Raw genomic sequence first — 46,854 nt, 5'->3', positions numbered from 1 at the left:
GCGCCGTTCCGGCCCCGTGCCGGGCGGCCTTGAGGATACGCCATGAACGCACCCGCCCCCGCCCATGACGCGCGCGCGCTGCGCCGCGCGCTCGGCAACTTCGCCACCGGCGTCACCGTCGTCACCGCCGCCGCGCCGGACGGCGAACGCGCCGGCGTCACCGCCAACAGCTTCAATTCCGTCTCGCTGGACCCGCCGCTGGTGCTGTGGAGCCTGGACAAGCGCTCCGCCAGCAACACGGTGTTCGACCAGGCCGGCCACTTCGCCGTCCACGTGCTGGCCGCCGACCAGATCGAGCTGTCCAACCGCTTCGCCCGCGCCGCTTCCGACAAATTCGCCGGCCTGGAGCCGGAAACCGGCCTAGGCGGCGCGCCGCTGCTGGACGGCTGCGCCGCCCGCTTCCATTGCCGCCTGCATCAACGGCTGGACGGCGGCGACCACTGGATTCTGCTGGGTTTGGTCGAGGCCTTCGACGACGGCGGCGCCGCGCCGCTGCTCTACCATCAGGGCATGTACGCCGCCGCGCTGCCGCGCGCTCGGCCGGCCGCCGCCGCGGAGCCGTTGCCCGGCTGGCTGGGCGACAATCTGCTCTATCTGCTGACCCAGGCGCTGCAGGCCTACCAGGCCAGCTACCGGCCGCGCCAACTCGCCACCGGCCTGGGCGGCGGCGAAGCGCGGCTGCTGCTGGTGCTGGAACAGCAAGCGGGGCTGGATGGCTGCGCGCTGCAGCGCGAGGCGGCGATGCCGCCGGAGGCGATAGAGCTGGCCGAGGCCGAGTTGCGCCGCAAGGGATTGCTGACCCGCGACGCCGCCGGCTACCGCCTCAGCGAGGCCGGCCGCGAACAAGCCGCCACGCTGTGGCGCATCGCCGGCCAGCAACAGCGGGAGATCCAGGCCGGGCTCGGCGAACAGGATCTGGCCGCCTGCAAGCGCGTGCTGCGCGAGCTGATCCGCCAAGGCTGAACCTCCCGGCCGGCGCGTCCGCGGCGGTCAAGACCGCGGGCGCGCCCGGTCAAGGCCACCGCGCGCGGCCGCCCTATGCTGGAGCGGCCGCTCATCCTCAAACAGTAGGAAGAGCGGCACGACAACAAGGGAGACCCCATGCGCGACTACGACTACATCCTTATCGGAGCCGGCTCCGCCGGCTGCGTGCTGACCCATAGGCTGATAGAAGCCGGCAAACGCGTGCTGCTGCTGGAAGACGGCCCGCCGGACAACAGCCCTTACATCCACATGCCCGCGGCCTTCATCAAGGTGCTGGGCAGCGAACGCACCGTCACCTACCGCAGCGAGCCGCAGCCGGAGGCCGCCGGCAGGCGCATCTTCGTCCCTCAGGGCCGCACTCTGGGCGGCGGCAGTTCGGTCAACGCCATGGTCTACATCCGCGGCCAGGCCGCCGATTACGACGATTGGGCCGCCCAGGGCTGCGAGGGCTGGGACTGGACGCGGGTGCTGCCCGCCTTCAAGAAGGCGGAAAGCCATATGCGCTTGTCCGAGCCCTACCACGGCGTGGACGGCCCGCTGAAAGTCAGCGACACCCGCTACCGCCATCCGCTGAGCCTGGCCTTCGTCCAGGGCGCGCAGGAAATCGGCCTGGCCTACAACGACGACTTCAACGGCCGCGAACAGGCCGGCGTCGGCTTCTACCACACCACCACTTTCGACGGACGGCGCGGCAGCACCGCCGCCACCTATCTGGCCGCGGTCCGGCAGCGATCCGAACTGGACCTGCGCACCGCTTGCTATGTGCAAAAAATCGGGTTCGACGGCCGCCGCGCCTGTCAGGTGGAATGGCGCGACGCCAACGGCCTCCAGCGCGCTCGCGCCACGGCGGAGATCGTGCTGTGCGCCGGCGCGCTGTCCAGCCCCAAACTGCTGATGCTGTCCGGCATCGGCCCGGCGGCACAGCTGCGCGAACACGGCGTCGCCGTGCTGCGCGACGCGCCGGAAGTGGGCGCCAATTACCAGGACCATCTGGAAGTGTCGGTCTACGGCCGCGCCCGCGCGCCCATCAGCCTGCTGGGCCAGGACCGCGGCCTGGCCGCGCTGCGCCACGGCCTGCAATGGCAGTTGTTCCGCACCGGTTTGCTGAGCTCAAACGTGGTGGAATCCGGCGGTTTCGTCGATACCGGCGGCGGCGGCCGGCCGGACATCCAGTTCCACGTGCTGCCCACCCTGGTGGGCGACGTAGACCGCGAACCGCTGCCCGGCCACGGCATTTCCATCAATCCCTGCCTGCTGCGCCCCAAATCGCGCGGCAGCGTCGCGCTGGCCGGCGCCGACCCGGCCGCGCCGTTGCGCTTCGACAGCGGCGCGCTGCGCGAGCCCGAGGATCTCGCCGGCCTGCTTCGCGGCGTCAAACTGGCGCGTCGCATCTTGCGGGCGCCGTCGATGCGCCGGCTGATCGCCGAAGAACTGCTGCCCTCGCCGGCCGAGGACGCCGACGACGCGCGGCTGGAGCAACACATCCGCCAATTCGCCAAAACCGTCTATCACCCAGTCGGCACCTGCCGCATGGGCGCCGACGCCGACGCGGTGGTGGACCCGCGGCTGCGCGTCAAGGGCGTGGCCGGCCTGCGCGTCTGCGACGCCTCGGTGATGCCCTCCATCGTCTCCGGCAACACCAACGCGCCGGTGGTGATGATCGCCGAACGCTGCGCGGAATTCATGCTCTCCGGCCAGTAAGCCGCCGGTGGAAGCCGCCTCACAAACCAGCCGCGCAACGCGGGCAAGATTGAGCGGCGGCTTTGCCTTCCAGACCTCGCCAAAAAAAATCATTAGAAGCCGTTCATGATCTATTCTGATTTCTCTGAGCCTGTTCAAAGTCTCGCGAGCAAGGGCAAGACAGGGCGAAAACAGCTGAGAAAGCGGAGTGTACACACGGTACATGAGCATTTCGAAGGGGTACTCTCCGTGTCACGTCTCACGACGCGCAGCAGATCGTAAACAGGTTCTTAAGCTTCGCATAAGCTTTGCATTCCATGCTGCACGCATTACCCCATGCAAGGACATTTCTCATGCTGCGCAATACTTCTCAACGCTATGGCGCGATTTCCCGCGCGCTGCACTGGCTGGGCGCGTTAAGCGTCATTGCCGCGCTGATTTTCATTGAAGCCAAGGGACTTTTCCCCAAGGGCACGCCGCTGCGCGACGGCGTCAAATACGCCCACGTCCAGGCCGGACTACTGGTCTTGTTATTGCTGTTTCCTCGCCTGATCTGGCGCGCGGGCAATCCGTCGCCCGCCATCACCCCCCAGCCGGGCCGGCTGGCGGCTTTGGCCGCCACGGCGGGCCATTGGTCGCTCTACGCGCTAATGCTCGCCTTGCCGCTGCTGGGCATCGCCTTTATCCAGGCCGCCGGCAAGAATATAGACTTCTTCGGCTTGCCCCTGCCCTTGCTGTTCACCCCCATGCCGGATCTGGCGCACGATATCAAGGAGGCCCACGAATGGCTGGGCAACGCTCTGATGTGGCTGGCCATCCTGCATGCGGCCGCGGCGCTATGGCACCACTTCCTCCTCAAGGACAACACACTGACCCGGCTAATCGGGCCATTGCGCGGCTCCAAATAAAAAGGCCGGGCGCACGCGCCCGGCGACTCTTCCCGCATCAAAATCCTCTCGCTACAAAGGCAACACCAGCTTGAGCCACAAGGCGTCGCCCTCCGGCCGGTTGCGCACTTCGAATTCCTTCAGCCACCTCAGCTCCAACCCTGCCTTGTCGAACTGGTAGCGCAAGGCCGGGCCGATGGCGAAAGCCTGGCCGCGAAAGCCGTTGCCCGCCACCGCCTGGCCATGCTGGGTATCATCCGTGGTCTGCTTGATGAAATAGCCGTTCAGTCCCAACCGCCAGGCCGGGCCGGCCGCGTAACTCAGCGAGTAGTCGAAATGAAACTGCTGGCCAGACTGGTAATCAGTATCGCGGTTCTTGCCGTTGAAGGTGTAGCTGATCTTGGACGACAGCTCCCAGCCGGACGCCGGCAGATAGGAAAAGGCGAATACAGGCCGCAGCGAGTAATGATTGGCCCCCAGGTTCAACATCCGATCGCGGTCGTAGCCGCCGGTGGGCAGCACGATGTCGGCCGCCAGCGCCGTATGCAGCGGCCCGGCGTCGCCCCAGGCCAGCACCGGCCCCAACACCGCGTCGCCCAGGCCGCTGCGGCTTTCATGCGCGCCGCCGGCGTCCAGGCTCAAGCTGGGCAGCGGCGCCAGCGCGAAACCACCCAAGCGCCCGCCCCACAGCGTCCGGTCCGACATATACAGCAGCCGCGGCACCAGCACGTCGGCTTGCAGTTTGAAGCCCGGCACGGAAGCGTTGCCGGCGTCGTCGTTGAAACGCTTAGCCTGATAATGGGTGTAATAGAACACGCCGTACCAACCGGCCGGCGGCAGCGCGCCGGCGAGAAAACCCTCGGCGCCGGCGCCTATGGTGTCCGCGCCGGACTGGGTGGCCTGAGCCGTCACGCAGGCCAACGCCGCCGACAGCCCGACCAGCGCCTTGATCAAAGTCTTGTGCATGATGTTCTCCGTCAGGGAGTGCGGCGTCCCGGCGCAGCGGGACGCGCAGTGAGAATGGCGGCTCAGGTCGGCGCCCGGTCGGCTTCCAGCACGGCCCCGCCAGGCTTCAGCCGCAGCGGCGCGGTTTCGCGCAGGCCCAAGGACAGCAGCGCCGGCAACAAGGCGCCCACCATGGCGATCCACATCACGATGGACAGGCCGTAGCGGTCCGCGGCGAAGCCGGCCACCGTGGGCGCGACGAAGCCTCCGGCCAGCTCGCCCACTCCCATAATCATGCCCAGCGCGGTGGCGATGCGCCGCGGCGACACCGTTTCCGCCGGAATCGTGGCCATGAACAGGGTGAAACAGCCCAAGCCGGTGTAGCTGAGAAAAACCAGCGGCAGCAGCCAGGCCATGCGGTCCACGTTCAGCAACACCAGCGGGCAGCAGGCGGCGATCAAGGAAAATCCCACCATCGCCGGCTTGCGGCCGATGCGGTCGGAAATCGCCGGCACCAGCGCGCCCCACGCCACCCAGGCGAAGCCCAGGCTGCTCATCACCGCTCCCATCGCCTGCGGGCTCATGCCCTTGACCTGGATCAGAAAGGTGGGCGTGAAGGAGATCAGGATGATGAACCAGGTGATGTAGCTGCAGGCGATCAGCACGCACAGCAGAATGTTGCGCTCGCCCAGCAACTGGATGAGGCCGCCGCCCCGGTCTGCCCGCATCGGTGCGGGCGCCGGCTCGCGCACATGCCGCCAGACCAGCCAGGCAATCAGCAAGCCGGGCAGGCAGGACAGGTAGAAGGCGGCGCGCCAGCCATAGGTCTCGGCCAGCGCCACCAGCAGCGGCGGGCCCAGCACCGCGCCCAGCAAGCCCGGCGCGGAGCCGTTGACGATGCCCATATTGAAACCGCGCCGCGCCGGCGTGGACGCCGCCGCCAGCAACGATTGGGAAAGGGGCAGCACCGGCCCTTCCGCCACCCCCATCAGCGCGCGGAACAGCAGCAAGGACAGGAAGCCCGCCACCAGGCCGGAAGCGGCGGAAAACAACGAGAACGCCAGCACCGCCGCCACCAGCATCGGCTTTTTCAGCCCGCGCCGGTCCGACCAGGCGCCCAGGCCCAGGCCTGACAAGGACCAGGTCAGCGCCAAGGCCGACGCCAGCATGCCCAGATGCGCGGGGGTCAACCGCAGTTCCGCCGCCATGAAGGGAAAGAGAAAGGACAGCGCCAGCCGGTCGAAAAACACGAAACCGAAGCTCAGCGCCAGGATGGCCAGCAATTTGTTTTCATAGGAGAGGCGCATGGCGGGCCTCTCTTTCGCCAGCGGCTCGCGTGCGGCCGCCCGGCGGCGAACCGCCCATTCGTGTGTGCATGATGATGTCTCCTCTTTATTAGGTGGGCGTCCACCGCGCCAGAAAGCGCAGCGGACCCGTCCACTCTAACGACGGGGAGAACGTGGAATTTGCCTAATGAGGACAGTCTTGTTGTCTGGGAAGGACGCGCGCGGCCAGGGCCTCGGCCCGGGTATGACTCGGCGTTTCGCCGTAACGGCGTTTATAGCTGCGACAGAAATGGGCGATATGGTTGAAGCCCCAGCGGAAAGCCAGTTCGCTGACCGATAGGTGGCGCAAGGCCGGATCCGCCAGGTCCACGCGGCAGCGTTCCAGCCGGCGCCCCCACAGGTGGCGCGTCACCGATTCGCCCTCCTGTTCGAAGATGCGGGCCAATTGACGCGCGGACACGCCCACCGCGCGGCTGATGCGCTCGCAATCCAGATCGTCCTCGGCCAGATGCCGCTCGATATAAGCCTTGGCCCGCCACAGGCTGCACAAGGTGGAACGGGAGGCCGGCAGGCCCAGGCGCGCGCTCCACAAGGAATGCAGCCATTCCAGCAACTGGCTGGCCAGATGCCGCCGCGCGGCCTCGCCGCCGCTAAGCAGGCGATGGGCGGCCAAGGCGTCCATGCCGGCGGCGCGCTCGATGCGCACCAGGCCGCGCTCGTTCCACACGCCCACCTGCTCCTGGAACAAGGGCCGCGGAATGTCCAGCACCGCCATCGCCATATCGGCCGGAAAGCCGTGGCCGTAAGGGCGCGCGGTATCGTACAGCACCACGTCGCCCGGGCCGTGGCGGGCGCACTCCACGCCCTGATGGCTGAAGCCCTCGCCCTGCAGCATCAGGCAGGCGAAGATGGAGTCCCGGCCGTCCCGGCTCAGGCTATGTCCGCTGCGCGTCACCGCGTGCTGGTTGGCGCGTATCGTGGCCATGCGCAGCAAGCCGAAGTCCTGCCAGTCCAGCGAAGCCTCCAGCCGCTCTTCCGGACGGCGGTCGCACTCCACCCGGACCAAGAGGCGGTCCACTTCGCTCAGCCAAAAATCCAGCTTGTCGCCATCCGCCGCCTGGCGGGTGGAAAGGTGAATGTCGCCGGTGAAACGCGTATCCATGACAGGCCTCCTCCTAGCGGCCGCCCGGCTGGGCGGCGATGGCTGAAACGGCATCGGCAAATCATGGCACAATATTTAATACATTAAAAATCAAACCCGCGGAGGCCGGCCGGGCCGAACGCGCCCTTGTCTCGCCTCCGCCACAGCGGCTGACGCCAACCCTAGGCCAGGCTGGAACCCCGGACCACCAGCCGGCCGGTCAACACCACTTTGCGCGTTGAGCGCTGCGGCTGCTCCAGACGCTCCAGCAACATCGCCATCGCCGCGCGGCCGATCTCGTCCACCGGCTGCTCTATCACCGTCAGCCCCGGTCCGGCCAGCTCCGTCCAACTGTCGTTGTCGAAACCGGCCAGCGCCAGCTGCCGCGGCAGTTCCAGGCCCAGCGCGCGCACCGCGCGCATCGCGCCCAGCAGCAGCAGGCCGTTGCTGATCACCAGCGCCCGCGGCGCCTCGGCCTCGGCCAGCCAGGCGGACACCGCCTGCTGCGCCGCCTCGGCCGTGGGCGCGACGAAACGCGCCGGCGCGGCCAGCCCGGCCTGCGCCAACGCGGCGGCGAAACCCGCGTGCCGTTCCGCGCCGGTGCTGCTGGTATTGCCGAACAGCCCGCCGATGCGGCTATGACCTTGTTCGCGCAGATGGCTGACCAACAGGCCGGCGGCGGCGGCGTTGTCCAGCACCACCGCGTCGGCCGCGCCGCCGGGCGCGGCCCGGTCGATCAAGACCACCGGAAAGCCCAGCGCCTCGGCGTCCAGCGTCTCAGCCGTGGCGCGGGTGGCGGCGAAGATCACCCCGGTGACGCGCTCTTCTTGCATCAACCTGAGGTACATCGCCTCCTTGTCCGGGTTCTCGTCGGTGTTGCACAAAATCACCCGCATGCCGGCCTGGTAGGCCACATCCTCCACCGCGCGGCTGACCGCGGTGAAGAAGGGGTTGCGGATGTCGGACACGATCAGGCCGATGGTGTCGCTGTGCCGCGAGCGCAAGCGCCGCGCCGACAGATTGGGCCGATAACCGGTGGCGGCGATGGCCGCCTCCACCTTGGCCTTTAACGCCGCGCTGACCGGACCCTTGGCCAGAGCCCGCGACACGGTGGCCACCGACACGCCGGCCGCCAGCGCCACATCTTTGATGCTGACCGTCATATGAAATCGTTTTCTTTCGCGATGATCGGAATTGCGTTTACGCAAGCATACCCCCAAAGCGTAATTTTACAACACTGTCACTTGAGACAACACAAAGATGTAGCGCCAGCGCTACGAGCATATTGACAGTAAAAATGTAATCGTTTTCAATTCACTCAGCGCACGAACGGCATCGCCCCTCCGCAAAGACAGCTGGCGGGCGCGAGCCGATCCGCTATACAGAGCCTGTTCGAAGCCGCGCCGGCGCCCGCCGCGCGGCGGAACTTGAATAGGCTGCAAGCACCGCGCAGCCACCTGAACCGACTGAAGAGACCGCCATGCACGATACCGGATCGCCCTCCTCCCTGATCCAGCCCGAACTGATCCGGCTGGGCTGTCAGCCCGCCGACAAAGAGGCGGCCATCCGCCTGGCCGGACAGCTGCTGGCCGACGCAGGCTGCATAGACCCGGCCTACATCGACAGCCTGCTGCGACGCGAGGCGGTGGCCAACACCTTTCTGGGAAACGGTCTGGCCATCCCCCACGGCATGGTGGAAGACCGCCAGTTGATCCGCCGCACCGGCATCGCCATCGTACAGATTCCGGACGGCCTGGAATGGAACCCCGGCCAGCGCACCCGGCTGCTGTTCGCCATCGCCGCCCAGTCCGACGAACACATCACCCTGCTGCGCCGTTTGACCCGGCTGCTGCAGGACGAGGCCAGGCTCGAACAATTGTTCACCGCCGCGGACGCAACCCAGGTGCTGGCCCTGCTGGAAGAAGCAGCGCCGCCCGCCGCCGTCGACGCCGCGGCCGATCTGGCCGAGCGCGCGCAATGGATAGTCGACTACCCCAACGGCCTGCACGCGCGCCCTGCCGCGCAATGGGTGGAGGCCGCGCGCCGCCACGCCGCCCAGCTGCAAGTGCGCCACGGTCAGGACGCGGCCGACGCCAAGAACCTGATCAGCCTCTTGCAACTGGGCCTGCGCCATGGCGACACCGTCACCGTATCCGCCCAAGGACCCGACGCCGCCGCCGCGCTGGCCGGCCTGTTGTCCGCGATGTGCGACGCCTCGGCCCAGGAACAGACCGACGCCGCGCTCGCCGCGCAAAAAGCGCAGCTGCTGGCGGCACAACAGGGCTGGGTTCCGCCCGGCCACCCCTTGTCCATCGCCGGCGTCGCCGCCAGCCCCGGCCTCGCCATCGGCGTGGTGCGCGTGCTGCACTCCGGCCAGCTCAAAGTACCGGACCGCCCGGTGGCGCTGGGCGAAGGCGGCGACCGCCTGCACGAGGCGCTGAGCGCCACCCGCGCCGAACTGTCCGAGCTGGCCGCGGCCACCGCCAGCAGGCTGGGCAAAACCGAAGCCGGCATTTTCCACGCCCAGGCCGAACTGCTGTCCGACACGGATCTGATCACCCTGGCCTGCCAGCTGATGGTGGGCGGTCACGGCGTGGAATGGGCCTGGCACCAAGCGGTGGAACGCATGGCGGAACGGCTGGCCGCGCTGGGCAACCCTCTGCTGGCGGCGCGCGCAGCCGACCTCCGCGACGTGGGCCGCCGCGTGCTGCGTCAGCTGGACCCGGCGCTGAACAGCGCCACCCTGGCCGACATCGACGGCGACGACTGCATTCTGCTGGCCGCCGACCTCACCCCCTCCGACACCGCCACCTTGGACACCGGCCGCATCCGCGCGCTGGCCACCGCCCAGGGCGGCCCCACCTCGCACACCGCCATCCTGGCGCGCACCCTGGGCCTGCCGGCGCTGGTGGCTGGCGGCCCGGCGCTGCTGGACATCGCCGACGGCACGCCGGCCATTCTGGACGGCCTGGGCGGCCGGCTCTACCTGAACCCCGGCGAGCAGGACTTGGCCTCGGCCCGAGATTGGCTGCAGGCTCAGCAGCGCACCCAGCAACAGCAGGCGGAACAACGACAGCGCCCCGCGGTGACGCCGGACGGCCACCACGTGGAAATCGCCGCCAACATCAACCGCCCGGACCAGGTGGCCGCCGCGCTGGACGCCGGCGCCGAGGGCGTGGGCCTGATGCGCACCGAATTCCTGTTTCTGGAGCGTGAACAGTCGCCGAGCGAAGACGAACAGTTTCACACCTACAGCGCCATGCTGGACGCGTTGGACGGACGGCCGCTGATCGTGCGAGCCCTGGACATCGGCGGCGACAAACAGGTGGATTACCTCAAGCTGCCGGCCGAAGAAAACCCCTTCCTCGGCATGCGCGGCTCACGCCTGCTGCTGCGCCGCCGCGATCTGCTGGAACCTCAGCTGCGCGCGCTCTACCGCGCCGCCCGCGGCGGCCAGCCGCTGTCCATCATGTTCCCGATGATCACTTCGCTGAAGGAAATCACCCGGCTCAAAGGCTGGTGCGAAGGCATACGCCGCGAGCTGGACGCCCCGGCGGTGCCTCTCGGCATCATGGTGGAAGTGCCGGCCGCGGCCCTGCTGGCCGATCAACTGGCCGAATACGTGGATTTCTTCTCCATCGGCACCAACGACCTCACCCAGTACACGCTGGCGATGGACCGTCAGCATCCGGAACTGGCGGCCGAGGCCGACAGCCTGCACCCCGCCGTGCTGCGCCTGATCCAGCACACCGTGGCCGGCGCCGGCCGCCATCAACGCTGGGTGGGCGTGTGCGGCGGCATTGCCGGCGACCCCTTCGGCGCCGCGCTGCTGACCGGCCTGGGCGTGGCCGAGCTGTCGATGAGCCCGCGCGACGTGGCCGCGGTCAAAGCCAAGCTGTGCGCCAACGGCCACGACCGGCTGCGCGAGCTGGCGCAGCAGGCGCTGGCCTGCGACAGCGCCGACGAAGTCCGCATGCTGGCGCGGGAGCTGACATGAGCGCCCGCGTCCACACCGTCACCCTCAACCCGGCGCTGGACCAAACCATCGCCCTGGCCCGGCTGACCCCCGGCGCGGTCAACCTGGCGCAAAGCGCCAGCGGCAACGCCGGCGGCAAGGGCGTCAACGTGGCCAGTTGCCTGGCCGACTGGGGCGCCTCGGTAGGCGTTTTCGGCCTGCTGGGCCGCAACAACAGCGAAGCGTTCGAACAATTGTTTCTGGACAAGCGCATCGCCGACCACATGCTGCGCCTGCCCGGCGACACCCGGGTCAACATCAAGCTGGCCGACCTCTCCAGCGGCGACACCACCGACATCAACCTGCCCGGCATCGCCGCCGGCGAAGCGCAGCTGGAACAAGTGGGCGCCGAACTGGCCGCCCGGCTGCGCCCCGGCGACGTCGTGGCGCTGTGCGGCAGCTTGCCGCCCGGCCTGCCCGCCAACAGCTATCTGCGGCTGTGCCGGTTGCTGCGGCCCCTGGGCGCGCGGCTGCTGCTGGACAGCAGCGGAGAAGCGCTGAGCCAGGCGCTGGACGGCGACGCGCCGCCTCACTGCGTCAAACCCAATCGCCACGAGCTGGAGCTCTGGGCCGGCCGCGCCCTGCCCGACACCGCCGCGGTGCTGACCTGCGCGCGCGAGCTGCTGCAACGCGGCGTGGAACAAGTGGTGGTGTCGCTGGGCGCGGACGGCGCGCTGTTCGCCAGCCGCGACCGCTCGTTGCTGGCCTCCTTGCCGGCGCAGCAGCCGCTAAGCACCGTGGGGGCCGGCGACGCCCTGGTGGCCGGCCTGGCCGCCGCGCGGCTGGATGGACTGGAGCTTGAGGCGGAAGCCCGGCTGGCGGTGGCCTTCGCCGCCGCCAAACTGGCGCGCGTCGGCCCTCACCTGCCGCCGCCGGAACAGGTGCGCGCACTGGCGGCGCAAGTCCGGTTGCAAAGCCTGGATTAAGAAGCCGCTTACGATCCGCCGCGCGTCGGCGGATGAGCCCAGGCAACGCGGCATCAGGGGCTTTGCCTGCGGCTCCAAACCAAAAACACAAGGGAAACAACGCCATGAACCTAATTGCCATCATCGACGCCGGCGAGCGCAGCACCCAGGGCCGGCTGGCCGCGGAAGCGCTGCGCCAGGCCGCCCAGCGGCACGGACATGCCCTTAAGCTGGAACTGGACGGCGCGCCGCCGCTGACCGCGACCGAACTCGCCGCCGCCCAGGCCGCGCTCTTGATCGGCGCCGCCGCCGATCCGCGCCTGGACGGCCTGCCCGCGCTCAGCCTGAGCCTGGACCAGGCCTTGGCCGATCCGGCCGAGGCCGTCCATCGGGCCGCGGCGCTGAACGCCCCGCAAACCGACGCCTTGCGCATCGTCGCCGTCACCTCCTGCCCCACCGGCATCGCCCACACCTTCATGGCGGCGGAAGGCCTGAGCCAGGCCGCTCAGGCGCTGGGCCACGCCATCCGCGTGGAAACCCAGGGCTCGGTGGGCGCGCAAAGCGCGCTCAGCGCCGGCGAGATCGCCGAAGCCGACTTGGTGCTGATCGCCGCCGACACCCAGGTGGAGCTCAGCCGCTTCAAGGGCAAACGCCTGTTCCAGAGCGGCACCAAGGCCGCCATCAACGACGGCCAGGCGCTGCTGCGCCGCGCCATCGCCGAAGCCGCGCCCCACCAAGCGGACGCCGCCGACGCCGCGCCGGAAAAACCGGCCAGCGAGCGCAGCGGCCCGTACAAACATCTGATGACCGGCGTGTCCTTCATGCTGCCCTTCGTCACCGCCGGCGGCATCATGATCGCGCTGGCCTTCGCTCTGGGCGGCATCTACGCCTTCGACGACGCCCACAAGGGCGCGTTGGCCTGGGCGCTGTTCCAGATCGGCGCCAAATCCGCCTTCGCGCTGATGGTGCCCATTCTCGCCGGCTATATCGCTTACTCCATCGCCAACCGTCCCGGCATCGCGCCCGGCATGGTGGGCGGCATGCTGGCCGCCAGCCTGGGCTCCGGCTTTCTCGGCGGCATCATCGCCGGCTTCATCGCCGGCTACGGCACAGACTGGCTGAACCGCAAGATCCAGCTGGGCCGCAATCTGGATGGCCTCAAACCGGTGCTGATCCTGCCGGTGCTAGGCTCGCTGCTGGTGGGCCTGCTGATGATCTACGTGATCGGCGGCCCGGTGGCCGCCTTGCTGGGCATGCTGACCGAGGCGCTGAAAAGCCTGCAGGGCAGCAGCGCGCTGCTGCTGGGCGCCATCATCGGTTCGATGATGGCCTTCGATATGGGCGGCCCGGTCAACAAAGCCGCCTACGCCTTTTCCACCGGCTTGATCGCCAGCCAGGTCTATACGCCGATGGCCGCGGCCATGGCCGCCGGGATGACGCCGCCGCTGGGCATCGCGCTGGCCACCAAGCTGTTCGCCGACCGCTTCACCGCCGACGAACGCGAGGCCGGCAAGGCCGCCGGCGTGCTGGGCCTGGCCTTCATCAGCGAAGGCGCCATTCCCTTCGCCGCGCGCGATCCACTGCGAGTGATCCCGGCGCTGATGCTGGGCTCCGCCGTAGCCGGCGCCATCTCCATGCTGGCCGGCGTTGAGCTGAAAGTGCCGCACGGCGGCGTCTTCGTGCTGCCCATCCCCAACGCCGTCAGCCATCTGGGCCTCTACCTGCTGGCGCTGCTCGCCGGCACCGCCGTCACCGCGGTCGCGCTGCGGGCCTTGAAGAAGCCCGCCCAGGCCGCCGCGGCCTGAGCCCGCCGGCACCCAAGCAAGCGAAAGCCCCTCCCGGCCATGGCCGGGAGGGGCTTTTCAACGCGGGTTTCAAGGTTGCGGCGCCGACATGCAGCCGATCGCAAACAAACCCTCAGAGACGCAAACCCACCCCCAACTGCGGACGCGCCAGCCCTGCCAAGGCCATCTGCACCGAGGCCGAGGCGCGCTCAAACGCCTGATCGATGCGCAGTTCGTCCCCCGGCCCCGCCATCTGCAAATCCGCCTTCAACATCTTGCCGATGCCGGACAAGGTCTCCGTCACCTCCGCGCCGCGCTCATTGAAGCGTTCCAGCAACTTGTGCAAGGGATAATGTTTCTTGGCCACCGCCGAATCCTTGCCGGCCAGGTAATTGCGGCCCACCGTCTCCGCCAGCGAGCAGCCCTCGCGGTTAAACAGGTAATCGATATCGTTGAAGCGCTCCGCTTCGAACGCCTCGCCAAACTTGGCGCGGCCAAAATCGATCGCCTTCAGAAACACCGCGCCGTCCTCCTTGCGTTCGTGCACCAGCAGATTCTGCATGTGCAAATCGCGGTGAGACAACTGATGGCAGTAGAACGTCCTGGCCATGTCCACCAATTGCGCCGCCACGCTGCGGGCCTGGTCCAGCGACAGCCGAGGCAGGCCGACATCCAGTTCGCGGCTGACGATGACGGCAGGGTCGTACTGCTCGACCCGGGCGTAGGCGAACTTATCGCTGACGCCCGGCGGCGCGGCGATCTGCTGCTGGGTGGAGAGATAGCCCCGCAGCGCCGGACGCGACTCGGCGTACGCCTCCAACTGGCCTTCGCGGACAAAGTCCGCCCGACCCACCCCGTCCCGCGCCTGCAAAACCCCGGTATCGACGTGAAAGCGCTTGTGCACCCCGCCGGAAGCAAAGTCGCCGTCCAGCAGATACATCAGTCCCGGCGAGACGTCCATCCGGTAATCCGCCAGCGACGCCGCCTGAGCCTGAGCCTGCTCGGCGCCCAGCGGCGCGCCCAGACGCGCCAGAATCACCTCCCGCCCCTCCTGCGACAACCGTTCCGTTTTCAGCGGCTGGCCGTTGATGCAATAACTGATCTTGCCGCCGTCCTGCTCCGGCGCCACCGCAACCGTGAACAAGGTCCGGTTGCTGGGCGTGGCCAGCTGCGCCAAGCGATTGAAAATATCGAAAGAGCGCGCCGGCGACTGGCTGTCCACCAGCTTGAACAGGGTGTTCAGCGCATCTTGCTTTTTCTCGGCGCGGAACACGTCCTTGAACTTGTCCCACAAGCCCATATGCGTGGCGGTTTGCCGATCGCCGCTCATCATGCGGGCCACCCGCTCGTTGCTCAGGGAAAACGCCGGACCGCCGGCGCTGAAACTAATGGAAGAAGACATTGTGGCTTACCCGTCAATGATGGTGCGAACCGACTGCGCCGCGCCCTGCCCAGGGGGGCGCCCCTGACAGCCATTCTCGACAAGGCCGCCGCTGGACGCTTGCAAAAACCGCCCGGCTTGCCGCCCCGCCCCGCTCCGGCTATACCGACGGAAGGCGCGACGGCGGGAGAAACCATGAGGCGTGTGTTGAGCATGCTGCTGTTTTGCGGGACGGCCTGGGCGGCCCAACCGGAGACTTGGCGCATTGTCGGCGACATCCAGTTCGCGCCCTACAGCTACCAGAACGCAGCCGGCGCCAAACCTCAAGGGCTGGACGTGGAGATTGTCCAGGCGGTGATGGCCGAAGCCAAAATCCCCTACCAGTTGCACCTCTACCCCTGGGAGCGCGTCAAGCAAATGCTGGGCAACGGGGACGTGGACATGGCTTTCCAGTTCGCGGGCACCGCCGAGCGGCGCGCCCAGTACGAACTCGCCGGCCCGATACGCACCGGCAGCACCATCTTCATGGTGTTGAAACAAAACAGCCTGCAAAACTGGAACACCCTGGCCGACCTGGCCCCGCTGACCATAGGACAGGTCCACGGCTATGCCTACGAATCCACCTTCGACAAAGCACCGCTCAAACGCGACGCCAGCGCCACCAATCCCGAACAACTGCTGCTGATGCTGCTGGCCGGCCGCATCGACCTGATCGTCGGCGACCGCGGCCAACTGCTTTACTACGCCCGCCAGCTTCGCTCGCTGCCGCATGTGCGCATCCTGCCCAAACCTCTGGTGGAAATGCCGCGCTTCGTCGCCTTCGCCAAAGGCGACAGCCGCGCCGCTCAATTCAACGCCGCGCTGGCCCGGCTGCAGCAAAATGGAAAGCTGCAAACGATTTACAACCACTGGCAGCAATAAGCGGCCGCTACTCCATAAAAGCCGCCCCACGGCGGCTATCGCCTCCTCCTCAAGCTCAAACCTCAAGCGCCGCCGCGCGCCACTCCGCCGCCGACAACAGATACAAGCAATGCCGCCGCAGCGGATGCCCGGCCTCAAGAGCGGGATGATCGAAATCCCGGCCGCTATCGCGCATGCCCAGCCTCCGCATCACGCCTTGCGACGGCAGATTGGGCAAGGCGGTGAAGGACACGATTTCGTCCAGTCCCAAGGTTTCAAAACCAAAAGCCAGCGCCCGGCGCGCCGCCTCGGTGGCGTAGCCCCGGCCCCAGGACGCTCGCCGCAGTCGCCAGCCCGCCTCCACGCAGGGCATGCACGGCAGCTCCGCGCGCGGCACCGCCAACCCTACGAAACCGAGGAAGTCGCCGGATGCTTTTTCCTCCAGCGCCCATAGCCCCCATCCTCGCGCCGCTATCAACCCGCGTTGTCGCTCCATGCCGTCCGCGCTCTCTTCCTCGCTCAACAGCGCCGGGAAATAACGCATCACCTCCGGATCCCGCCCCATGGCGGCGAAGGGCGCCAGATCCTCGTCCCGCCATTGGCGCAACAATAAACGCTCCGTCTCCATTTCCATCGTTTCCCCTTCCCATTTACCGCGGATTCGCCATTATCACGGAACCGTAACCGCCGGCTGAGTAAAATCTGCAAGGCACGCCGTCCGCGTCCCATTAGCATGCGGCAATCAACCTTCACTCGCGTCTACTCATCATGCTCATTCAAGCTGCCCGCGCCGCCATCCCCCAAACGACGGCGGCGGACGAACCCGCCCGCTCCAACGCCGCCGCCAGCCCGATATCGGCGCGGCTCAGCCAGGCGGCCAACCGCGCGGACGCCCCCGCCTCCACGCGCGCCGCGCCGCGCGCCAATCCCCTGGACGGCCTCTGCGCGCAGCAGCCTCTGGAAAACCTCAACCCCGAAGCGGCCCGGCAAAGACTCAAGGACAGCGCGCTGCTCGCCAACTTCCCCTATAGCCGGGATCTGGACAGCCTGCGCGCCACCCAATGGAGCCCGGACGCCGAGCTGGCGCGGCTGCTGGCCAAGGGCGGCAAACTGGAGTTTCAGCCGCAGCAGGCGCGCTTGATGGACCCAGAAAGCGGCCTGGTGGCCTATGTGTTCCGCAACAAGGCGGAGGGAGAAATCCGCCTGGTTTTCGGCGGCACCACCAGCGGCCGCGGCGTGGGCGGCTTGGCTCAACGCAATCTGAAAAACCTGGCCAGCGTGGCGCGGCAATGGCGCGCCAACATCGGCAACGCCGCCTTTGGCGGCCGCCCCGCCTGCTACGCCCAAGCCGCCCAACTCACCGCCAAGTTGCAAACACTGGCCGCCGGCCTGCCGCTGATGCGCGGCGGCGAGCCCGACTACATCGTCAGCACCGGCGGTCATTCGCTGGGCGGCGGCATGGCCGCCTATGCGGCAATGAAGCTGTCCACCCCTCAGCGCCCCGTCCACGCAGAATGCTTCAGCAGCGCTCAGTTTGGCCGCGGCCTGCAAAACGAACTGCTGGCGCGCCACGGCAACGACTTGGAGCAAGCGCGCGCGGCCTCGGCCCATATCCGTCATTACTGCGTTCAAGGCGATCTGGTCCCGGCGCTGGACGGCCTGCTGCCGGTGCGCCACGTCGGCCAGCTGTACCTGCTGCCGGCAAACCGCCAGGCCGACGACAGCCGCCTGGGCCGCCACGACAAATTCCTGGACCATGTGCAAGACTTCGTCGCCAGCGCCTGGCAGGGACAATCCCGGTTTTACGCCTAGAGCGCCGGGCCGCCGCCCGGCCAAGGCCACGCGATGAGACCTCGCGCCGTTGGCGGCCGATGCCGCCTTGACCCCCTCATCCCCACTAGGCACAATCGCAAACGCGCCGCCCTAACCGGCCGCGCCCAGATTGGAGTCTGGCCCCGCCGCCTCGGACCCAGCGCCGCAAACGCTTGGTCCGTGCCCTTGCACCATCAGTCATGCCTACAACGGGCAGGCCGTGGTGGGAGGGTGCTCGCACCCGCCGGTCCGTGGCGCCGGAACTCCAATCCTGCCATGCGCCTGCCATGAGCCTGCCGCCTCGCCGGCAGCCTTGAATCCACAGGAGCGCGCGCATGTCCGTCAAATACCCAAGCCGTCGCCATTACCGCCCCAACCTCCAACCGGTTCCCTATCAGGAGCTGCCCTTCGCCGCGCGTTTGCCGGGCTGTCCGCGCGTGCATTGCTGGCAAGTGCCGCCAGCCGACGACTATCGCCAGGCCTATCTGCTGGGCCGCGAATACGCCGGCCACTTCATCCAATACGTGCAGGACAATCCCGATGTCCCGAGACACACGCTGCTGGCGCGCATCGCAGGCGATGTCGACTTCTCGGTGGAAGGCCCCGAGCAGGGTTACTGGGCCGGTTTCTTCGCCCTGATCGAACAGGTGCTGATCCTCCCTATCGATATCTTCGGCTACATCGACCGCATCCAGCTTAGGGAGGAAACACTGCGCCGGCCGATGAGAAAACAGCCAAGGGATATTGAATAAGTACATCATCTTCTCCGGCAAGCCCTGAGCCGGTTTTGGCACAGCCAAGGCCGGCACAGGCCGAATCCGGCCACGGCCCGCCAATACAATCCATTAAAATCAACAACTTGAGTAAAAAACAACCTGGCACGCGCTTTGCCTAATAAGAACCACTACAAAGCAGCGAACCGCATCGCCGCGCCAAAAAATGCAAACATCGTATAAATAGAAGATTGCCGCGCTCCGCCCGGCCCCTATCCACAAAGGAGAAACACCATGCAACGCATCCGCACCTGGCTCTGTCTCGCCGCCCTGGGCGGCGGCCTCTCGCTGCCCGCCCTCGCCGCCGACGTGGTCCGCCTGGGCAACCTCAAGTTCGCCCATTACGGCGCCATCAGCTACATGAAGGAAATCGCGCCCAAATACGACCTGAAGATTGAAGAACGCATGTTCGCCAAAGGCATCGACATCATGCCCGCCATCGTGGCCGGCGAAGTGGACATCGCCGCCAGCGCGGCGGACGCGGCGGTGGCCGGCCGCGCCGGCGGCGCGCCGATTTTCGCGGTGGCCGGCTTCGCCAGGGGCGGCGCGCGCATCGTGGCCGCTAAGGACAGCGGCATCAAGAGCGTCAAGGATTTGAAGGGCAAGAAAGTGGGCGTGGCGCGCGGCGGCGCGCAGGAATTGCTGCTGGCGGCGGAGTTGGCCAAGTACAAACTCAGCTGGTCCGACAAGCCGGGCAAGGACGTGCAAGTGATCTACATGCCCTTCGCCGACCTGAACCAGGCCTTGATGGGCAAGCAGATCGACGCGATGAGCCAGTCCGAGCCGCAATCGTCCCAGGCCATCAATAAAGGCTTCGGCGTGGAAGTGCTGAAACCCTACGACACCCCTCTGGGCGAACCCATCCGCACTCTGGTGATGACGGAGAAAATGTACAAGGAACGCCGCGGCGTGGCGGAGCGCCTGATCAAATGCTTCGTGGAGGCCACCAACACCTTCATCAAAAACCCCAAGTTGGCGGAAAAATACGTGCGCGAGAACATGTTCAAGAACCAGATCAGCGCCGACGACTTCCAGGACGCCATTTCCAATTCCCCGTACAGCTACGACCTGAGCGTGGTCCACATCCAGACCACCACCGACATGATGCAGCAGTACGGCATCGGCAAGATGGCCAAGCCCCCCAAGGCGGCGGACTGGGTGAAGCTGGACTTGCTGAGCAAGGCCAAGCAGGACCTCAAGGTTAATTGACGGCGGCGGGAGCAATCATGCAGCAGACTGTGTTTTCCCGGCTGGGCCAAGCCTGGTCCAGCCTGGCGGTGCCCATCGCCATCGTACTGATCTGGCAGGCCAGTTCCAGCCTGGGTTGGATCAACCCGCAAATCCTGCCCTCGCCGCTGGCGGTGTTGCAGAAGTGGCTGGCCTACTGGCAGCCGCTGGAAGCCTACGACCCCTCGTCCGGCGCCTACCTGTCCTGGCTGCTGTCCGGCGAACTGATCCACGACGTGGCGGCCAGCCTGTGGCGTGTGGTGCTGGGCTTTGCGCTGGGCGGCGGCCTGGGCTTGCTGCTGGGGCTGTTCATGGGCGTCAGCGACCCGGTATACCGGGCCTTCAACCCCTTGATCCAGTTCCTGCGGCCGATCCCGCCCATCGCCTGGACCCCGCTGTCCATCCTGTGGTTCGGCCTGGGCAATCCGCCGGCGGTGTTCCTCATCACCATAGGCGCTTTCTTCCCCATCCTGATGAACACCATCTCCGGCGTGCGCAATGTGGACGGCATCTATATCCGCGCCGCGCGCAACCTGGGCGCCAGCCGCGCCACCCTGTTCCGCCGGGTGATCCTGCCTGCGGCCACGCCCTTTATCTTCACCGGCGCGCGCGTGGGCATGGGCACCGCCTTCATCGTGGTGATCGTGGCGGAGATGATCGCCGTGAACAGCGGCGTCGGCTACCGCATCATGGAAGCGCGCGAGTATTTCTGGACCGACAAGGTCATCGCCGGCATGGTCACCATCGGCATTCTCGGACTGTTGATCGACATGCTGATGCAGGGGCTGAACAACCGCCTGCTGAAGTGGCATCGCGGCATCGACCAATAAGAACCCGCTCAATGTCCGCTGCGCGATGCCAGGCTCGACACGGCGAGCACCGCTTCGAAATGCTCATGTACCACTCGTACATTCCGCTTTCTCAGCTGTTTTCGCCTTGTCTCGCCCCAGCTCGCGGAACATTGGACAGGCGCTTATCACAACGCGCCGCCGGGCCCGCCTAGACGCGGGCGCGGCGCAAGGAATGAATTCGCGCAACAGCGGCTCCCGCTGCTGCGCGACATGGAAGGATTAAGGCATGAGCGCCCAGATCGAAGTGCAACAGGTGCAAAAAGTATTCAAGACGCCGGGCGGCGATGTGATCGCCCTGCGCGACATCCAGCTGGACATCCAGCCCGGCGAGTTCGTCTGCCTGCTGGGCCCGTCCGGCTGCGGCAAATCCACGCTGCTCAACGCCATCGCCGGCTTCGCGCCGCCCAGCGGCGGCGAGATTCTGGTGGCCGGCCAACGCGTCGCCGCGCCGGGACCGGACCGCGGCATGGTGTTCCAGGAATACGCGCTGTTCCCTTGGATGACAGTGGAGCAGAACATCGGCTTTGGCCTGGAAATCCAGAAACGCTCCCCGGCCGAGATCCGCGCCGCCGTGGAGCCGCTGCTGGACAAGCTGCACCTGCGCGATTTCCGCCACCGCTTCCCCAAGGACCTGTCCGGCGGCATGCGCCAGCGGGTGGCCATCGCGCGGGTGTTGGCGCTGGATTCGCCGGTGATGCTGATGGACGAACCCTTCGGCGCGCTGGACGCGCTGACGCGGCGCTCCTTGCAGGACGAGCTGCTGCGCATCTGGCAGGAGAGCGGCAAGACCATCATCTTCGTCACCCACAGCATCGAGGAGTCCATCTATCTGGCGGACCGGGTGGTGGTGATGACCTACCGCCCCGGCACCATCAAGCGCGACGTGCGGGTGGAGCTGCCGCGCCCGCGCGACCCCAGCGCGCCGGGCTTCAACGACCTAAAGCGGGAGCTGACCCGGCTGGTGATGGAGGAACATTCACGCCATGAAGCCGCGGAACTGCAAGCTGCGGTAGACTGAGCCATCGCCGATTTCCGATCCGCCGCCATGCTCGCACGCGCGTTGCGTTTTCTGCTGAAAAGCCTGCCCTCCCTCTTCTTGCTGGCCTTGGCGCTGGGCGGCGGCTGGGTCTTGGCCAGCCGCATGCTGTTGACCGAAGCGGAGCGCGAGGGCCGGCATCGGGCGGAGATGCACGCCGCCAACCTCGGCGCCACGCTGGAGCAGTATCGCTACCTGCCCTATGTGCTGGCGCTGAATCAGGACATCCTCAACCTGCTGGCGGACCCGCGCAACCCGCGGCGGGTGGAGGCGCTGAACCACTATCTGGAGCAAGTGAACCGGCAGTCGCGCACCTCGGCGCTGTTCATCGTCAACGTCGACGGCATCGCGCTGGCGTCCAGCAACTGGATGTCGCCATACAGCTTCGTCGGCAACAGCTACGCCTTCCGCCCCTATTTCCAACAAGCGCTGGCCGGCCAGTCCGGCAGCTTTTACGGCATAGGCAGCACCAGCCGCGAACCGGGCTATTTCCTGTCCTGGCCGGTCTTGTCCGGCCGCCGCGTCGTGGGCGTTGCGGTGGTCAAGGTCAGCCTGGCGCCGCTGGAGGAAGCCTGGCGCAAGGGCGCCGAGCCGGTGCTGGTCAGCGACAAGCACGGCGTGGCCTTTCTCAGCGCCAATCCGGACTGGAAGTTCGCCACCTGGCAACCGCTGCCGCCGACAGTGCGCCGCCAGATCGACGCCACCCGCCAATACCTGGGCGCCAAACTGCATCCCTTCGCGCTGCTGCAACCGCACGCGGGCTGGCGCGAGCAGGCCTGGCTGGCGCCGGACAGCGAGCGCAAGCTGCTGGCCGGCCGCTACCTTCAAATCCGCCAGACCCTGCCGCAAACCGGCTGGACGCTGACCTTGCTGGTGGACATGCACGGCCGCAACCTCACCCTGCTGGCCATCATGAGCACGCTGCTGGCCAGCGGCCTAGGCCTGCTGACGCTGTGGCACTACTGGCGGCTGCGGCTGAGCCGGTTGCGCGAGCAACTGGCGGCGCAGCAGGCCTTGCAGCAAGCGCACGACCAGTTGGAGCGCAAGGTGGCGGAGCGAACCCGCGACCTGGCGCTGAGCAACACCCAGCTGTCGGCGGAGATCCGCGAACGCATCCAGACCGAAAACAGCCTGCGCATTACTCGCGGCCAGTTGGCCGAGGCCAGCAAGCTGGCGGCGCTGGGCCAGATGGCGGCCGGGGTAGCCCATGAGATCAACCAACCGCTGGCGGCGCTGCGCGCCTTCGCCGACAACGCGGTGACCCTGCTGCAACGCGGCCGTCCTGACGCCGCCAGCGACAATCTGGGCCAGATTTCCCAGTTGGTGGAGCGCATCGCCCACATCACCCGGGACTTGAAAACCTTCGCCCGCCGCCACCGCGGCCCGCTGGGCCAGACCAATCCCCTCGCCGCGCTGCGCGACACGCTTACCCTGCTGCAGCCGGCGCTGCGCGAGACCCGGGTGGAGTTGGAGCTGGACCTGCCGCCGCGCTGTCCCGACATCGCCTGCGACGCCATCGGCCTGGAGCAGGTGTTCACCAATCTGCTGGGCAACGCCATAGACGCGATGCGGCCGCAAGGGCAAGGCCGGCTGGAAATCAGCCTGCTGCACAAGGCGGGCATGCTGGAATTCCGCCTGCGCGACCACGGCCCCGGCATCGCCGACGCCGATCTGCCGCATCTGTTCGAACCCTTCTACAGCACCAAGCCGCGCGGCCAGGGCCTGGGGCTGGGGCTGGCCATCGTGCAGGAGATCGTCGAACAGTCCGGCGGCCGCATCGAAGCCTGCAACCACCCGGACGGCGGCGCCCGCTTCATCATCAACTGGCCTTGCGAGTCCGCCTCATGAAACCCTCCCCCAACGTCCGCGCGGGCGTGATCTACGTTGAAGACGACCCGGCCGTGCGCATGGCCACGCTGCAATCGCTGGAATTGGCCGGCCTGCCGGTGCAGGCCTACGCCGATGCCGAAAGCGCGCTGACCGCGCTGAGGCGCGACGAGCGCGCCGTCCTGCTCAGCGATGTGCGCCTGCCCGGCCTCAGCGGCCTGGAGCTGATGGAACAGGCGCTGAACCAGGACCGGGAGCTGCCGGTGATCCTGGTCACCGGCCACGGCGACATCGCGATGGCGGTGGCGGCCACCCGCGCCGGCGCCTACGACTTCATCGAAAAACCCTATGCGCCGGGCCGGCTGATCGAAACGGTGCAACGCGCGCTGGACAAGCGCCGGCTAACGCTGGAAAACCGCGAACTGCGCGCCAGCCTGGCGCGCAGCAACGGGCCGGTGTTGATAGGCCGCAGCCCGGCCATGCAGGCGCTGCGCGAAACGCTGGCCAATGTCGCCGACACCGACGCCGACGTGCTGATCCACGGCGAAACCGGCACCGGCAAGGAAATGGTGGCGCAGGCGCTGCACGCCTGGAGCCGTCGCCGCGAGCGTCATTTCGTGCCGCTGAACTGCGCCGGCCTGCCGGAATCCATTTTCGAGAGCGAGATTTTCGGCCACGAGGCCGGAGCCTTCACCGGCGCGCTCAAGCGCCGCATCGGCAAGATAGAGTACGCCAGCGGCGGCACCCTCTTCCTCGACGAAATCGAAGGCATGCCGCTGGCCCTGCAAGCCAAACTCTTGCGGGTGCTGCAACAGCGGGTAGTGGAAAGGCTGGGCTCCAACAGCCTGGTGCCGGTGGATTGCCGGGTGGTGGCCGCCACCAAGGACGATCTGGCCCTGGCCAGCCGGGAGCGGCGCTTCCGCGAGGACCTGTACTACCGGCTCAACGTGGTGTCGCTGCGGCTGCCGCCGCTGCGCGAGCGGCGAGAAGACATTCCGGATCTGTTCCAGTGGTTTGTGGAGCAAGCGGCGGCGCGCTTCGACCGCCCGGCGCCGGACACGCCGCCGGCCTTATTGGGGCGCCTGCAGGCGCAGACTTGGCCGGGCAATGTGCGCGAGCTGCGCAACGCGGCGGAGCGCTATGTACTGGGCGTGGCGCCGGACGACGGCGAAGCGGCGGCCTATGCGCCCAGCGCGCTGGACGCGAGAGTGGACGCCTACGAGAAACAGTTGATCGAACAGGCGCTGCTGAGCACCCAAGGCCAGGTGATGCAGGCGGCGGAGCTGCTGGGCATTCCGCGCAAGACGCTGTACAACAAGTTCGCCAAGCACGGCATAGACCCGGACGGCTACCGCGCCTGAAGGACCGGTTTACGATCGCGCCAGCAAGAGCGCAGCCGCCTCACACCGCGCGCAGCAGCATGAAATGGCGCAGACTGTAATAACCCTGCGCCGTCGGCCACGGCAGCGCGTCCAACAGGCTCAAACCCGCTTCCCAGCGCTGATTGTCCAGCAGCGCCTCGGAGACGAACTCGCCGTTCAGATTGCAGAAGAACAGCCGGGTCCAATGCGCGTCGCCCCCCAGCGTTTCCGCGCGCAGCGCAGTGGCCGCCTGGCGGAACAGCGCCTCGAACAAAGACTGTTCCAGCCGTTCGGCTCCGCCGCGCAGGCCGAAATTGCCGATATAGGCCATATAGTCGCGGCCGGCGATTTCCCAGCGCCGCTCGGTGACCTGGGCCTCGTCGGCGATGCCCCATAGGCCGGCCAACAGCACGTGCAGCACATTGGCGCTGAAATTTTCCAGCGCGTCGTTCAGCCCTTCCCGGCCCGCGCCCAGGCCGGCGAAGCTTTCCATCATGCGGATATCGTTGTCCAACAGCACGTGGACATCCAGCCGGCCGTTGTTCTCGCCCGGCGTCCAATGGGCGCCTATGGCCGGCAACTGGCCATGCGGCAGCAACCAGCCCTTGGCCTCCTGACAGGGCAAGCCGTGAGCGGCCAATATTTGCGCCAGCAACGGCGTGGGGTCGAGCGCGGCTTGGGCTTCCGGAGCGTGGGCAGACAAGATGGCCATCCTTTTGATTCGATCGCGAGGCCGGCAGTGTACCACCGCCAGCCGCGATGCCCGCTAGCGGGAACGCGGATGCGTTCCGCCATTTGTGCGCATGAGCGCTTCTAAGAGCCTGTTCAAAGTCTCGCGAGCAAGGGCGAGACAAGACGGAAACGGCTGAAGAAGCGGAATGTACAGGTGGTACATGAGCATTCTGAAGTCGTTTCCAACGCGGTATCGCTGAAGCGCAGTAGACTTTGAACAGGTTCTAAGTCGTACTCGTCGTGCCGCCCTCCATCAAGTGCGGCAGGCGTCAAACAGGTTCTCAAACATCGCCCGCGGCAAACTGCAAGGCCGCCAGCCGCGCGTACAAGGGCGAGTCGGCCAACAGGCTCTGATGGTTGCCCTCGGCCACGATGCGGCCCTGGTCCAGCACCACGATGCGGTCCGCCTGCTTGACCGTAGCCAACCGATGGGCGATCACCAGGGTGGTTCGGTTTTGCGCGGCGCGTTCCAGCGCCTGCTGCACCAGTTGCTCCGATTCGGCGTCCAAGGCGCTGGTGGCTTCGTCCAGCAGCAGCAAAGGCGGATTCTTCAGAATGGCGCGGGCGATGGCGATGCGCTGGCGCTGGCCGCCGGACAAGCGCACGCCGCGTTCGCCCAGATAAGTGTCGTAGCCCTGCGGCAGCTTTTCGATGAAGTCGTCCGCGGCGGCGGCGCGGGCCGCGGCTCGCACCTCTTCGTCGCTAGCCTCGGGCTTGCCGTAGCGGATGTTCTCCAAGGCGCTGGCGCCGAAAATCACCGAATCCTGCAACACCACGCCCACATGGCCGCGCAAATCGGCGAAGGACAGCTCGCGCACGTCCACGCCGCCCAATAGCAATTGGCCTTGCTGCGGATCGTAAAAACGCAGCAAGAGCTGGAACAAGGTGGACTTGCCCGCGCCGGACGGTCCCACCAGCGCCACGTGCTCGCCGGGACGCACGCTCAGCCTGACGCCGCTGAGCGAGGGCTGGCCGGGGCGGGACGGGTAGGCGAAATCGACATAGCACAGCTCCAGGCCGGCGGGCCCGGCCGGCAGAGCCCGCGGCGCGGCCGGCTCCGTCACCGGCGAATGCAGGCACAGCAACTCCATCAGCCGCTCGGTGGCACCGGCCGCCCGCTGCACATCTCCCCACACTTCCGCCAACGCGCCGATGGCCCCGGCGGTGACCACCGCGTACAGAATGAATTGCCCCAGCTGGCCGGCGCTCATCGTTCCCTCCAGCACCGCGTGCGCGCCCAGCCACAGAACAAAAACGATGGCGCCGAAGATCAGCAGGATCACCGCCACCGTCAGCCAGGAGCGCGCGCGGATGCGCGCCAGCGCGGCGTCGAAGCTGGTTTCCACGGACTCGCCGAAACGCCGGCTTTCCCGCGACTGCTGATTAAAGGCCTGCACCGTCGGAATCGCGTTCAGGGTTTCGCCGGCGATGGCGCTGGAATCCGCGATGCGGTCCTGACTGGAGCGGGACAAGGTCCGCACCCTTCGGCCGAAGATCACGATGGGCAAGACCACCAGCATGAGCGTCACCAGAATGTAGGCGGTCAGGCTGGGGCTGGTGGCCATCAACATGGCCAGGCCGCCCAGCATCAGCAGCGCGTTGCGCAGGCCCATGGACAGGCTGGTGCCGATCACCGTCTGCACCAGGGTGGTGTCGGTGGTCAGCCGGGACAGCACCTCGCCGGTCTGGGTAACTTCAAAGTATTCCGGGCTAACCCGGATCACATGTTGGTACACCGCTCGACGGATGTCGGCGGTGACGCGTTCGCCCAGCCAGGACACGCAATAAAAGCGCAGCGCGGTGGCCAGCGCCAATACCGTCGCCACGCCGAAGAGGCCGAGGAAATAGCGGTTGATGTCCGCCGCCGCGCGCTGGCTGAAACCGTGGTCGATCAGAAAGCGAAACGCCACCGGCAGCAACAGGGTGGCGGCGGCGGCCACGATCAGGGCCAGCAAGGCCAGCCAGGCGCGCAGCCGGTACGGACGCAGATAGGGCAACAGGCCGGCCAGCGGGCTCAGCCGCAGCCATGGGGAGGGGACAACGGACATGGGAATGGACGCTCAGTGAAACACAGCGCCCTACTCTAGCCTGCCGCCGGACAAACCGCACCCCCGGACATGAAAAAACCGCCGCGGGCGAAGCCGGCGGCGGCACGAAAGCCATGCTTTCTTGAATTAGAACTTGTACTGCATCTGCACGCCCAGCAGGTGGCCGCGGATGGAGCTGTAAGAGCCTTGCAGCGTGTCGCCGTTACCAAATGGACTCACTGCGGTATGGTTGATGTCGCGGTCGCCCACGCCCATCAAATAAGTGTAGCCGGCGTCCACGGTCAGCTGCTTGCTGGCCTTGTAGCTGGCACCCAGGCTCAGCCAGACGCGGTCGGTGTCCGGAATCAGCGGATTGCGGTAGCTGGCGTCGCGCACCGGGCTGGTTTCATAACCCACGCCGCTGCGCAGCGTCAGTTGCTCGTTGAAGTTGTAATCGGCGCCCACCGAGAACAGCCAGCTGGCTTTCCAGTGGTTGTTGATGACGGTCTCGGCTTTCGGGTTGCCCTTGATCACCAGTTGGTCGAAGCGGCTCCAGTTGGTCCAGCGCGCGGTGGCGCTCAAGGCCCATTTACTGTTCAGACGGCTAAAACCGGACAGCAGCAGCGATTCCGGCGTGGTGACGTCGGCGCCGCCGGCATGCACCCCGTCCAAATTGGACATGCCCGGAATACCGAGGCGATTGAAACCGCTCGCGGTATAGTCGCCGCGCGCCTTATGGTGCAGCTTGGAGCGATAGGACAGGCCAACGCGGTTGTCCTGATTGAACGCATACATCAGGCCCAGGTTGTAGCCATAGGCCCAGCTGTCAGCATCGATCTCGCCAGTAGCGCCAGGCAAAAAGGCCCCTTGTTTCAAATCAGCCTTGGCGTATTGAGCCGACACGCCGGCGCCGAAGCTCCACTTGTCGTCCAGCTTGTAAGCGAAGGACGGGTTGAAGTCCACGGTCATGATGGAACTGGAAATGCCGTGGTTGCGGCCTACCCAGTTGTCGTCATAACTGGCGCCGAGGCCGAAGGGCACGGTGATGCCCAGGCCCAGGCGGGCGCGGTCGTTCAACTGATGCACCAGATAGGCGTTGGGGATCACCTCGGCCTTGGCACGGCCGTTGTCGCTGCCTTGGCGCGCGCCCGGGAAGCCGCCCTTGCCTTCAAACGGCGCGTCGATTTCGGCGTAAGTGAAACCGCCCTGTACCTGAGTGCCTTCAATCAAGGTCATGCCGGCCGGGTTATAGAATACGGCGGACAGGTCGTCGCCCACCATGCCGGCGCCGGCGTGGGCGCGGCCCAGGCCTGCCACGCTCTGCTCGGACAATTGGAAACCGGCGGCGTGAGCCAACGGCGCGGCGGCCAGAAGGCCGGCCACCAGCGCGGGAATAAGGCGAACGGAGGAAGGTGCGAATGCTTTCATTTTTTTATATCTACCCCGGCGGCTGCTGCCGCCTTTGTTATTGGAAACCGAGCTTGCGTGCGAAAATATGCCACCCAAATAGATAGCGATCACACAATTTTTAGGGAGTGGAGTCTAAATACTATTTTTTAAAAAAACAAGAAGTCCGCCTTAGGCCAAAAGCATAAGCAGACCGCGCCATGCGCTGAATCAAAAGGCTGTGCTAATATTGGCGGCTCCTCATAACCCTGTTGAATAAAGCAACCATGAAACGAATGCTGAGCATGCTGGCGTTGAGCGCGCTGCCCGCCGTGGCCCTGGCCTCGCCGACAGTGGAAATGACCACGAACAAGGGCAATATCGAGATTGCTCTGGACTCGGCCAAAGCCCCCAAAACCGTGGAAAACTTCGTCGCCTACGCCAAGGCCGGCCACTACAACGGCACCGTGTTCCACCGCGTGATCGACGGCTTCATGATCCAGGGCGGCGGCTTCGACACCAAGCTGAGCCAGAAACCCACCCGCGCCGCCATCGCCAACGAGGCGAGCAACGGGCTGAAGAACAGCATCGGCACCATCGCCATGGCCCGCACCGCGGACCCGAATTCCGCCACTGCCCAGTTCTTCATCAATGTGGCCAACAACGACTTCCTCGACTATAAATCCCCGACGCCCCAGGGCGCCGGCTATGCGGTGTTCGGCAAAGTGACCCGCGGCATGGACGTGGTCAACCGCATCGCCAAGACCCGCACCGGCAGCATGAACGGCATGGGCGACGTGCCGTTCGAGCCCATTGTGATCCAGAAAGTCACCATCAAGCCTTAAGCTTCTCTACAACCTCTTTCATACCGGCTGGCCGCGCGGCGGCCCGCCCGTCATCAAGGAAACACCATGATCAAACTGACCACCAACTTCGGCGCCATCGTGCTGGAACTGTTCGCCGACAAGGCCCCGAAAACCGCCGCCAACTTTGAAGAGTACGTAAAGAGCGGCCATTACGACGGCACCATCTTCCACCGCGTGATCAACGGCTTCATGATCCAGGGCGGCGGCTTCACCGCCGACATGTCGCAAAAGCCGACCAACGCGCCGATCGAGAACGAAGCCAATAACGGCCTGGCCAACAAGGCCTACACCGTGGCCATGGCCCGCACCATGGACCCGCACTCGGCATCCGCCCAGTTCTTCATCAATGTGTCCGACAACGACTTCCTGGATTTCAAATCGGAAAGCGCCCAAGGCTGGGGCTACGCCGTGTTTGGCCAGGTAGTGGAAGGCCAGGACGTAGTGGACAGCATCAAGGCGGTGCGCACCGGTCGCAGCGGCCCGTATCAGGACGTGCCGGCGGAAGCCGTGGTGATCGAGAAAGCCGAAATCATTTGATTCGCCGACGCCGCGCAACGCGCGGCGCGCTCCCAGCCCGGCCGTCCGGCCGGGCTTCAACTCATCCGCACGCGACATGGCCATTCACTTCATTTCCGATCTGCACCTGGCGGACGACACTCCGGCGCTGAACCGTTTGTTTCTGGACACGCTGCAAGCCTGGCAAGGCCGGATCGACGCGCTCTACATCCTGGGCGATCTGTTCGAATACTGGGTGGGCGACGACGACGATTCGCCGTTCTTGGAAACGCCGCTAGCCGCGATGCGCGCCTTCGCCACCGCCACGCCGCTGTACGTGATGCACGGCAACCGCGACTTCCTGCTGGGCGAGGGATTCTGTCAACGCAGCGGCGCGCGGCTGCTGTCCGACCCGACGCTGATTGAAGCCCATGGCCGCCGCTGCCTGCTCAGCCACGGCGACGCGCTATGCACCGGCGACACCGCCTACCAGCAGTTTCGGGCCGTCAGCCGCAACCCTCAGTGGCAGCAAGCGATGCTGGCTCGGCCGCTGGCGGAGCGCCACGCGATCGCGCGCCAAGCGCGTCAGCAAAGCGAAATGGCCAAGCGGCAAAACGGGCTGAGCGAGATTTCGGACGTCGCCACCGACGCCGTCGAAGCGCTGCTGGCCGCCCACGACTGGCCGACGCTGATCCACGGCCACACCCACCGCCCCGCGGCCCACCAACACGGCGAATCCGAGCGTTGGGTGATTCAGGATTGGCATGGCGACCAGGGCGGCTATCTGCGGCTGGACGATGAGGGCATCGTCAGCCTGCCGCTGAGCGCCGCCCAATAAAAACGCCTGCCGGATTGGCAGGCGTTTTCACATCAGCGCGGCTCCGTCGGCAGCGGCCGCCACTGCGGCCACCAGCCCGGCTCGGAGGCCTGTTCGGAATCCACCGCCACGCCGGGCAGTGCCAGCAGACGCCCGTCGGCGTCGCACAGCAGCGGCCAGCGCTCGCGCAAGGGCGGCGCAATGCCCGCCTCCTGCAAAAAACTCTTCACAGGCTTGCGCCCCACCCCTGACGCCAAGCGCTCGCCGCCCTCGCGCGACCGCAGAATCAAGCCTCGCGCCAGTGTATCCGCCGGCAGGCCGCGCGGCCGCCAATCCCAACTCAACGCCCCGCCCCACTCCGTCGCCACGCGCTCCGTCGCCGGGTCCACCGGTCCAAGCGCCATGGCCGCCGGCGCCGGCAGCGCCGGCAAGGCGAACAAGCCGTCGCGGTAACGGTACAACAAGCCCCGCGCTAGACTTAGCCGCGGACAACTGGCGGCGCCGGCCTCCAGCGCCTGGCGCTGAAACTCCGCTAGCGCATCCGGCTCCGGCGCCGGCCAGGCCAGGCCGCGCAACCAGGCCAGCAGCGTCTGGCGTTGCCTGGCAGCGGACAAGCCGCGCCAGCGAGTCAGGTCCAGGCCGCCTTCGCGCCGGCAAGCGGCCAGATCCTGCGCCGCCACCTCGTCCAACACCGCGGCGGCGTCCGCCAGCAAGCCGGCCGATCGCGTCAGATGCCGGCGATAATCCGGCAGCGCCGCCTCCAGTTGCGGCAGCAAGCGCTGGCGCAGCAAATTGCGCCGCCAACGCTCGTCCTGATTGCTCTCGTCCTCCACCCAGCTCAGGCCCTGAGCCTGGACAAAGTCCTCCAGCTGCCGCCTGCGCAAGCCCAGCAAGGGCCGCCACAACCAGGGGCCCTCCGCGTCCAGCTTGCGTAAGGCTGGCATCGCCGCCAAGGCGCGCGCGCCGCCGCCGCGCAGCAATTGCAGCAGCACGGTTTCCGCCTGATCATCCAGATGATGCGCCAAGACCACCACGCCGGCGGCGGAGCGCCGATACGCCTGGTAGCGCGCCTCGCGGGCCACCGCTTCCAGGCTGTCGCCGCCGTTCAAGATCAAGCTTACCCGCTCCACCCGCAAAGGCGCGCCCAGCGACGCGCACAAGGCGCGGCAGTGCTCGGCCCAGGCGTCGGCGTTCGGGCTCAGCCCGTGGTGCACATGCACCGCGCGGATCTCCAGCTCCGGACGGCGCTCGCGCGCGCGGCACAGCAGCGCCAGCAGCGCCACCGAATCCAGGCCGCCGCTCAAGCCCACCTCAAAAGCACATTGGCCGGACAATTCGTCCGGCCAATGGCTTAACAGAGATTCGAGCGGGTCAGGCTGCGGCTTCCTTGAAGCGGCCATAACTCATCAATCTGTCGAAACGGGTTTTCAGCAACTCGTCGATCGGCTTGCCGGTCAAGTCTTTCAACTCTTCCTGCAGCACGCGCTTCAGCGTCGCCATCATCTGAGCGTGATCGCGATGCGCTCCGCCCACCGGCTCATTGACCACGCGGTCGATCAAGCCCAGGGTTTTCAAGCGCGGCGCGGTGATGCCCAGGGCTTCCGCGGCGTCGGACGCGCGCTCGGCGGTCTTCCACAAGATGGAGGCGCAGCCTTCCGGCGAAATCACCGAGTAAGTAGCGTATTGCAGCATATTGACGCAATCGCCCACCGCGATGGCCAAAGCGCCGCCCGAACCGCCCTCGCCTATCACCGTGACGATGACAGGCACGCGCAAGCGGGTCATTTCATAGAGATTGCGGCCAATGGCTTCGGATTGGCCGCGTTCTTCCGCGCCGATGCCGGGCCATGCGCCGGTGGTGTCCACCAAGGTGACCACCGGGATGCCGAACTTCTCGGCCAGCTTCATCAGGCGCAGGGCCTTGCGATAGCCTTCCGGATGCGGCATGCCGAAATTGCGGCGGATCTTTTCCTTGGTGTCCCGGCCCTTCTGCTGACCGATGACCATCACCGACTGACCGTTGAAACGAGCCAGGCCGCCCACAATGGCGGCGTCGTCGGCAAACGAGCGGTCGCCGTGCAGCTCTTCGAAGTCGGTGAAAATACTCTCTATATAGTCGAGCGCGTAAGGGCGCTGCGGATGGCGCGCCACCATGGCGATTTGAGACGGCGTGAGCTTGGCGTAGAGCGTCTTGGTCAAGTCCTGGCTCTTCTTCTGCAAGCGCGCGATCTCCTCGGAGATGTCCAGCACAGAATCGTCCTGGACATAGCGAAGTTCTTCTATTTTGTTCTCGAGCTCGGCAATAGGCTGCTCAAAATCGAGAAAGGTCGGCTTCATTCTTAACGTCATCCGATAAATAGCTAATGGCGGCATGATACCTTAGCGGCAAAGTCGGCGTCACCTTTCTGTCTGACAAAAACATTAAATTTTGGAGCTTTTATTCGAAATTGCCGTTGCTTGCAAAAATTTGCCGACAGACCACTTGCGCAAGCTTAAACCCTGTGTTTTAATTCGCCTCCTCGCTGAAACGCAAACGCAGCAGCGAAAAGGATTCAGGGCGTTTAGCTCAGTTGGTAGAGCGTCTGCCTTACAAGCAGAATGTCGGCGGTTCGACTCCGTCAACGCCCACCAAAGTTTACGGTTGGAGTGGTAGTTCAGTTGGTTAGAATACCGGCCTGTCACGCCGGGGGTCGCGGGTTCGAGTCCCGTCCACTCCGCCAACAGTATTGAAGCAGTACCCGGATTCGGGCGTTTAGCTCAGTTGGTAGAGCGTCTGCCTTACAAGCAGAATGTCGGCGGTTCGACTCCGTCAACGCCCACCAAAGTTTTACGGTTGGAGTGGTAGTTCAGTTGGTTAGAATACCGGCCTGTCACGCCGGGGGTCGCGGGTTCGAGTCCCGTCCACTCCGCCAACAGTATTAAAAGCGCACCCGCAGGTGGTGCGGTGCAACAGTTTCGGGCGGTTAGTCTCAGTTGGTAGAGCACTGCCTTCACACGGCAGGGGTCGCTGGTTCGAGTCCAGTACCGCCCACCAATTGCTGGAGTGGTAGTTCAGTTGGTTAGAATACCGGCCTGTCACGCCGGGGGTCGCGGGTTCGAGTCCCGTCCACTCCGCCAAGCATTGCAAAGAAGCAGCCTTTAGGCTGCTTTTTTGCATTTTGCGTCGCATATTTCAAACTAGCATTCGCTTATCTCCCAATTTAGGACAAACAACTACCATTCTATTGCTTATCAGCTTGCAATGCGTCTAGGCTACGGTGATACTTTTGGTTGACTTTCTGCATTCCATATAAAGAGATTCAACTATGCGCAATTTAATCCTGGCGACTGGCTGCTTCGCCAGCACGCTGGCCCTGGCAGGCGACCCCGCCGACAAGGCCATCTGGGAATATACGGTCAAAAACGGCGATAATCTGTGGTCGCTGGCGGCCGAGCATTTGTCGTCTCCCGCTTATGTGCCGAAGCTGCAAGCCAGAAATCGCATCGCCAATCCTTATCGGCTGATCCCCGGCAGCATCTTGCGGGTCCCCTACCCCTGGATCAAGCAAGCGCAATCCGACGCCACGCTGGAAGAAATGTCCGGAGAGCCCACCGCGACCGACGCCAAGGGCAAGCCGCTGGATCTGGCGGTGGGAAAAAAATACCCCAAAGGCACCCGTTTCACGACCGGAAACGACGCCATGATCAAACTGCGCTTCGTCGACGGCTCTTCGCTGGTAATCAACGCCAACACGGACTTAAGCCTGCAAACTCAGGTCTACTATCCCAGCACCGGGGCAATCCAGTCTCAGATCAAGCTGAACAACGGCAGCACCGGCAATTCGGTGATTCCCAACATCTTGATGCCCAGCCGCTACGAGATCCGCACCCCCTCGGCGGTCACCACCGTGCGCGGCACAGAATTCCGCGTCAACGCCTCCGGCGGCGAAGACACTTTGGCGGAAGTGCTCAAAGGAAGCGTAGAGGTCAAGGGCCGCCGCCGCAAGGTGGACGTGCCGGCCGGCTTCGGCACCCTGTCCAGCCGCAAAAGCGGACCTAGCAAGCCCGAGGAATTGCCGCCTCCGCCGGACCTGTCCACCGTGGCGGACAACAACCAATTCAACCCGCCGCCGCTGGAGTGGCAGCGCGACGAGCGCGCCGCCTCCTACCGCGTGACGCTGAGCGGCAAGAAGCGCCTGGCCGAGCGCCAGCTGCAGGCGCCGCGCTACTATCCACGCCTGCCGGGCAACGGCGATTACGTGCTGCACGTCCGCGCCAAGAACCGCTCCGGCCTGGAAGGCTACGACAGCACGCGCAGCTTCAAGCTGCAAGCCTACCCGCTGCCACCGCTGTTATTCACGCACGCGGACGGCATCCAGCTGCGCGGCAAATCCCTGCCTTTGCGGGTAGATGCCAGCGCGGAACGACCGCTGCGGCTGCAGATTTCGCGCCAGCCGGATTTCGCCCAGCCGCTGCTGGAACAGACCGTGACCGAGGCCGAGTTCAAAGCCGAATTGCCGGAGTCCGGCATCTGGTACTGGAGGCTGGCGCGGCTGGACGCGCAAGGCCAACCGGGCCCTTTCTCCGCCGCGCAAAAAGTGGAGTCCAAGGGCTGGCTCAGCCGTCTGGACAAAACCACCCCGGTGCTGGCGGCCCGCCCCTATCCCATTGCGCACGCGCGCTACACGCTGACGCTCACCGCTGCCCAGGCCGCCAACGCGCAGCCGTTCTCGCTGAGCAGCGACAGGCCACAATGGGAGCTAAAGGCGCTGGAAGCCTTGCCAGCCGGACAATACAAGGCAAGCGTCAAGATAGAAGGAGAGCACGGCTACTTGGCGACGGAAGAGCAAGAAATGCTCACTCTTCCCGGAAAACTTCCCTAGAATGGCAACATGCTAACTTACTATCGCGACAAGATTCTGCGCTTGTTGCCTTTTTTGCTGGCCCTGCTCGCGGCCCTGCTGACTCTCTCCGGCCTATTGCTGCGGCTGGACTTCTGGCTGTACGACGGACTGATACGGATCAAGTCCAACCATACCCAGACCAGCGACATCGTCGTCATCGCGGTGGACGAGCGCAGCTTGTCGGAACTGGGCCGCTGGCCCTGGCCGCGCGAGTATCACGCCCAGTTGGTGGACAAGCTGGCGCAGGCCAAGGCCGTGGGCCTGGACATTGTGTTGGCCGAGCCCTCGCACAATATGCCGGAATCGGATCAAGCGCTGGCCGACGCCATCCGCCGCAACGGCAAAGTCATCAGTCCGGTGTTTCCGGAAATGCAGGACAACCGTCTGACCGAGACCCGCCCCTTGCCCGGCATCGCCGCGGCCAGCGCCGGCCTGGGCCACACCGACTACGAGCTGGACAGCGACGGCGTGATACGCCGCGTCTATCTGAAAGCAGGCCTGGGCTCTCCCCACCACCCCAATTTCGCGCAGGCGGTGCTGGACTTGGCCAATGGCCAGCGTCAGTCCGAGCAGCAGAAAATGGCGATGCCGCATGGCAAACCCGGCAGCTGGCTGCGCGAAGACCCGGTGATGGTGCCCTATCTGTCCGGCCCAACGCCGTTCCAGCAGGTATCCTACATCGACGCGCTCAATCAGCTGCCTCCGTCCTTCTTTGCCGGCAAGATCGTCCTGGTGGGCGCCACCGCCACCGGCCTGGGCGACATCCACGCCACGCCGCTGTCGGCCAACAACCGCGGCATGCCCGGCGTGGAAATCAACGCCTTCCTGCTCTACGGGCTGCAACAGGACAACACCCCGGTGCCGCTGCCGCTGGGATGGAAGGCCGTCATCAACGCGCTGGCCATCTTGTTGCTGGACTTGCTGCTCTGCCGCTACAAACACCGCCAAGGCATTCTGCCGGCCTATCTGCTGGCCTCCTGTGGCGTGCTGGTGCTCAGCGTCTTGCTGCTGACGCTGGCTTCGGTTTTCTGGAGCGGCGTCACCACTGCCATCCTGTTGTGGCTGGCCGGCAGCGTCCGCTTCGTGTCGCGGCAATCCAAGCTTTTGTTGCAGGCCAACACAGACGGCCTCACCGGGCTTTACAACCGCCGACACTTCGACGAGATCCTGGCGCCGACGCTGGACAAGCACCGCGCCGCCGGCAAAACGCTGGCGCTCTTGATCCTGGATGTGGACAACTTCAAAGGTTACAACGATCACTACGGCCATTACGCCGGCGATCTGATCCTGCAAAGGCTGGCGCAAGAGCTGAACGCCTACTTCAGCACCCGTCGCCACATCGTGGCGCGGCTGGGCGGAGAAGAGTTCGGCGTGCTGCTGGAAGAATGCGGCCAGGACCAGGCGGTAGCCGCGGCGGAAGGCTTCCGCGCACAACTGGAAGAACTGGAGCTGCCTCATTTGAAGAGCCCCCTGCGCAAAGTCACCTGCAGCATAGGCGTCGCCGCCCGGGTGCCGGAAACGGACGACAACGGCCGCACTTTCTATGAAGACGCCGACAGCGCGCTCTACATCGCCAAACGCTCCGGCCGCAACGCGGTCAGCCCCGCCCCCGATACCTTGACGCCGCAGCACCAGCGCTGATCCCGGCCCGCGCCCCGCCGGCCTCGCCTCGCAATGCCTCCGCCTACCCGCCTTCCTAGAACGCGTAACGGCCGGACAGGTACAACATCCTTCCCCATAAGTCGGTGGCGGGACCGGAATAAGCGGCCGCCCCGCCGCTGAAGCCGGCGCCGGTGGCGTAGCTGGGCATCCGGTTGCCCAGATTGCGGATGCCGCCGCTGACGCTGAAGCCCTTGCTCGGCTTCAAGCCGAAATTGAGATCCAGCGCGGTGTAGGATCCCACCCTCTCCTTCACGTCCCCGGCATTGCGATACAGCTGGGAATACAAATTCTTGAAGGAGGCGTAGCTGCGCGCCGTCAGCCCCAAAGAATAGCCGCCCCGGTTGTAACTCACTTCGAAGACGTTTTTCCAACGCGGCTGCGCGCCGTAGTCGGCGTACTCCAGCATCGGATCGGTCTCGGTCTGCGATTCCTGGTAACTGAAGATGCGGCTTTGCGCGTTGCGGAACTTGAGCTTGCCGTAAACGCCCAGCGACCAGTCGTACTGCACATCGATGTCGAGACCGGAAGTCCGGGTCTTGCCGATATTCATGTACGGCGCGGAAATGTAGTCGATATCGCCCCTCACGCCGGGAAGATCGGCGGGCTTGCGCACCACAAAACCGGGAAAACGGTCCGGATTGTCCAGCACGTATTGCGGATCCAGCGACTGCACGGTGTTGGACACCTCGATCCGGTACCAATCCACGGTGGCCGACAGCGCCGGAGTCGGCTGCAGCACCAGGCCCAGCGCGTAGTTCCGCGACTCCTCCGGATTCAGCCCCGGGTTGCCGCCGCTGCGCAGCTGATTACTGGCCAGGCCGCAGCGTTCGCGGGCGATGCCGCGGTCGGCGCACTGCGCGTAGTCGTACACCGAAGTGTAGGCCTGGCGCGATGCGTACAACTGAGGCAGCGTCGGCGCCTTGAAACCGGTGGTGACGGAGCCGCGCAGCATCGCCGGCTCCCAGGGACGGAAGGAAAAAGCCAGTTTGGGGTTGAAGGTGTCGCAGAAATCGTTGTAGCGATCGGCGCGCACCGCCAGTTGAACCTCCAGATTCTTCAACACCGGCAAATTGACTTCGCTGAAAGCGGACAGCACCGAACGGCTGGCCCGCAGGCTCTGCTGTACGGCGAAATTCATGATCTTGCCGGTTTGCAGCAGCGGGTCCGGCTGCGCGTCTATCGATTCATGCGACCACTGCAGACCGGCGGCGAAGCCGACGGGGCCGGCCGGCAGCCTGAACCATTCGTCGTTGCTGGCCTTGAATTCGAACGCCGACAAACGCGACGAGGACATATTGGCGATGGTGGTCAGATACGGTCGCAGCGCGGCGGCGTCGTTGTGCTGCGAGAACGGGTTGTAAAGCGGCTGCCCGTCGACGCCGTTCTGCAGCATGGCGAGAAAGTCGTCGCTGAGCACCACATTGCTCTGCCTCGCCTCCACCTTGTTCAAACCCAAGTTCAGCGAGCTCTCCAGATCCCAGTCGCGCCACAAGGCGCGCCCGCCCAGCACCGCGCGATACGTGTCGCTGGTAACCTCGTTGAGCCGTCGGCCGTTCTCCGACAGATTGCGGGTGATCTGCAAATTGTCGGTGGGTTTGAAGTCCGGATATACCGATGCCAGGCCGCCGTCCCGCGGATAAATCGCCCAACTTGGCCTGACGATGGTCTGGACAAAGGAATAGCCGCCATCCAGCGGCGTCTGGCTACGGTTCACGCCCAGCTCGGCGAAGAACTCGGCGTCGCCGCTCAAGCGCTTGGTGTAATTGGCCATCAAGCCGTAGCGGCTGGTCCGCGGGGACAGCTGCGTGCCCAGCTCATCGACATCGGACACGCACAACTTCGCGCCGCTGGGCCGGGTGCTCTGCCGCCACGGCGGGCAACCGGGCAAGGGCTTGGCCAGCGCGTTGCTTCTATCGGCGTTCGGCGTGCGGTCGTTCCAATACCCCCATTGCGCGCCGCTGCGCAGATCCGGCCCGCCCTGAAAACGGTAATCGTTGCTGCGGGTGGCGTCGTGGTTGCGGCTGAACACCGGCTCGCGATGATAAACGTCGAAAGACAGCAGCAGGTTCTGGCCGTCCCGCTCCAAATCGCCGAAGCCGCCACTCAAGTTCAGCCCCTGCTCAATGCCGTCTCCATCCAGATTGCCGCCGCCGCGCAGCGTCGCCTCGGCGCCCCGGAAATTGCGCCGGGTTTTGAAGTTGATCACGCCAGCCACCGCGTCGGAGCCGTAAATGGCCGATGCGCCGTCCCGCAGAATCTCCACCGACTCAATCACCGACAGCGGCAGGGTATTCAGATCGACGAAGGCGTCGGTACCGCTAATGAACATCGCGTAATTGGGCAAGCGACGGCCGTTCAGCAATACCAGCACATACTTGGAGCTCATGCCGCGCAAACCGGCTGTGGCCGCGCCGGCGGCGAAGCTGCCGGAGTTGGTGCCAGCCAGCAAGCTGCCCACCGACGGCAGCCGGTCCAGCAACTGGATCACGGTGGACGCGCCGGTCTTGTCGATATCCTCTTTCTTGATCACCTCCACCGCCAGGGCCTTTTCCTTGCCGATGCGCTTGATATTGGAGCCGGTCACCGTCACCCGCTCCAGCGTGACGGCCTCCTCCGCCCAAGCGCCCATGCCCAAGCCCATGCCCGCCGCGGCAACCGCCAGATAGCTGCGTTTCATCTCCTTACCCCCTTGTAGTGCGCTCGCCGGTCGCGGCGCGCGCCCCTAAGCTGCCGCAGCGGGCGCTACAAAGAGATTGGCGGTGGTCGCCGGCCCCCTTCCCAAGACCGGAGGACCACACGTCCATTTAAAATCAACAACTTAAATAAATTCCGGCTGTGGCGATAAAAGCACACGCGCGTCTGCCGGCCGCGCGATTTCCGATGATGGCATTATTATTTACATCTTAAGCATGCAATAAGATCATGGCCCCAAGAAAAAGGCCGCCCAAGGCGGCCTGCACTGCACGACAATGCTCTATCAGGCCGACTTGCGCGCCAGCAGCCAGCCGGCGAAGCCAATCACGCCAACGAAGAACACCGCTACCCAGAACGGCATCGCCATTCCCAGAAAGGTCCAGTCCACGGTGGCGCACTCGCCGCTGCCCTTCAAGACCTTGGAAATCACTTCCATCAACGGCGAGGACTCCATCAGGAACTCCAGGCCGGGACCGCAGGCCGGGACCTGGTCTGCCGGCAAGTGTTGCAGCCACAGTTGGCGTAGCGACACCGACAGGCCGCCCAAAGCGGCCAGAATCGTCAATCCGCCCCAGGCCCTGACGCCGCAACGGCCGGGGTTGACCAAAGCCGCCAACAAGGCGACGACGCCGGCGGCGATCACGCCGATGCGCTGGAAAATGCACAGCGGGCAAGGCTCCAGGCCCAACTGGTACTGCGCGAATAGTGCGAAACCCATCGCGCCGGCGCAGGCGGCGGCGATCAGCAGAAAACCTTGTCGGTTGCTCAAGCCCATATCTTCCTCAATGTTTGGCGGTAAAACGTCATGGCGCATGATTGTGCCATACAACATGGAGGATTCAGAACCGCGCCGGGGCTTAAAGTTCCAGGAAACGGCGGATAGCCTCTTTCTGATGCAAGGCATCCTTATAGCCCAAGGCGATCAACTCGCGGGTATAGCCCGGCTCAAACAGCAAATACGTGGCCAAGGCGGTGCCCCGGTGACGGGTGGCCCCGGTGCCCTTCATCAGGAAGCGCAGCAAGGGCGGGAACAGCCGGGTGTGCTTGTAGGCGATGCCCTCCAGCGATTTGCTGGGGTTGAGCATGAAGATATCCACTTTGCGCAACTGAGTCTGGCGCGCCAACTCTTCGTGGCTTTGCAACAGCGACACGGTATGGTTGACCCGGGTCAGCCGCTCCATGTCCACCGACATGCTGTCGATGAACACGCTGTTGAGCAGATGGCCGAAAATCTGCGCCGGCGACGGATAAAAACCGCTGTGGCGGCGTTCTATGGTGTCCGGCCGCTTGCTGGCCAAGCCAACCACGAACAGCTTTTCCGCCCCCAGGTGCAAGGCCGGCGACAAGGGCGACAACTGACGCACCGCGCCGTCGCAGTAAAACTTCTCCCCTATGCACACCGAGGGGAAAATCAAGGGAATGGCCGAGGTGGCCATCATGTGCTCGATATTGATGCGCTCGCGCATGCCCAGCCGCTGATAGCGCTCCCACTCCTCCAAGCTGTCCGCGCCCTGGAAAAAGGTGACCGACATCCCAGTGGTGTAACACGAGGCCGTCAGCGCCAGCGCCTTGAGCGCACCGTGGCGAACAGAATGGTCTATGCCCTCGAACACCATGACCTTGGTCAGCAGTTCACGCAGCGGGGCGTTGTCGAGAAAGCTTTTGGGGTTGCGCCACAGACGGCCGCCGGACATCACCGACAGGCCGAAATGCAAAAAGGTCTTCAGAAAATAACCGGAACTGGCGTCGTAGACATCCTGAATGTGTAGCTGTTTCCACATCTGCGCCAGCGTGGATACCGCCAGGTTGAAATTGCCGGCGCCGGAGGCCAGCGCCACCGCGTTGATCGCCCCGGCCGACGTGCCGCAGATGATGGGAAAGGGGTTGACGCGCGCATCCGGCAGCAGCCGGGAGATTCCCAGCAACACCCCCACTTGGTAAGCCGCGCGCGCGCCGCCGCCCGACAATACCAGTCCGATATCGGATTGCCTCCCCATCCCGCACCTCGCGTGGCTATATTGGCGGCGGACCGGTTCTCCGGACGCCGCACGGCCTCTTGTTCTATTTAGGCATAGTCAAACGTCGCGGCCAGCGCCAAGCCCTCACGGCGGAAATCGGTAGTACAGGCTCAATAAGCGGCCGCCGTCTGCATCGCCCATAAATGCGCCCCCACCAGCGCGCGCCACGGCGCGAAGCCTTGCAGCCACTGCTCGGTCTCGCGCGGAGACACCGCCTCGGCCCGTTCCAGCAAGCGCTGCAGGCCGCGCCGCACCGCCACGTCCCCGTGCAGCGAACCGTCCAGCCAGCCATAGCCGCGCAACAGCGCGTAGCTGACCGTCCACGGGCCGATGCCGGGCAAGGCCAGCAGCCGCGCGGCGATTTCCTCCGGCGCGCCGTCGTCCAGCCAGTCTTGCAAGGGCAGGCCGCCGTCTGCCGTCTGCCGGCTCAGTTCCAGCAAGGTTCGGGTTTTGGCGCGAGAGAAGCCGGCCAGCCCCAGTTGATCCGGCTCCAGTTCCACCACCTGCTGCGGCGACGGGTGGCATAGCAGGCCGCCGCTGTGACGGTTGCCGACCAACTGCATCAGCCTGCGCCGCAGCGAAATCGCGGCATGCACGCTGATCTGCTGGCCCGTGACCGCCCAAACCAGCGCCTCAAACGGGGTGGTGGTCTGCGGCACGCGCAAACCGGGACGCGCGGCGAGCAGCCCCGCCAGTTGGGGATGGCCGCGATGCGCGCGCTCGAAATCCGCCACCGGCTGTTCCAGCCCTAGCATGCGGCGCGCCATGCTTATCAACACGGCCTCGTCGCCGACCCGCGGCGGCGTATCCGCATCCAGGCCTACCCGCACCGTGTCCGCGGCGAAATCCATGCCAAGGCAGGCCGGCGCGCCGCGCCACAGCAAGCCCTTGCGCAAACCGTCCGCCGTCACCCGCTCGGATAGCTCCTGAGCGTCGCGGCGGTGGAAAGCCATGAAGTCCTCCCGACGGAAATCCTCGGGCAAGGACAGGGATACAGACAACGAAGTGGAGTCGGCCGGTTCAGCCATGGATCAGCGCGCCTTGCGAAAAGTCAGATTGATGCGGCGCCGCCCCAGCAACGGGTGCATCCCGTCCGCCACCGGCAACACCCCGTGGAAACGCATTCGGTCCGGCCCGCCCCACACCAACACGTCGCCATGAGCCAGCTCTACGCGGCCGGGACGCTCGGCGCGGCTAAGGCCGCCAAACAGGAAGATCGCCGGCAAGCCCAACGACACGGACACGATGGGCGCGCCGAAGTCGCGCTCGTCCTTATCCTGATGCAAGGACATCTTGGCGCCCGGCGCATAGCAATTGATCAGGCAGGCGTCCGGCTCGAAGCCGGGGAAGCCGGCCTCGGCGGCGGCCTCCTCGGCCAGGGCGCGCAACAAGGCCGGCATCGCCGGCCAAGGCTGGCCGCTGCCGGGGTCACGCTCGGCGTAGCGGTAGCCGCGCGCGTCGGACACCCAGCCGCAAGCGCCGCAGCTGGAAGTGGCTACCGACATCGCCCGTCCGCCCGGCGTCTGCATGCCGCGCGGCGGCGCTTGCCGTAGCACCGCTTCCACTTCCGCCAGCAAGACGGCGTCGATCTCGCAGGCGCGGCGATGCAATAAGGCGGCGCCGGGCGATAGGCGCTCCAGCCAGCCGCCCTCTTCCGGCGCGAACAGATCCGCCATCGCCGGCCTCAGAGCCTGTTCAAAGTCTCGCGAGCAAGAGCGAGACAAGGCGAAAACCGCTGAGAAAGCGGAATGTACATACGGTACATGAGCATTTCGAAGCGGTTTTTAACGCAGTATCGCCGATGCGCAGCAGACATTGAACAGGTTCTCAGGCCTCGCCGGCCACCATCATGCTGCGCAACAGCACCGAGCCCATCTGCCGGCCGCCGCGCTCCAGCACGTCGTTGCCCACCGCGTCTATCTGCATGAACATCTCGCGCAGATTGCCCGCGATGGTGATTTCCTCCACCGGGTGCACGATCACGCCGCGCTCCACCCAGAAGCCGGCCGCGCCGCGCGAGTAATCGCCGGTCACGGTGTTGACGCCCTGGCCCAGCAGCTCGGTCACCAGCAGGCCGGTGCCCATGGTTCGCAGCAGTTCCTCCAGGCTTTCGCCGGTGGAATGCACGACCAGATTATGCGCGCCTCCGGCGTTGCCGGTGGTCTGCATGCCCAGTTTGCGCGCAGAGTAACTGCCCAGCATATAACCCTGCAACACCCCCTTGTCCACCAGCCGGCGCGCCACCGTGGCCACGCCCTCGTTGTCGAAGGCGCCGCTGGCCATGCCGCGCAGCAAGAAGGGGTCTTCGTCTATGGTGACATTGGCCGACATCACCGGCTTGCCCAGCGAATCCAATAGGAAGGACGATTTGCGGTACAGGCTGCCGCCGCTGATGGCGGCCACCAAGTGGCTGAGCAGCGAGGCGGCTATCGGCGCCTCGAACACCACCGGATACTGCCCGGTCTTCACCTTGCGCGCGCCCAGTCGCCGCGCCGCTCGCTGGCCGGCCTTGGCGCCGATGGCTTCCGGCGCGTCCAGATCCTCACGCCGGCGCGCCGACGAATACCAGTAATCGCGCTGCATCGCGCCGCCGTCCTCGGCCACCACCGCAGCGGAAATACTGTGACGGCTGCTGGCGTAGCCGGCGATGAATCCGTGGCTGTTGGCGTAAGCGAAGTGGCTGGACTGCGACGAGGCGGTGCCGCCCTCGGAATTGCGGATGCGCGGATCGGCCGCCAGCGCCGCGGCCTCGCAGGACTTGGCCAGTTCGATGGCTTCCTCCACCGGCAGCGCCCACGGGTGGTACAAGCTGAGATCGGGAAACTCAGTGGCCATCAGCTGGGAATCGGCCAGGCCGGCGCAAGGGTCCTCGGCGGTGTAACGCGCGATATCCCGCGCCGCGCGCACCGTGTCCGCCAGCGCTTCTTCGGAAAAATCGGAGGTGCTGGCGTGGCCCTTCTTCTGCCCCAGGTAGACGGTCACGCCCACGCCCTTGTCCTGGTTGTACTCGATGGTTTCCACCTCGGACAGGCGCACGCTCACGGTCTGGCCCAGTCCTTCGGAAACGTCGGCCTCGGCGGCGCTGGCGCCTTCGGCCTTGGCCAGTTCGATGACGCGGGAGGCGATGTCCTCCAGCGCGGCCTGGCTGAAACTGAATGTCTTGTCTGCCATAGTGTCTTTCGCAATGGTCGAAACGGCCGGAGGCCTTTTCCGGTATCATACCAGCCTTGAGAAAACCGATTGAGAATTGCCAACGATGACCCATTACCAGAACGACAGCCCGGACGACGGCTACGTCAGCAAATCCCAGCGCAAGCGCGACATGGATGCGCTGCAAGACCTGGGCCGCGAACTGGTGGAGCTGTCCAAGGACACGCTGAAGAAAATGCAGCTGCCGGAAGACCTCCTCACCGCTATTCTGGACTATAAACGCTTTACCGCGCACGGCGCGCTGCGCCGCCAGCTGCAATACATCGGCAAGCTGATGCGCGATGTGGACCCGGAACCGATCCAACAATACCTGCAAATTCTCAAAGGCGAATCGTCCGAGCACATCGCCTGGCAGCACCTGCTGGAACGCTGGCGCGAACGATTGATGGAAGACGACAAGATGCTGGCCAACTTCGTCACCGACTTCCCCGCCGCAGATCCGCAGCAACTGCGTACGCTGATCCGCAACGCGCGCAAGGAAAAACAGGACAACAAACCGCCCAAGTCCTTCCGCCTGCTCTATCAGGCCGTCAAGGACGTGATCCCGGAACCGGGCAAGCCGCGCCTGCATCAGCAGGACCAAGAGGACGACGAGTAATGCTGAAAGTAGGCCTGGTCTCGATCTCCGACCGCGCCAGCAGCGGCGTGTACGAAGACAAGGGCATTCCGGCGCTGCGGGACTGGCTGGCCGCCGCGCTGGCCAGCCCCTTTGTCGTCGTCGCCCGCCTGATCCCGGACGAACAGCCGCAAATCGAAGCCGCGCTCAAGGCGCTGGTGGACGAGGAAGGCTGCCAGCTGGTGCTGACCACCGGCGGCACCGGCCCGGCCGCCCGCGACGTCACCCCCGAGGCCACGTTGGCGGTGGCGGACCGCGAGATGCCCGGCTTCGGCGAGCAGATGCGCCAGATCAGCCTGCGCTTCGTGCCCACCGCCATCCTGTCGCGCCAGGTGGGCGTGATCCGCAAGCAGGCGCTGATCCTCAACCTGCCCGGCCAGCCCAAGGCGATCAAGGAAACGCTGGAGGGCCTGCGCGACGCCGACGGCCAGGTGGAAGTGCCCGGCATCTTCGCCGCCGTGCCCTATTGCATAGATTTGCTGGACGGCCCCTATATCGAAACCCATGAAGCGGTAGTCAAAGCCTTCCGCCCCAAATCGGCTCAGAAAAAGCCGGACTGAGCCATGGCTTACCAGTCTCCCACCTGGCTGCGCGGCGGCCACGCCCAAACCATCTGGCCGGCGCTGGCGATCAAGACCCCGCGCCCCGACTAC

39 protein-coding genes and 6 tRNA genes (1 of these 45 cut by a window edge) are annotated in these 46,854 nt (G+C 65.7%); 28 read left to right on the top strand and 17 right to left on the bottom strand.

Translation table 11 applies throughout. The features are described 5' to 3' along the window. The first annotated feature begins 42 nt into the window (after positions 1–42). The 3 genes from HA052_RS14640 to HA052_RS14630 all read left to right on the top strand — a co-directional run bounded on the left by HA052_RS14640 (position 43) and on the right by HA052_RS14630 (position 3,572). Positions 43–963: a p-hydroxyphenylacetate 3-hydroxylase reductase component gene (locus tag HA052_RS14640; RefSeq protein ID WP_166452431.1), complete on the top strand. Its 921-nt coding sequence runs from the start codon at positions 43–45 to the stop codon at positions 961–963. 138 nt (positions 964–1,101) lie between these two features. Beyond that, positions 1,102–2,685: a GMC family oxidoreductase gene (locus tag HA052_RS14635; RefSeq protein WP_166452430.1), complete on the top strand. Its 1,584-nt coding sequence runs from the start codon at positions 1,102–1,104 to the stop codon at positions 2,683–2,685. A gap of 332 nt (positions 2,686–3,017) precedes the next feature. Beyond that, complete coding sequence (locus tag HA052_RS14630; RefSeq protein ID WP_166452429.1) at positions 3,018–3,572, top strand: cytochrome b; 555 nt, start codon at positions 3,018–3,020, stop codon at positions 3,570–3,572. Between the two features lie 51 nt (positions 3,573–3,623). Here HA052_RS14630 and HA052_RS14625 read toward each other — a convergent pair whose 3' ends face one another. The 4 genes from HA052_RS14625 to HA052_RS14610 all read right to left on the bottom strand — a co-directional run bounded on the left by HA052_RS14625 (position 3,624) and on the right by HA052_RS14610 (position 8,086). Further along, positions 3,624–4,517 carry a SphA family protein gene (locus HA052_RS14625; RefSeq protein WP_166452428.1) on the bottom strand — a complete coding sequence of 298 codons (894 nt, stop codon included), beginning with the start codon at positions 4,515–4,517 and terminating at the stop codon, positions 3,624–3,626. A 62-nt stretch (positions 4,518–4,579) separates the two neighbouring features. After that, positions 4,580–5,803 (bottom strand): MFS transporter, encoded by a 1,224-nt coding sequence (locus tag HA052_RS14620; RefSeq protein WP_166452427.1) that lies wholly within the window; start codon positions 5,801–5,803, stop codon positions 4,580–4,582. 163 nt (positions 5,804–5,966) lie between these two features. Beyond that, positions 5,967–6,944, bottom strand: coding sequence for a helix-turn-helix domain-containing protein (locus tag HA052_RS14615; protein ID WP_081545129.1), 978 nt, complete (start codon positions 6,942–6,944; stop codon positions 5,967–5,969). A 161-nt stretch (positions 6,945–7,105) separates the two neighbouring features. Next, positions 7,106–8,086, bottom strand: a complete 981-nt coding sequence (locus HA052_RS14610; protein ID WP_081545128.1) for a LacI family DNA-binding transcriptional regulator — start codon at positions 8,084–8,086, stop codon at positions 7,106–7,108. A gap of 317 nt (positions 8,087–8,403) precedes the next feature. Here HA052_RS14610 and ptsP point away from each other — a divergent pair, with 317 nt between their 5' ends. From ptsP to HA052_RS14595, 3 genes are all read left to right on the top strand, one after another. Continuing rightward, the gene (ptsP, locus tag HA052_RS14605; protein ID WP_166452426.1) at positions 8,404–10,920 is read left to right on the top strand and encodes a phosphoenolpyruvate--protein phosphotransferase; all 2,517 of its coding nucleotides are present in this window, start codon (positions 8,404–8,406) and stop codon (positions 10,918–10,920) included. After that, a complete protein-coding gene (pfkB, locus tag HA052_RS14600; RefSeq protein WP_166452425.1) occupies positions 10,917–11,864 on the top strand; it encodes a 1-phosphofructokinase in 948 nt (315 codons plus the stop codon). The genes ptsP and pfkB overlap by 4 nt, the downstream gene beginning before the upstream one ends. A 104-nt stretch (positions 11,865–11,968) precedes the next feature. After that, positions 11,969–13,648: a PTS fructose transporter subunit IIC gene (locus HA052_RS14595; RefSeq protein ID WP_166452424.1), complete on the top strand. Its 1,680-nt coding sequence runs from the start codon at positions 11,969–11,971 to the stop codon at positions 13,646–13,648. A 112-nt stretch (positions 13,649–13,760) separates the two neighbouring features. Here HA052_RS14595 and HA052_RS14590 read toward each other — a convergent pair whose 3' ends face one another. Further along, a complete protein-coding gene (locus tag HA052_RS14590) occupies positions 13,761–15,029 on the bottom strand; it encodes a T3SS effector SopD family protein (protein WP_166452423.1) in 1,269 nt (422 codons plus the stop codon). A gap of 174 nt (positions 15,030–15,203) precedes the next feature. Between HA052_RS14590 and HA052_RS14585 the strand changes: the two genes are divergently transcribed. Continuing rightward, the gene (locus HA052_RS14585; protein ID WP_166452422.1) at positions 15,204–15,929 is read left to right on the top strand and encodes a substrate-binding periplasmic protein; all 726 of its coding nucleotides are present in this window, start codon (positions 15,204–15,206) and stop codon (positions 15,927–15,929) included. A gap of 55 nt (positions 15,930–15,984) precedes the next feature. Here the strand turns inward: HA052_RS14585 and HA052_RS14580 are convergent, their stop codons facing one another. Next, positions 15,985–16,542, bottom strand: coding sequence for a GNAT family N-acetyltransferase (locus HA052_RS14580; protein WP_240937372.1), 558 nt, complete (start codon positions 16,540–16,542; stop codon positions 15,985–15,987). Positions 16,543–16,676: 134 nt separating this feature from the next. On the opposite strand from HA052_RS14580, the gene HA052_RS27970 reads away from it, so the two are divergent. From HA052_RS27970 to HA052_RS14545, 7 genes are all read left to right on the top strand, one after another. After that, positions 16,677–17,720, top strand: a complete 1,044-nt coding sequence (locus HA052_RS27970) for a Tle-like phospholipase domain-containing protein (protein ID WP_166452421.1) — start codon at positions 16,677–16,679, stop codon at positions 17,718–17,720. 335 nt (positions 17,721–18,055) lie between these two features. Then, positions 18,056–18,472: a hypothetical protein gene (locus HA052_RS14570; protein ID WP_166452420.1), complete on the top strand. Its 417-nt coding sequence runs from the start codon at positions 18,056–18,058 to the stop codon at positions 18,470–18,472. A gap of 255 nt (positions 18,473–18,727) precedes the next feature. Continuing rightward, positions 18,728–19,702 (top strand): ABC transporter substrate-binding protein, encoded by a 975-nt coding sequence (locus HA052_RS14565; RefSeq protein ID WP_166452419.1) that lies wholly within the window; start codon positions 18,728–18,730, stop codon positions 19,700–19,702. Positions 19,703–19,719: 17 nt separating this feature from the next. Beyond that, positions 19,720–20,550 carry an ABC transporter permease gene (locus HA052_RS14560; protein ID WP_019101663.1) on the top strand — a complete coding sequence of 277 codons (831 nt, stop codon included), beginning with the start codon at positions 19,720–19,722 and terminating at the stop codon, positions 20,548–20,550. Between the two features lie 247 nt (positions 20,551–20,797). After that, positions 20,798–21,589 carry an ABC transporter ATP-binding protein gene (locus tag HA052_RS14555; protein ID WP_081545119.1) on the top strand — a complete coding sequence of 264 codons (792 nt, stop codon included), beginning with the start codon at positions 20,798–20,800 and terminating at the stop codon, positions 21,587–21,589. A gap of 27 nt (positions 21,590–21,616) precedes the next feature. After that, positions 21,617–23,455, top strand: a complete 1,839-nt coding sequence (locus HA052_RS14550) for a sensor histidine kinase (protein ID WP_166452418.1) — start codon at positions 21,617–21,619, stop codon at positions 23,453–23,455. Beyond that, a complete protein-coding gene (locus HA052_RS14545; RefSeq protein WP_166452417.1) occupies positions 23,452–24,795 on the top strand; it encodes a sigma-54-dependent transcriptional regulator in 1,344 nt (447 codons plus the stop codon). Before HA052_RS14550 ends, HA052_RS14545 begins: the two co-directional genes overlap by 4 nt. Positions 24,796–24,835: 40 nt before the next feature. On the opposite strand, the gene HA052_RS14540 is transcribed toward HA052_RS14545, so the two are convergent. The 3 genes from HA052_RS14540 to HA052_RS14530 all read right to left on the bottom strand — a co-directional run bounded on the left by HA052_RS14540 (position 24,836) and on the right by HA052_RS14530 (position 28,982). After that, complete coding sequence (locus tag HA052_RS14540) at positions 24,836–25,498, bottom strand: DUF6348 family protein (protein ID WP_166452416.1); 663 nt, start codon at positions 25,496–25,498, stop codon at positions 24,836–24,838. A gap of 310 nt (positions 25,499–25,808) precedes the next feature. Continuing rightward, positions 25,809–27,575 carry an ABC transporter transmembrane domain-containing protein gene (locus HA052_RS14535; RefSeq protein ID WP_166452415.1) on the bottom strand — a complete coding sequence of 589 codons (1,767 nt, stop codon included), beginning with the start codon at positions 27,573–27,575 and terminating at the stop codon, positions 25,809–25,811. A gap of 126 nt (positions 27,576–27,701) precedes the next feature. Continuing rightward, positions 27,702–28,982, bottom strand: coding sequence for an OmpP1/FadL family transporter (locus tag HA052_RS14530; protein ID WP_166452414.1), 1,281 nt, complete (start codon positions 28,980–28,982; stop codon positions 27,702–27,704). Positions 28,983–29,227: 245 nt separating this feature from the next. Between HA052_RS14530 and HA052_RS14525 the strand changes: the two genes are divergently transcribed. The 3 genes from HA052_RS14525 (at position 29,228) to HA052_RS14515 (ending at position 31,139) form a co-directional block, all read left to right on the top strand. Continuing rightward, on the top strand, positions 29,228–29,785 hold the full coding sequence (locus HA052_RS14525) for a peptidylprolyl isomerase (protein ID WP_166452413.1): 558 nt from the start codon (positions 29,228–29,230) through the stop codon (positions 29,783–29,785). 66 nt (positions 29,786–29,851) lie between these two features. Next, entirely contained in the window at positions 29,852–30,343 is a 492-nt protein-coding gene (locus HA052_RS14520; RefSeq protein WP_166452412.1) for a peptidylprolyl isomerase, read from the top strand. 76 nt (positions 30,344–30,419) lie between these two features. Further along, positions 30,420–31,139, top strand: coding sequence for a UDP-2,3-diacylglucosamine diphosphatase (locus tag HA052_RS14515; RefSeq protein ID WP_166452411.1), 720 nt, complete (start codon positions 30,420–30,422; stop codon positions 31,137–31,139). 32 nt (positions 31,140–31,171) lie between these two features. Here HA052_RS14515 and tilS read toward each other — a convergent pair whose 3' ends face one another. After that, positions 31,172–32,518 carry a tRNA lysidine(34) synthetase TilS gene (tilS, locus tag HA052_RS14510; RefSeq protein WP_166452410.1) on the bottom strand — a complete coding sequence of 449 codons (1,347 nt, stop codon included), beginning with the start codon at positions 32,516–32,518 and terminating at the stop codon, positions 31,172–31,174. Beyond that, on the bottom strand, positions 32,490–33,455 hold the full coding sequence (locus tag HA052_RS14505; RefSeq protein WP_166452409.1) for an acetyl-CoA carboxylase carboxyltransferase subunit alpha: 966 nt from the start codon (positions 33,453–33,455) through the stop codon (positions 32,490–32,492). The genes tilS and HA052_RS14505 overlap by 29 nt, the downstream gene beginning before the upstream one ends. Positions 33,456–33,673: 218 nt before the next feature. On the opposite strand from HA052_RS14505, the gene HA052_RS14500 reads away from it, so the two are divergent. The 8 genes from HA052_RS14500 (at position 33,674) to HA052_RS14465 (ending at position 37,642) form a co-directional block, all read left to right on the top strand. Next, a tRNA-Val gene (locus HA052_RS14500) sits at positions 33,674–33,749 on the top strand. Positions 33,750–33,761: 12 nt separating this feature from the next. Next, positions 33,762–33,838, top strand: a tRNA-Asp gene (locus tag HA052_RS14495). A gap of 26 nt (positions 33,839–33,864) precedes the next feature. Then, positions 33,865–33,940 (top strand) — tRNA-Val (locus HA052_RS14490). A gap of 13 nt (positions 33,941–33,953) precedes the next feature. After that, a tRNA-Asp gene (locus tag HA052_RS14485) sits at positions 33,954–34,030 on the top strand. 45 nt (positions 34,031–34,075) lie between these two features. Beyond that, positions 34,076–34,152: transfer RNA gene (locus HA052_RS14480), tRNA-Val, on the top strand. Positions 34,153–34,158: 6 nt separating this feature from the next. Beyond that, positions 34,159–34,235 (top strand) — tRNA-Asp (locus HA052_RS14475). Positions 34,236–34,423: 188 nt separating this feature from the next. Then, positions 34,424–35,980: a FecR family protein gene (locus HA052_RS14470; protein ID WP_166452408.1), complete on the top strand. Its 1,557-nt coding sequence runs from the start codon at positions 34,424–34,426 to the stop codon at positions 35,978–35,980. 9 nt (positions 35,981–35,989) lie between these two features. Continuing rightward, entirely contained in the window at positions 35,990–37,642 is a 1,653-nt protein-coding gene (locus HA052_RS14465) for a CHASE2 domain-containing protein (protein WP_166452407.1), read from the top strand. 55 nt (positions 37,643–37,697) lie between these two features. Here the strand turns inward: HA052_RS14465 and HA052_RS14460 are convergent, their stop codons facing one another. The 6 genes from HA052_RS14460 to pmbA form a co-directional block, all read right to left on the bottom strand. Beyond that, positions 37,698–40,340, bottom strand: coding sequence for a TonB-dependent receptor plug domain-containing protein (locus tag HA052_RS14460; protein WP_166452406.1), 2,643 nt, complete (start codon positions 40,338–40,340; stop codon positions 37,698–37,700). A 300-nt stretch (positions 40,341–40,640) separates the two neighbouring features. Then, a complete protein-coding gene (locus HA052_RS14455; RefSeq protein ID WP_081545110.1) occupies positions 40,641–41,132 on the bottom strand; it encodes a disulfide bond formation protein B in 492 nt (163 codons plus the stop codon). A gap of 82 nt (positions 41,133–41,214) precedes the next feature. Continuing rightward, entirely contained in the window at positions 41,215–42,354 is a 1,140-nt protein-coding gene (locus tag HA052_RS14450) for a patatin-like phospholipase family protein (RefSeq protein ID WP_081545109.1), read from the bottom strand. A 131-nt stretch (positions 42,355–42,485) separates the two neighbouring features. After that, entirely contained in the window at positions 42,486–43,403 is a 918-nt protein-coding gene (locus HA052_RS14445) for a DNA-3-methyladenine glycosylase family protein (RefSeq protein WP_206118910.1), read from the bottom strand. Positions 43,404–43,406: 3 nt separating this feature from the next. Continuing rightward, complete coding sequence (alkB, locus tag HA052_RS14440; RefSeq protein ID WP_166452405.1) at positions 43,407–44,051, bottom strand: DNA oxidative demethylase AlkB; 645 nt, start codon at positions 44,049–44,051, stop codon at positions 43,407–43,409. Positions 44,052–44,202: 151 nt separating this feature from the next. Further along, the gene (gene pmbA / locus HA052_RS14435; protein ID WP_081545107.1) at positions 44,203–45,546 is read right to left on the bottom strand and encodes a metalloprotease PmbA; all 1,344 of its coding nucleotides are present in this window, start codon (positions 45,544–45,546) and stop codon (positions 44,203–44,205) included. Between the two features lie 85 nt (positions 45,547–45,631). Between pmbA and yjgA the strand changes: the two genes are divergently transcribed. The 3 genes in view from yjgA to HA052_RS14420 are tightly spaced (at most 3 nt apart) and all read left to right on the top strand, a layout consistent with a single transcriptional unit that may run on beyond the window. Beyond that, positions 45,632–46,183: a ribosome biogenesis factor YjgA gene (yjgA, locus tag HA052_RS14430; protein WP_081545106.1), complete on the top strand. Its 552-nt coding sequence runs from the start codon at positions 45,632–45,634 to the stop codon at positions 46,181–46,183. Then, a complete protein-coding gene (gene mog, locus HA052_RS14425) occupies positions 46,183–46,761 on the top strand; it encodes a molybdopterin adenylyltransferase (RefSeq protein WP_081545105.1) in 579 nt (192 codons plus the stop codon). Before yjgA ends, mog begins: the two co-directional genes overlap by 1 nt. A 3-nt stretch (positions 46,762–46,764) precedes the next feature. Beyond that, positions 46,765–46,854: the 5' portion of a YheT family hydrolase gene (locus HA052_RS14420; protein ID WP_166452404.1), read on the top strand. The gene runs 858 nt beyond the window's last position; the window shows 90 of its 948 coding nt (coding positions 1–90); it begins with the start codon at positions 46,765–46,767; its stop codon lies off the right edge, out of view.

Source organism: Chromobacterium fluminis (assembly GCF_011602385.1).
In the GTDB taxonomy this organism is placed as follows: Bacteria; Pseudomonadota; Gammaproteobacteria; order Burkholderiales; family Chromobacteriaceae; genus Chromobacterium; species Chromobacterium fluminis.
Note: the sequence above shows the minus strand (reverse complement) of the source record. Positions and strands in the feature narration are given on the sequence as shown.

Bases quoted from the DNA above. Each gene is read 5' to 3' on its own strand.
- HA052_RS14555 (WP_081545119.1), top strand. From the start codon at position 20,798: ATGAGCGCCCAGATCGAAGTGCAACAGGTGCAAAAAGTATTCAAGACG.
- HA052_RS14620 (WP_166452427.1), bottom strand. From the start codon at position 5,803: ATGCGCCTCTCCTATGAAAACAAATTGCTGGCCATCCTGGCGCTGAGC.
- yjgA (WP_081545106.1), top strand. From the start codon at position 45,632: ATGACCCATTACCAGAACGACAGCCCGGACGACGGCTACGTCAGCAAA.
- HA052_RS14445 (WP_206118910.1), bottom strand. From the start codon at position 43,403: ATGGCTGAACCGGCCGACTCCACTTCGTTGTCTGTATCCCTGTCCTTG.
- HA052_RS14590 (WP_166452423.1), bottom strand. From the start codon at position 15,029: ATGTCTTCTTCCATTAGTTTCAGCGCCGGCGGTCCGGCGTTTTCCCTG.
- HA052_RS14520 (WP_166452412.1), top strand. From the start codon at position 29,852: ATGATCAAACTGACCACCAACTTCGGCGCCATCGTGCTGGAACTGTTC.
- HA052_RS14635 (WP_166452430.1), top strand. From the start codon at position 1,102: ATGCGCGACTACGACTACATCCTTATCGGAGCCGGCTCCGCCGGCTGC.
- ptsP (WP_166452426.1), top strand. From the start codon at position 8,404: ATGCACGATACCGGATCGCCCTCCTCCCTGATCCAGCCCGAACTGATC.
- HA052_RS14615 (WP_081545129.1), bottom strand. From the start codon at position 6,944: ATGGATACGCGTTTCACCGGCGACATTCACCTTTCCACCCGCCAGGCG.
- HA052_RS14470 (WP_166452408.1), top strand. From the start codon at position 34,424: ATGCGCAATTTAATCCTGGCGACTGGCTGCTTCGCCAGCACGCTGGCC.
- HA052_RS14580 (WP_240937372.1), bottom strand. From the start codon at position 16,542: ATGGAAATGGAGACGGAGCGTTTATTGTTGCGCCAATGGCGGGACGAG.
- HA052_RS14530 (WP_166452414.1), bottom strand. From the start codon at position 28,982: ATGAAAGCATTCGCACCTTCCTCCGTTCGCCTTATTCCCGCGCTGGTG.
- HA052_RS14640 (WP_166452431.1), top strand. From the start codon at position 43: ATGAACGCACCCGCCCCCGCCCATGACGCGCGCGCGCTGCGCCGCGCG.
- HA052_RS14595 (WP_166452424.1), top strand. From the start codon at position 11,969: ATGAACCTAATTGCCATCATCGACGCCGGCGAGCGCAGCACCCAGGGC.
- pmbA (WP_081545107.1), bottom strand. From the start codon at position 45,546: ATGGCAGACAAGACATTCAGTTTCAGCCAGGCCGCGCTGGAGGACATC.
- HA052_RS14535 (WP_166452415.1), bottom strand. From the start codon at position 27,575: ATGTCCGTTGTCCCCTCCCCATGGCTGCGGCTGAGCCCGCTGGCCGGC.
- HA052_RS14560 (WP_019101663.1), top strand. From the start codon at position 19,720: ATGCAGCAGACTGTGTTTTCCCGGCTGGGCCAAGCCTGGTCCAGCCTG.
- HA052_RS27970 (WP_166452421.1), top strand. From the start codon at position 16,677: ATGCTCATTCAAGCTGCCCGCGCCGCCATCCCCCAAACGACGGCGGCG.
- alkB (WP_166452405.1), bottom strand. From the start codon at position 44,051: ATGGCGGATCTGTTCGCGCCGGAAGAGGGCGGCTGGCTGGAGCGCCTA.
- HA052_RS14565 (WP_166452419.1), top strand. From the start codon at position 18,728: ATGCAACGCATCCGCACCTGGCTCTGTCTCGCCGCCCTGGGCGGCGGC.
- HA052_RS14545 (WP_166452417.1), top strand. From the start codon at position 23,452: ATGAAACCCTCCCCCAACGTCCGCGCGGGCGTGATCTACGTTGAAGAC.
- HA052_RS14505 (WP_166452409.1), bottom strand. From the start codon at position 33,455: ATGAAGCCGACCTTTCTCGATTTTGAGCAGCCTATTGCCGAGCTCGAG.
- HA052_RS14610 (WP_081545128.1), bottom strand. From the start codon at position 8,086: ATGACGGTCAGCATCAAAGATGTGGCGCTGGCGGCCGGCGTGTCGGTG.
- pfkB (WP_166452425.1), top strand. From the start codon at position 10,917: ATGAGCGCCCGCGTCCACACCGTCACCCTCAACCCGGCGCTGGACCAA.
- HA052_RS14550 (WP_166452418.1), top strand. From the start codon at position 21,617: ATGCTCGCACGCGCGTTGCGTTTTCTGCTGAAAAGCCTGCCCTCCCTC.
- HA052_RS14465 (WP_166452407.1), top strand. From the start codon at position 35,990: ATGCTAACTTACTATCGCGACAAGATTCTGCGCTTGTTGCCTTTTTTG.
- HA052_RS14460 (WP_166452406.1), bottom strand. From the start codon at position 40,340: ATGAAACGCAGCTATCTGGCGGTTGCCGCGGCGGGCATGGGCTTGGGC.
- tilS (WP_166452410.1), bottom strand. From the start codon at position 32,518: ATGGCCGCTTCAAGGAAGCCGCAGCCTGACCCGCTCGAATCTCTGTTA.
- HA052_RS14585 (WP_166452422.1), top strand. From the start codon at position 15,204: ATGAGGCGTGTGTTGAGCATGCTGCTGTTTTGCGGGACGGCCTGGGCG.
- HA052_RS14630 (WP_166452429.1), top strand. From the start codon at position 3,018: ATGCTGCGCAATACTTCTCAACGCTATGGCGCGATTTCCCGCGCGCTG.
- HA052_RS14525 (WP_166452413.1), top strand. From the start codon at position 29,228: ATGAAACGAATGCTGAGCATGCTGGCGTTGAGCGCGCTGCCCGCCGTG.
- HA052_RS14450 (WP_081545109.1), bottom strand. From the start codon at position 42,354: ATGGGGAGGCAATCCGATATCGGACTGGTATTGTCGGGCGGCGGCGCG.
- HA052_RS14515 (WP_166452411.1), top strand. From the start codon at position 30,420: ATGGCCATTCACTTCATTTCCGATCTGCACCTGGCGGACGACACTCCG.
- HA052_RS14570 (WP_166452420.1), top strand. From the start codon at position 18,056: ATGTCCGTCAAATACCCAAGCCGTCGCCATTACCGCCCCAACCTCCAA.
- mog (WP_081545105.1), top strand. From the start codon at position 46,183: ATGCTGAAAGTAGGCCTGGTCTCGATCTCCGACCGCGCCAGCAGCGGC.
- HA052_RS14455 (WP_081545110.1), bottom strand. From the start codon at position 41,132: ATGGGCTTGAGCAACCGACAAGGTTTTCTGCTGATCGCCGCCGCCTGC.
- HA052_RS14625 (WP_166452428.1), bottom strand. From the start codon at position 4,517: ATGCACAAGACTTTGATCAAGGCGCTGGTCGGGCTGTCGGCGGCGTTG.